A 41,599-nucleotide genomic window follows, 5' to 3' on the forward strand; every position below is an offset into this window, starting at 1 on the left:
ATTTTTACGCAAGCGCGAGACAAAGAAATAGCCGTCATCGGTCATCCGATCAAAACGCTCATAATCTAAGTAGCCTCGGTCGAATACGTACATGCATTCCTTATCGTCGACCAACACTTCAAGCTGCCCGCTATCATGTTCTATTGCATTCGTGAGCACCGCCTTGTCGGGATAAGAACAGTCTTTTTCCATGTAGACGAGGCGTAAATGCAGTTTGACACCCGATTTGGTTTTGCGAAACTTGGCCCACTTATGATTGTTCAAATTCAGAGGCAGCGTACTGGAATCAATGATCTTTAAGGGCGTCGATATTTTCCGGTGTTGCTTAAATTCAGTTTTCATATGAATTTGCGCCACCAAATCGAGAAAAATCTGTTGAAAGAATTCGGTTGGTACCTGATTCAATCGGCGTCCTAATTGCGAGTTGCTAATCGAATCTAAATTGGTGAGCTGCTGGAGTTCTTCTGAAAACATCGCGTCACGCACAGCGCGCATACTTTCGGTTTCGTTCAACTGTGCATACAAGAGTATTTTTAGAAAGGAAACCATGTATAGCTTCTTTGTATAGTAGTTTAATTGGTGGTTTTCCACGTATTCCTGCATTTTTTCTGTTGAAATCGGTGAAAACCATTGTTCAAATGATGTTTTTCGTGTAATCTTATCCATGAGATTGGTCCTTTTTATTGGATTTGGATAGGTTACTACCACCAAACCATTATAAAGGACTTTTTTGTGCTTACATGTAATTACAGAAAATTATGATTAATTTGAATGAGGCATTATTTTAATGCGATGCTAGTGATGATTTGATTAAATATGAAAGAAGCCACAATGATCTCAATTATAGAGATGGTTGTGGCTTCTTTATGTACCAAAAAATGTTATTGAATTTTTGTTAATACATCTTCATAAATTTCCTCTGAGGGTTTATTAAGGGCAATCGAAAATTCTGAGAAAATGGATTCCTGTAAGGTTAGAAGTAATTTTTCTTCTTGATTTGGGAATTTTTTTTCTTGTGCAAGAAATTCAAGCTTTTTTCTTAGTAAAGTATTTAAGAGACTTGCTTGCTTTTGTCGATCACCGGATTTAATAATTTCTATATGAGATCGCATACGATGTGTGTTTTGTTCTATCCATTCAACACCAGGAGAAGTAAACGAATGAAGAATTTTGAGGGCTTCATCTTTTTTTATGATGTCTCTAAGCTGTTTTTTTGCATTGTCAATAGGGGTGCGAATGGTTAATTTTGAATCATTTAATGGATGCAAAACGTAGTAAGTTTTTGTAATGTCGCTAAAAGTTTGTTCACAGATATCTTCAATTGAACAAAGTCCATGTGATGAATAAATGACTACATCGCCAACATTATACATGTATTTTCCCTCCAACAAAATAAATTGTCAACTTAGTTGACTAAATTAAGTATAATCAAATAAATATATTTTGTCAACTTAGTTGACGAGTGGTATTTTTTTTTGTATATTATTAACGAAAAATATGGAATGAAGGTGAATAAGTTGAAGGACGAATTGCAAAATCGGGATATCATTGATTTATTAAGCGAACGTCATGAAATACTTCGACGGCTTGCTGAAGAGAAGTGGAATAAACAAAATCATATTTATATTTCTAATTCTGAATGGAATATTTTGGGTAAAATATATAAAAAGCAATTAACGATTTCAGATGTGGCTAAGGATGTTGATTTTTCTAGACAGGCAACTCATAAATTCATAAAAAATTTGGAAGCCAAAGGACTAGTAACAGTTTGTAAAGTTGAGCATAGTAAGAAACATAAAGCTATTAGTATGACTAAATTTGGTGAAGAATGCTATGAAAAAAATGAACAATACAAAGCAGAAATTGAGCAGCAACTTATCGATACGATAGGGGAAGAGCATGTGACCAAATTAAAAAATATCTTGAGGCTTAATTGGCAATTGGAACATTTGAAAATGCAGGATTCAATCTAAGTTATGAAATAGGTTCAGGATGTAACGAATTCTTATATCTATAGTAGTAAAAATCAGCCTCTCTCGCCCTTCTTGCGAGGGGGTTTTTTTGTTGCATTTTTTAGCTAAACACTAAAAATTCAGAATTAATGCTTCTCCGTTTAGAAAATGAGCAGTTATAATATTGATATAAGAGGTGAATGAGATGAAGAAAGATAGAGGGAAAGTTTGGTTGGGGGTTGCTGGAGTTGCTGTCAATAAGTTCGGTCAATGGCTGGTTGTAAAAAAAGCATATAGTGGCTTAAAGGGAAGATGGTCATTGCCAGCTGGATTTGTCAATGCGGGTGAAACGGTAGATGAGGCTGTTGTCAGAGAATTAAAGGAAGAAACAGGAATTGATTGCTGCGTATCTGGCTTAATTGGTTTTCGTACGGGTGTTATTCGTGGTGAAGTTAGTGATAATATGGCAATTTTTTATTGTCGAATGATAGATGAGCAACAGCTGATTTGTATTCAAGAAAATGAATTGTTAGAGGCAAGATGGATGTACCCACAGGAGCTGGCACAAGATGAAATGACATCTGTTATGTTAAGAGAGATGGCCTCCAATCAATTTGAAAAACACCAGTTACAAGGGATTGAGGGCATTAATCCAGGCGAGGTGTTTGGCTACTCGTCTTATCGATTATTCTTTAAAAAATGATTGGAGCTACAGCGGTTTTTTATTAAATGTTGGCGTTTAGCAAAATCAAAATGATTTTCCTAAATATGACGAACAAGCGAAAACAAGGCTATGTTCATTGAAAGCGTTGTCGTAATCATGTAAACTAATGAGAGAAAAACGGAGGTTATACATACATGGATGGTCCAGTTTCATTAGTTCAGCTAATCATTTCAATTTTGTTATTTTTCGTCATGTTCTTTGGTATCGGATTTTTATTAAATATGCTTCTGCGAATGACATGGTTAATGGCAATTGTGTATCCAATTGTTGTGATTTTTATTGTCGATGATGTAAGCTTTTTAGATTATATTTTCAAGCCAGGCTCTGCGTTTCCAGCATTAATCGATAAATTACAAGCATTGCAATTTGTAGATATTGCTATACTATCTGGTGGCTTTGCAGGTTCTATAGTAGCCGGGATTGTCATGATTTATTTACGTAAAAGTGGATATCGAATGTTTTAACAAGTTTCAGTATTTATCTCCATGTATTGATGTAGAGATAAATACTGATTTTTATTTTCTAATCCAGCATGAGGAGGTGTCTTTTTTATAATAGTAACTGGTAGGTGATGATGGCGATAAAAATGCCTGTTAGTGCCCCGAAAAAAACTTCGCTTCGCTTATGACCTAGCAATGTTTTCAGCTCTTCCATTTTTTCTTGCCCATCCATTTGCGGCCATTTCTTTAAATCATGAAGCAAAGTTTGAAAGTCCTTCCGTAGCTGATTTAATATGGCTGCATGTTGACCTGCCTGATAGCGAACACCGCTTGCATCATACATAACGATAAATGAAAACATAGCGGCTACAGCAAAAATTGGAGAATCTAATCCAGTTTCATAGGCGATAGAGGTCGTAAGTCCTGTAACGGAAGCGGAATGTGAGCTGGGCATTCCTCCAGTAGAAGTAATCAGTCCCCATTTAATCTGTCTGGCCATTAAAAAATGAATAGGAATTTTGACAAATTGTGCAAAGAGAACTGCGAAGAGGGCAACGAGTAAAGGGGTATTTTGAAGTAAACTCATAATCATCACAACCTTCACTAATAATTGCTTTTATTATAACATTCATTATTTTCTAAAAGAAGCTATAGCCAAATATTACGTGTTTTCTGAAACTTAGGTATAATGGAGAATGAATGGAGGAATTAACATGCATATTGTAAAAGAAGCAAAATCATTTGAAACGATTTCTACTGAAGTATTAGTGGTAGGAGTCACAAAACATCGTGAACAAATGCAGGAATGGGATAGTTTTTCATCATTTTACGGGGAATCCATTAATGCGTGGCTTAGCGCAGGGGACGTATCGACAGAGCTAAAAAAAATAACAAAATTGCCATTTATGAAAGATCACGCTAATCTTAAACGTATTTTATTTGTGGGATTAGATGAACGTAAAAATCTAACAGAAGGCGTTATACGTGCAGCATTTGGTTTAGTAGGTAAGGAGCTAAGAGCCTTAAAGGTTAAGGAGTATTCAATTTGGCTTGAATCATTTACGACAGAAGATATTACTGTTGCAGATGTTGCATTTTTAGCTGGTGAGGGAACAGGTCTTGGTTATTACGCAATTCCTCATTATAAAACAACTTCAAATGAGGTCGATAAGCGCATTGAGGCTATCCATCTAGTAACTAAAGCTAATGATATTGATGAGGTAGTGGCAAGCTTTGGAGTAGGGATTATTTATGCAGATGCAGTGAACGAAGCACGAAGCCTAATTAATTTACCACCGAATCTTCTGACACCAACAGACATGGCTAATTATGCAGAGTCTCTTGCGACAGACTATGATTTTGAAGTTGAGATTTTAAATAAAGTACAATTAGAGGAGCTTGGTATGGGCGGTATTTTAAGTGTTAATCAGGGCTCCCATGAAGAACCTCGATTAATCACATTAAAATATAAGGCTACTGAAGACTTTGAAGAGCCAATTGGTCTTGTAGGTAAAGGCGTTACATACGATACAGGCGGCTACTCCTTAAAGCCAAAGGATTCAATGGTAGGCATGAAGGGCGATATGGGCGGTGCAGCAGCAGTGCTTGGCGCTATGAAAATCATTGGTGAATTACGTCCAAATAAAAATGTTGTAGCTGTTATTGGTTCCACTGATAATATGGTTTCGGATACAGCATTTAAACCTGATGATGTTATTACAACATATAGTGGTAAAACAGTTGAAATATTAAATACGGATGCTGAGGGACGCTTAGTATTAGCAGATGCTACTACCTATGCTAAACAGCAAGGGGCAACTTCGATAATTGACGTAGCAACATTAACAGGTGGGGTAATTACAGCACTTGGTATGGATAAAACTGGGGCATTATCGAATGATGATGATTTCTTTGCTGCATTCATGGAAGCTTCACAGGAAACAGATGAATTTGTATGGCGCATGCCGTTAACAGAAAGTGATAAAAAGCGAATTCGTAAATCAGATGTTGCTGATTTAAATAATTCTCCAGGCCGAGATGGACATATGATTTTTGGTGGAGGCTTTGTTGGTGAGTTTGTTGGCGATACACCATGGATTCATTTAGACATCGCGGGCACATCTGATGCAGTTGCTATACATGATCTAGGTCCAAAGGGTGGAACAGGTGTAATGGTAAGAACTATTGCAAACTTTGTGCAACGATTAGGAGAAGAAAATTAAAAACGTTATGGTGGGTGTCAACTTGTTCAGGTAGTGAAAATGATAGAAGATAAGTTATCCCTCTATAATGTCAATTAGCTTAGGCGATGTACATGTGATAGTTGTGCCCTCCCTACATAGGATAAAGTAAAAAGGGAGGTAGCTTATGCCATTTTTCGGAGGTTATCCAGGAGGAGGCTTTTGGTCATTCGGTGCACCGTTTTTTGGAGGTTTTTTAGGGAGTTTTCTTGGATCACAATTTGGTCCATTTCCACCGTTTTATCCAAACTATCGTCCATTTCCACCAGGTCCATATTTCCATCCAAGTCGACCATTTCCACCACGGTATCGTAGACCTTTTTAAGCTGAATAAGTGGTATATGTTAACCAGTTGTCGAAATTACATCGGCAGCTGGTTTTTTCTTAATTTGTAAATGTTTTCATGATTGTTAATTGGTATTGTTCTTGAAAAAATCATAAAATGGCATGAAATAAACTGTTGACAGAATATACTAAATTATTTATTATTCTTATTATATTACTAAGAATTGAAAACGTAGCTGACTAGCAAACTAGAGGCTCTTATTGTTCATAGGCATCGCTATGCCCATGGATAATATGAGTCTTTTTTCTATCTCTAACAAGAGACGAGAAGGAGTGAAAAGAAATGGGGAAAGTTTTTATAGTAGGTGCTGGTCCTGGAGATGTGGATTTGATCACTGTCAAAGGATTACGGTGTATCGAATGTGCTGATGTCATCTTATATGACAGACTCATTAATAAAGAGTTGCTGGCTTATGCTAAAAAGGAAGCTCAACTTATCTTTTGCGGTAAACTGCCTCAGCAGCATGCCATGATTCAGGAGCATATTAATCAATCAATTGTCAGCTATGCACAGCAGGGGAAAATTGTAACGAGATTAAAGGGAGGTGACCCATTCGTATTTGGCAGAGGTGCAGAAGAAGCAGAGGTGCTAGTACAGCATAATATTCCATTTGAAATTGTTCCTGGGATTTCTTCTGGGATAGCCGCACCAGCCTATGCGGGAATTCCAGTAACACATCGCGATTTAAGCTCAAGTTTTGCGATGGTTACAGGTCATATGAGAGAGGGCAAGGATGACGCCATACAGTGGGAAAGTCTTGCAAAAGGAATTGATACAATTGCGATTTATATGGGGGTTGGCAATCTTCCCTATATTCGTCAGCAGCTGCTTAAGTATGGTCGCGATGAAGAAACTCCTGTAGCGCTTATTCATTGGGGTACGCTTTCTCAGCAAAAAACAGTTACGGGTACTTTAGCGACTATAGAAAAGATTGTACAACGAGAAAATATCCAAAACCCAAGCATAATTGTAGTGGGAAAGGTTGTTACATTGAGGGAATCAATTCAATGGTTTGAGCAAAGCATTCCACAGCCGCAGTTAGTAAAAAATTCTGTGTAAGGATGTGGATTTATGCAAGCCATTTTATATATTGCTCATGGAAGCCGTGTAAAGGCAGGCGTGGAGCAAGCCATTGCCTTTCTAAAGGGCGTACAACTGGAGATTGATATTCCAATTCAAGAAATTTGTTTCTTAGAATTGGCAGTACCCACCATTGCTGAAGGGATCGATAGCTGTATTAAACGAGGGGCTACAGCTATCGCGATCATGCCTATTTTATTGCTAGCTGCTCAGCATGCAAAGCAGGATATTCCAAGCGAAATCGAAAGAGCGAAAAAACAGCATCCACATATAACCTTTACATATGGTGAACCACTTGGTATCCATGAATTATTAATTGACACACTACACACTAGGATTTTAGAAACAAAATTACCTACTAACAATGCAAGTGTTTTACTAATTGGTCGTGGGAGCAGTGATCCAGAAGTCAAGAGGGATTTAGCTAAAATTGCAGTAAGGCTACGTGATAAATATGCTTATATTGCCGTAGACACATGTTATTTGTATGGAATAGGTCCAACTTTTGAAGAGTGGCTACAGCAAAAGAAAAATAAGGCTGATCCAGTATTTATCGTGCCGTATTTATTGTTTACAGGAATTCTTCGACAAAGTATAACAAAGCGATTGCAAGAATATGAGAATCGTAACATCACATTATGTGAAAGTTTAGGCTACGACCATAATGTAAGGGAAGTTTTAGTGGAACGTATTGTCGAATTATTAGCATGTCATAAGGAAGGTGTTCTGTCATGGTAGATAAAAGGGCTGAAAATGTAAATCTAGCATTAGATAATGTCCGTCAAATTTTAAATACTGTGAGTCATGGATCAATTACTTTAATTATCCAAAATTCCTATGTGGTCCAAATTGAAAAAAAGGAAAAAATAAGACTTCGATAATTTAACTTCTTTCAGCAGAAGTCTTCCACCTCTATAGGTGGTGAGATGAATGCGGGTTTAGGTTGCTTTTCAGTGAATGTCCAAACACCTACTGAAAGAAGTTAAAGCCTCTGGCAGATGTCACTGAATCAGAAAGGTTTTCTTTGTGCAAGCACAAAGCCGATTCCGGACGCAATTATGCCGAGGCATAATTGATTTTTACAGAAAAAATAGCGCCAGCCAAAAAAGGTTTGGCGCCGACTCAATGAAGAAAAGAAATGATACTAATACGTGAGGTGGCAAGATTTGAAACTGCAAGTAATAAATAGTCCATTTAATGAGGAGCAGGTAAAGCTATTAAATGAGCTGCTCCCTAAACTAACTGGAGAGCAGAGAATTTGGCTAAACGGTTATTTAAGTGCACCGCTAGCAACAATCAATACTATACCTGAGGAAGTACCGCCAACGGTAACACCAAGCACTAAAACAGTGACGATTTTATATGGTTCACAAACAGGTAATAGCCAGGGTCTAGCTGAAAAATATGCGTCTGCATTGAAAAGCAATGATGTAGATGTGACAGTTTCATCATTAGCGAGATTTAAGCCTAATAATTTAAAAAAGCTTACAAACCTTTTACTCATTGTCAGTACACATGGTGAAGGGGACCCACCTGATCAAGCCATACAGTTTTATGAATTTTTGCATAGTAAGCGCGCTCCGAAACTAGAGAATTTACACTATTCGGTACTAGCCTTAGGGGATAGCTCCTATGAATTCTTCTGTAAAACAGGGAAAGATTTCGATGAGCAATTTGCCAAATTGGGGGCTACTCAGATTGTCCCTCGTACAGATTGTGATGTGGATTATGATGATGCTGCAGCACAATGGTTTGCAGCTGTTCAGAAGGAGCTCCTACAGCAGGCTGATGTAACTGCTACATTAGAGACAACAGATCAGACAGTACAGCGGGATTCTACATATTCTCGAAAAAATCCTTTTTATGCTGAAGTACTAGAAAGCATTAATTTAAATGGCAGGGGCTCCAACAAAGAGACGCGTCATGTTGAATTATCAATTGAGGGTACAAATTTCTATTTTGAGCCTGGAGATAGCATCGGTATTTTGCCAGAAAATGATGAAAAATTAGTCGATGCTTTATTAACAGCACTTCAGTTTGATCCTCTAACTGAGGTAAGTGTATTTGATGAAAAAGTATCGATAAGAGAAGCCTTGCAAAAGAAGCTAGAAATAACAGTGCTATCCAAGCCACTATTACAAAAGATTGGTGCCTATACAGTTCATAAGGAATATACAAAGATGGTAGAAGATGCTAACGCTTGGAAGGACTATGCAAAGGGAAGAGATTTGCTTGATGTCGCTGAAGATTTTGCACCATTTTCATGGAATGCACAGCAATTTGTAGAGCTGTTACGTAAAATTCCTGCACGACTTTATTCCATTGCTAGTAGTCAAAAGGCAAATAATGAAGAGGTGCACTTAACTATTGGGAAAGTAAGCTATGAGACAAATGGACGTCAACGTCTTGGCGTTTGCTCTGGCAGTGTTGCGGAGCGTATTCAAATTGGTGATACATTACCAATATATGTGCATAAAAATCCCAATTTTAGATTACCAGTGCAACAGGACACACCAATTATTATGATTGGTGCGGGTACAGGTGTGGCTCCATATCGTGCATTTCTAGAGGAGCGTGAGGAACTTGGGATTGAAGGAAAGGCATGGTTAATCTTTGGTGATCAGCATTTTGTGACAGATTTCCTTTATCAAACAGATTGGCAGCGTTGGCTTGCCTCTGGCACACTAACCCAAATGGATGTAGCCTTCTCACGAGATACTGATAAAAAAATCTATGTGCAACATAAAATTGAAGAAAATGCAGCAGCTTTTTATGAATGGTTGGAGCTAGGGGCTGTTATTTACGTATGTGGTGATGAAAAAGCGATGGCGGCAGATGTCGATGCCACAATACATCGTCTGATAGAGCAACAAGGACAAAAAACGCCAGAGGAAGCGAAAGCCTTTGTCAATGAACTAAAACAACAGAATCGCTATCAACGTGACGTTTATTAATAAAGGAGAGAAGAAACATGACAGGAAAAATTATTTTACCTCCACAACCAGGAAATCCTAGTGATGTAGAGCGTATAAAAAGTGAAAGTAATTATCTGCGTGGAACACTTGAACGTACGATGAATAATCCATTAAGTTCAGGAATTCCAGAGGATGATAATCGACTGATGAAATTTCATGGAAGTTATTTACAAGATGACCGTGATCTACGTAATGAACGGCAGCGTCAAAAGCTAGAGCCCGCTTATCAATTTATGGTGCGCGTACGTACACCAGGTGGAGCAGCTACACCAGCTCAGTGGTTAGTAATGGATGAAATGGCAAGAAAGTACGGCAATGGTTCCTTAAAATTAACAACTCGTCAGGCGTTCCAGGTACACGGTATTTTAAAATGGAATGTCAAAAAATATATGCAGGAAATTAACGATGTATTATTGGATTCTCTTGCTGCTTGTGGGGATGTAAACCGTAATGTTATGTGTAATGTCAATCCAAATCAATCAGCATTACATGAGGAAATTTACAATTGGTCCGCAAAGTTAAGCGAGCATTTACTTCCTAGAACACGAGCATATCATGAGCTATGGCTAGATGGTGAAAAGGTAGTAGACAGTCAAGAGGAAGAAATTGAACCAATTTATGGTTCATTGTATTTACCACGCAAATTTAAGATTGGTATAGCTGTTCCTCCAAGTAATGATGTAGATGTATTTTCACAAGATATCGGATTAATTGCGATAGTTGAGGAGAGTAAGTTAGTTGGCTTTAACGTTGCAGTAGGTGGTGGGATGGGCATGACGCATGGTGATCATGAAACATACCCACAGCTTGCTCGGGTTATTGGCTTTATCACACCTGATAAATTACTGGAAACAGCAGAAAAAATTATTACGATTCAACGCGATTATGGCAATCGTTCCGTACGTAAAAATGCTCGTTTTAAATATACAATTGATGCAAGAGGGCTTGAATGGTTTAATGAGGAGCTCACACGTCGTCTAGGCTGGAATATTCAAGAAACACGTCCATATACATTCGATCGTACAGGTGATGAGTTTGGCTGGATTAAAGGGGCAGAGGGGAAATGGCATTATACTCTATTTATTCAAAATGGTCGTATTAAGGATTTTGAAGACTATCAACTGCTAACAGGGCTACGCGAAATTGCGAAGGTACACACGGGTGATTTTCGCTTAACGCCAAACCAAAATTTAATGATTGGCAATGTTACTCCGCAAAAGAAGAAAAAGATTGCGGCTCTTATTGAAGAATACAAGCTAACAGATGGTGCGCACTATTCTGCTTTACGACGTAATTCTATTGCCTGTGTTTCGCTACCAACATGTGGGCTAGCGATGGCTGAAGCGGAGCGCTACTTACCTTCCCTGATTACAAAAATTGATACAATTATTGATGAGGCCGGCCTAAGCGAGACGGAAATCGTTATTCGGATGTCTGGCTGTCCTAATGGTTGTTCACGAGCTGCTATGGCTGAAATTGGCTTTATCGGTAAAGGGCCAGGAAAGTACAATATGTATCTAGGGGCAAGCTTTATAGGAAATCGTCTTAATAAAATATATCGTGAAAATATCGGTGAAGAGGAAATTTTAGCAGAGCTTCGTCCAATTCTTCTGCATTTTGCCAAGGATCGTTTAGAGGGAGAGCATTTTGGAGATTTTGTTATTCGGGCTGGCTATGTAACAGCAGTCTATGATGGAAGAGAGTTTCATCATCAATAGAGACAGGAGAAAGAATTAATATACGCTACAAAGTCTAGTCAAAGGCTTTGTAGCGTATTTCAAATTATAGGTTCAGTGCCCGATACATAAATGCCACGAATTGTGCTCGTGTCACTGGTTCATTAGGTTTGAAGTTACCATTATCGCCTAATGCTATACCAGAATCGGCGAGTGCGGATATATAGTTATAGCTCCAATGCGTGGCAGGAACATCGTGGAATGTACTTGTTCCTTCAGGTGTTAAACCAAATGCAAGTACGAGAATCTTTGCCATTTGACCACGTGTCATAGGTGCGTTTGGATTAAATGCACCGTTTGATCCATCTACGATACCAGCTTGTTGAAGTTTCGTTATAGAATCATAGTATGGATGGTTTTGGGGTACATCACTAAATGGCACAGCTTCACGTTTAGTTGTTAGCACAAATGCACGTGCCAACATGACCGCAATATGTTGTCGTTTTATTGGTTCGTTCGGTCGGAACGTGCCATCTGGATAACCAGTGATAATACCACGCTCCGAAATGTCCTCAATCATATCCCTTGCCCAATTGTTAGTAATATCAGTGAAGCGATAAGTTGGTGTCATTCCTTCAGGTTGCTCGGGTTCTTCAGGTGTTGGGACAGGTTGTTCCGATTTTGGTGTTTCAACTGGTATTGGACTTGGATTTGGCTCAGGATTAGGAATATAACCACCACCTGAAGTACTGTTCATAATCCATTTTGCGTACAAAATTATCCGTTCCGTTACAACGTCTTTTGTAAAATTCCATGCATTTGTAAAAGCTGCATCTTTGTACCATCCTCCGAATGTATAACCCTCTTTTGTAGTTAATGGCTCTTTTAAAGTTGTGTTATACAAAACGCTTTGATCGGTTACAATACTTCCGCCGTTTGACTCGAAGGATACCGTATAGCTATTAGCTGATGGGGGAGTTGATGTTGCTAACGATAGAGCTTTGACGTTTTGCATAAGATTACTCTTTTGATCTTCCGTTACTAAATAAATAGTGTATTTCGTTGATTTTTGCAGTCCTGATAGGCTAATTTTTTCTTCCTTATTTCCCACTATAGCAATACTTCCTTGCAGGTTGGCAGAGAGTAAATTTCCTAATGCATCTGTTCCCGCCTTAACCTGTGCAGCAGTTGGAGCTGTTCCGTTAGAGAGAACTGTGTAGTAGACATGACCTGGTTCATTTATTTTAAGTAGTAAATCAGCAGTAGTCTCTCCGATTATCTCTAACCTAGGATAATTTTGTATAAAGTAGGGTTCGGTTTGATCCACATCCACCTGAATACTTTGTGCCTGCTCCACGTTACCCGCATTGTCTTTGCTCCAAGCCTTTAATACAAACGTTCCATCTGTTTGAAAGTCGACAATATTCCCAGTCTCTACATTACCATTATCTATCTGGTAAAAAGTCTGCTTCACTCCAGAAAGGGTGTCAGTTGCAGTTAGTGTAAGTCTCGTAGTACCGTTTGACAAAAGGACAGGCGGTGCTAATGTCGTCACTGGTGCAGTGCGATCAATCTTAATCCCACTCACCGTTGCATTTGTACTGTTTCCAGCATTATCGCTCGCGTTTGTTGTCACAAATAAATTGTCACCTTCTCCTGTAATAACGTTGTTGCTTGGTGAAGTAGATGGATCAATTCCTGAAAGTGCATCAGAGACTGTCCAGCTTATAATTACATCCCCATTGTACCAACCAGCAGAGTTAGGGGGTATTGTTGCCTCTCCAATTATGGTTGGAGGTGTACGATCAATTTTAATTCTTACAGTTTCAGTCGCACTATTTCCAGCCTTGTCTTTCACAGTTCCCGTCACTTGCAGATTGTCACCTTCAGCGGTTAGAATTTGATCACTAGGTATCGTCATAGGATCAATTTCAGAAGCACTATCATTTACAGTCCAGCGTACAGTTACATCACTGTTGTTCCATCCTGCTGCGTTTGGTTGAGGTGTAATTGTGCCCGTAATTGTAGGTGCTATCGTATCCTTCACGACATTGACTGTATATGTTTTCTTTTCAGTACAATCTCCTTTTATAACAGTGAAATCAATCGTACTTATCCCCTCATTCACGGATATCGTATAAGGGGCTCCACTTATACCTGAACTGCCGTTAATCTCCAAATATGAATCCGCGGGGGTCTCTAAGGTTGGTGCCAGCGTAAAAGTAGATGCACTTGGAAGAGTGATGGCCAAGTATTTTAAGTTGACTGGATCACTTTCAAAACGGAGTACATTGTCCATCGGTGTTAAGCTGCTTAAATTGGTTGTAGCCCTGCTAGGATCTCCTTTACTCGTATACAGTCTTAATCTCATGTTTTCCTGATTGCTGATCTGGCGTACAGCATCCTTTTCTACATAAAAGATACCGTCCATATATTCTTTTGCTGATACAGACAGCATGGTTACGAGATTGTTTCCACTAACCTGATAGACTTTGACTGCGTATTTCTGTCCAGCGACAAGCGAAACAGATGTTGGAAAATTCATTGTTCTCCACCCAGTCCCTTGTATCATACTTTTTGACTGTGCGATTACCGTTCCAGGCGATAGATCACCTGCGGACAGAGATAATAAATCGACCCATACTTCACTTCCCGCAAGGTCATGCTGCAAATAAATATCCAGGGCGGTTAAATTAGTCGTATGTTTGGCTGTAAAGGTCTGAGTTAGGCTATCAAAATAACCCAGATTAAGGCTGCTATAATTTGAATTTGATTGATCACCAATGGTTACACATGGTTGCGTAGATGCAGATACATTTGTAATAGGTCCAGTTATTAGCATGAATAAAAGTACTATCGATGCTAATAAAGGTGCCATAATTTGATTGATTCGTTCCATTTTTTCCTCCTTCTTTTGTCAAGGTATTGTAAGTGATTGCCCACTCTATAAGATATTCTTCATTGTTTTAAATATTTGATATAGTGAGCCAAAAAGAGTGTTGTTAGTCTGGAGAAGGTTTCCCGGAACTAGTGATCATAATTTTTACAATTCAATAAAAAGGGAAAGTTTACGTTATTTAAATGACTGTTTGGTTATTTGCATTTGTTGTATACTTGCGAATTCATGAAAATAGATTGCTTTACTGGGAAGATTAATTCTTAACATTTTCATTTCCTGTTATTGAAGTTATAAAATCATTTGTCTACTACTATAGAAGAGAAAGGTTAAAATTAGGTTAAATAAATAGTAAATTAGGAAAATTGAGTAGAAAGGTACATATTAAAATTAATTCTCATAAAAAATAAGCCTACTCTTATAAAAAAGAGCGGCTTGAGAGTATGCTACATTAAAACTTTAGATGGAGAAATCTTCAGGGATAAAGACCTTTAGCTGCTTTGGTTTTACATATACTTGATCACCGATTTTAAGTTCTAGGGAAAGAAATTGCTCTTTTGACAATTCAGCTTCTAGAAATTCGCCGATATCCTCACGGTGTAACTCAATTTGTACGATTGGACCAAGTAAATGAATATGACTTATTTTGACAGGTACTGTACCTGTAACAGCGGTTTTTTCAATTTGAATATCATGTGGACGAACGTAGCCTATAGCATCATCCTGAGTGTGTGCATGTGAGTCAGGTACATCAATAGCAAATTCACCATGTGTTAATTTACCATTATGTAAGCGTCCTTTGAAAATATTTACATTTCCTAAAAAATCGTAAACAAATGGGCTTTTAGGGTTTGTATAAACCTCATCTGGACTACCAATTTGCTCGATTTGGCCATTGTTCATCACAACGATGCGATCCGCTACATCCAGTGCCTCCTCTTGATCATGTGTGACAAATATACTTGTAATGTGGAAATCATCATGAAGTTTTCGTAACCATCTGCGTAACTCTTTTCTTACCTTAGCATCAAGTGCACCAAAGGGTTCATCTAATAAAAGCACCTTCGGCTCCACGGCAAGTGCTCTAGCTAGTGCCACACGCTGACGTTGCCCACCTGAAAGCTGAGTTGGGAAACGTTCAGCGAAATTTTCCAGTTTAACAAGACGTAATAGCTCCATCACTTTGTCTTTAATTTCTGATTTTGAGGGTCTTGTTTTACGAGGACGTACTTTAAGACCATAGGCAACATTATCAAATACTGTCATATGTCGAAAAAGGGCATAATGCTGGAATACAAAGCCTACATTTCGTTCCTTTGGATGACGGTCTGTAATCAATTGGTCGTCAAATAAAATTTCACCAACATCAGAGGTTTCCAGACCAGCAATTACACGTAGTAAAGAGGTTTTCCCTGAACCAGATGGGCCAAGAAGGGCAACGAGTTCACCAGATTGGATATGGAGGGAAATATCCTGTAAAGCTTGAAAGGAACCGAACTTTTTTGATACGTTTTTTATTTGAATGCTCATAATGGCAATGTCTCCTTTAAACAGATTTTGATTTCCAGGCAATAATATCTTTCACAATAAGTGTAATGATGGCAATAACACTCATAAGCGAAGCAACGGCAAAGGCTGCTGCAAATTGGTACTCATTGTATAAAATTTCAATATGAAGGGGCATAGTATTTGTCATCCCTCGAATATGTCCCGATACAACAGAAACGGCACCAAATTCGCCAATCGCTCGAGCGTTACATAGAATAAGCCCGTATAATAAGCCCCATTTGATATTTGGTAATGTCACATGCCAAAATGTTTTAAAGCCGCCTGCACCTAGTGATATGGAAGCCTCCTCCTCAGAGGTTCCCTGTGTCTGCATAAGAGGAATGAGTTCCCTCGCAACAAAGGGCAACGTAACAAAAATAGTAGCAAGAACAATCCCTGGAAGCGCAAAAACAATCTTAATATCATTTTCAAAGAGCCAATCGCCAAATAGACCCTGTGCACCAAATAATAAGATAAATATTAATCCTGCGATAACAGGGGATACTGCGAAAGGAAGATCAACAATTGTTAGTAATAAATTTTTCCCTTTAAAATTAAATTTTGTTAATGCCCAGGCAGCCATAATACCAAAAATCGCGTTTAATGGGACGGCAATCACAACAACTGTTAAAGTTAGCTTGATAGCCGCTAAGGCATCTGGATGTGTAATGGCTGCCATATACACGTCTACGCCTTTTTGGAAGGCAGTGATGAAAATAGATACTAGTGGCAAAACAATAAAAAATCCTAAAAAAACTAACGCAATAAATGTCAAAGTATAACGAACGAAGCGAGGTTCTTGTAAGGCTGAAGACTTTGCTATGGCTTTATTTTTTTCAGGAGCAGCTTGCTGAATAACTGTAGATTGTTCCATATATACCTCCTACTGTACAAAGCGACGATTTGCCAGCCATTGTATGATATTTATGCTGAATAATAGTATGAACGATGTAATGAGCATGACTAATGCTATAGCTGTAGCACCAGCATAATCATATTGTTCTAGCTTCGTCATAATAATTAACGGTGTAATTTCGGTTTTCATCGGCATATTTCCAGCGATAAAAACTACGGAACCATACTCTCCTAGTGCACGTGCAAAAGCTAATGAAAAGCCTGTCAAAATGGCAGGAGCCAGCTCTGGTAAAATGACTTTTCCGAAGGTTTGTAAACGTGTTGCACCAAGACTTGCAGAGGCCTCCTCGACCTCTGCACTAATACTTTGTAAAACAGGTTGTACTGTACGAACGACAAATGGCAGCCCGATAAACGTTAGGGCGATGATAATACCAAGTGGTGTAAATGCAATTTTGAAGCTGAAAAATTGACCAATCCAGCCATTGGGTGCATAAAGTGATGTTAAGGCTATTCCTGCTACAGCAGTTGGTAAAGCGAACGGTAAATCAACAAGCCCATCAATAATGCGTTTAAAGGGAAATTGGTAACGCACAAGCACCCAAGCAATAATTGTGCCAAAAACAACATTCAGTAAACCAGCAGCGAGCGCTGTGCTGAAGCTTACTTTATAAGAAGCAACAGCCCTAGGAGCAGTCACAATATCAATAAACTCTGCCCAGCTTAAGGACAGTGTATGAATAAAAATCATAGAAAGTGGCAATAAAACTAGCAAGCTAACATAGAGCATGGTGTAACCAAGAGAAAGACGGAAGCCCGGAATGATGCGACGTTTTTTATTAATCGTTAAACTTGTCATAACAGGCCTCCTTATTGAGGTACATAAATTTCGTCAAATGTACCGTCATCTTTAAAATGTTTTGCTTGTGCTTCAGCCCAGCCTCCGAAATCATCGATGGAAACAAGCTCAAGTTGTGGGAATTGGTCTTGATATTTTGCTAGAATCTCTTCATTACGTGGTCGATAGTAGTTTTTTGCAGCAATTTCTTGCCCCGCATCACTATATAAATGCTTTAGATATGCTTCTGCTACTTCGCGTGTTCCTTTTTTATCAACTATCTTGTCAACAATTGCAACAGGGGGCTCTGCTAAAATACTTAAAGAAGGTGTGACAATTTCAAACTCATCATCTCCTAACTCATTAAGGGATAAATAGGCTTCATTCTCCCATGCAATTAGGACATCTCCAATTTCACGTTCAACAAAGGTTGTTGTAGCGCCACGAGCACCTGAATCTAACACCTCCACATTGCTGTATAAGGCATTCATAAATTCTTTTATTTTTGTTTCATCGTTGTTATATAATTTCCCTGCATAGGCCCAAGCAGCTAAATAATTCCAACGAGCACCACCAGATGTTTTGGGATTTGGTGTAATAACTGAAACATCTTTCTTAATTAAGTCATTCCAGTCCTTAATGCCTTTTGGATTGCCCTTGCGTACTAAAAAGACAATAGTGGATGTGTAAGGTGTGGAATTGTTTTCAAATTCCGTTTGCCAGTCTTTGTTTAATAAATCCCGAGCCTGTGCAATCTCATCAATATCGTAGGCTAAGGCTAAGGTAACAACATCAGCCTCTAGCCCATCAATAACAGCGCGCCCTTGCTTTCCAGAACCACCATGAGATTGCTTGATAGTCACCTCTTGACCTGTTTCATCCTTCCACTTCTTTATAAAATCTTTATTAAATTCATCGTATAGCTCACGTGTAGGGTCATAAGATACATTAAATAATTCCACTGATTTTTTTGTGTCTGAAGCACCAGTATCACTTTCAGATGATTTAGTTCCACAGCCTGTTAAGGTCAATGTCAGCATGGATATAAGTGCTAATGATTGGAAAAGATGTTTTCTTTTTTTCATTAAAATCGCTCCTTTTTGATTTAAAAAAACGCAAAAGACCATCTCTGAGAACGAGAATATTTCGTTCTAGATAGATGGCCTTCAGATCCTCTGATCAGCATTTTTATTGGTTTGGTTCAAATCTTAGTTATACATTAAACATATATTTCCTATTAGTCAACAAGGAATTAAAAAAATATTGCTAATTTTTGAAAAAATAGTGGCTCTTCATCAAGAGATGCAGTTCAATTTTACATAGAAAGAGAGAAAAAAATCATTAAAACAGATACATACACACCACATGTTGGATAAAAGTTTAGAAAAATAATTTAATTTTTTAAAAAGCCTAGTTGACTACTAGGTGTAATTTAGTATATATTTGGTAATAAGAAAAATGATTGTGAACAAGGTAGCAAATACTAGTAAACAATCATCATATAAGAGCTGGCTAGTCAAACTAGAGGCGTTTTAGCAATGAGACATGTTATAACTATGTCTTTTGTTAGAGCGTCTTTTTTCGTTATAAGGGGGATAACATGTTAACATTTGCAACTTGGCATGAGCCAACATTGGATTTTAAGATTGATGAAACCTTTAAGGCTGCGCTGGAGGTATTACAGTGGAGTTATGCAGAGTATGGAGAGGATATCGTTTATGCTTGTAGCTTTGGAATTGAGGGAATCGTCTTAATCGATTTAATTTCAAAGGTGAAGCCTGACGCTACCATTATTTTTTTAGATACAGATGTTCATTTTAAAGAAACCTATGAAACTATTGATCGAGTGAAAGAGAAATATCCGCAGCTAAACATTATTTTGCAAAAGCCTGGACTTACATTAGCCCAACAAGCGGAGCAATACGGTGATGAGTTATGGAAGTCTAATCCAAATAAGTGTTGTGAAATTCGAAAAATAACACCGTTACATCAATCATTAGCAGGGGCAAAAGCTTGGATTTCAGGTTTGCGTCGTGAACAATCGCCAACTCGTCAAAATACAAATTTTATCAATCTTGATGATAAATTTAAGTCAATTAAAATTTGTCCACTCATTCATTGGACATGGAAGGACGTTTGGCGATATGTCTCAAAGCATAATTTGCCTTACAATCCTTTGCACGACACAGGTTATCCAAGCATTGGCTGTGAACATTGCACAAAGCCAGCCTTTACGATGGATGATTTACGTTCAGGTAGATGGCAAGGATCTGGTAAAACTGAGTGTGGTTTACATGAATAAAGGAGTTTTGCCATGCTTGAATATGTTGCGATAGCGATTAGTCTATTTTTTGCATTAAATATAGGTGCTAGTGGAGCAGCGGCTTCTATGGGAGTCGCTTACGGTGCAGGAGCCATTCCAAAAGCCTGGCAAGCCTTGCTGATTTGTGCCATAGGTGTTTTTAGTGGAGCGGTTCTTGGCGGTGGAGAGGTAGTAAAAACAATTAGCTCTGGCATTATGCCACAAGAGTACATCACTGTAAAGGTTGTTATTATTATTTTAATTTCCGCGACAAGCTCACTCTTTCTGGCAAATCTTTTAGGAATCCCATTATCGACAAGTGAAGTAACGGTAGGAGCTGTTGTAGGTGTAGGGATAGCTTATAAGGTGCTTTATGTAAAATCATTGCTTGTCATCATGTCATTTTGGGTGATAATTCCAATTATTGCATTTGTCATTGCATTAGTCTTTGGGAAATGGCTGTATAAATTACGTGTCAAGGATTTGCTAAAGGATCGACCGATATTAACGATTCTCCTTGTACTAGCTGGATTTTTTGAAGCATTTTCAGCGGGGATGAATAATGTAGCGAATGCAGTTGGACCATTGGTAGGTGCAGGGATGATGAGTGTGACGAATGGAATTTGGCTTGGTGGGGCATTTGTAGCGCTTGGAGCCATACTACTTGGAAAACGAGTACTTGAAACAAATGGGAAGAAGATTGTTCGCTTCGAGAAGACAGAAGGTATTTTAATTTCCAGCACAGGTGCACTGCTTGTCGGTATTAGCTCTATTTTCGGGCTTCCAGTACCGTTAACACAAGTAACTTCATCCTCTATTATCGGCATGGGAATGGCGAAAAACGGAAAACAAATTCTGCATAAGCAAATTGTTAGAAAAATCATTCGAATTTGGATTGTATCTCCAATATTTTCTTTAGCCATTTCTTATTTTTTAGTGCAGCTATTCTTGGAGAAAGATCTCTACGCCATCATACTAATTGGAAGCATTATTGTTGGAACGCTAGGGGTCATTAGCTTAATGCGAACAATGCGAGAAGAAGAAAGTTCCATATATGACTCAGGCGAGGGTATCTAAATCAATGAGTGGTTAAAAGATGATGAAATTGGTTGGAATGGTGGGGAAGCTGATCAAAAAAGAGTGTGGTTTAACCATTAAAGAGGGGGACCCGATCAAATAATAGGGAGAGACCTGATCAAAAATACGGGAAGCCGATCAAAAAAGGGAGAGACCTGATCAAAAACCTGAGAAGCCGATCAAAAAAGGATGAGACCTGATCAAATAAAAGGGAAGCTGATCAATAAAGAGGGGTACCTGATCAACTATAATAAGAAGCCGATCAAAACAGCGTGGAAGCTGATCAACTATAACGAGAACCTGATCAAAAAGTTTAAAACCTAATTAAGAAAAACAAAAAAATTAATCAAATAGCTAAATCAATACCCAAACTAAACTATATAACGTAGTATTTTTATAAAATTAGGAGGAATTTTTTATGAGTTTACATTCACATGGCGGTCAATTAGTGCAAGCTTTTCATCCGGAGAAAGATGTGACGAATATAAATAAAGCAATAGAGCTTGATGTCATCTCTCTCAGTGATTTGGAGCTAATTGCAATAGGTGGTTACAGTCCGATTGAAGGATTTTTAACTAAGGAAGATTATGAATCTGTTGTGGAACATACACGTCTAGCATCTGGTGCGGTATGGAGTATTCCGATTACATTACCTGTAACAAAGGAAGTCGCAATAACTTTACAGCCTGGAGATGAGGCAAAGCTGGTTTATGCTAACGAAGTTTATGGTGTGATTGAGGTTGCTGATATTTATGAGCCAAATAAACGAAAAGAGGCGTTACTAGTATATGGCACAGAGGATTTGGAGCATCCAGGTGTTAAGAAACTGCATGAACGTCCAAGTATTTATGTGGGTGGTAAAATTACATTAACTAAACGTCTTGAACAAAAGTTTCCTGCGTATTCCTTTGATCCGATTGAGACGCGTCAGTTGTTTGCAGACAAAGGCTGGAAAACAATTGTTGGTTTCCAAACACGTAATCCTGTGCATCGAGCACATGAATATATTCAAAAGGCTGCGTTAGAAACGATAGATGGACTTTTTTTGAACCCGCTTGTTGGAGAAACAAAATCAGACGATGTATCAGCAGCAATTCGCATGGAAAGTTACGAAGTTTTACTACAAAATTATTATCCAAAAAATCGTGTGCAGTTAGGCGTGTTCCCTGCTGCCATGCGCTATGCAGGACCAAAAGAAGCCATCTTCCATGCACTTGTAAGGAAAAATTATGGCTGTACGCACTTTATCGTTGGGCGTGATCATGCAGGTGTTGGTGATTACTATGGCACATATGATGCACAAAAGATATTTGAGCAATTTACAGAAGATGAATTAGGAATTGTCCCGCTTAAGTTTGAGCATAGCTTCTATTGCAACAATTGTGAGGGGATGGCAACCACTAAAACTTGTCCGCATGATAGTACAGCACATGTGATTTTATCGGGTACAAAGGTTCGTGAAATGCTGCGTAATGGTGAAGTGCCACCAAATTCGTTTAGTCGCAAAGAGGTAGTGGATGTGTTGATTAAGGGAATGCGTAAGGAGGTTTTAAAATGAGTTCCAATATTGTTTGGCATGAGGCTTCCATTACGAAAGAGGAGCGTCGCACACAAAACAAGCATCAAAGCTTTATTTTATGGTTCACGGGCTTATCTGCCTCAGGAAAATCTTCTGTAGCAAATGCTTTCGCACGTCGACTTTTTGACCGTGGCAATCAAGCCTTTGTCCTAGATGGTGATAATGTTCGTCATGGCTTGAATAAGGATTTAGGATTTGATGAAGCAGGACGAAAGGAAAATATTCGACGCATTGGAGAAGTTTCAAAGCTCTTTGTGGAAAATGGTCAAATTGTTTTAACAGCCTTTATATCCCCATATCGAGAGGATCGTCAAGTTGTACGAGCGCTTGTAGAGGAGGGGGAATTTATAGAAGTCTATGTGAAATGCTCTGTAGAGACATGTGAACAGCGTGATCCAAAGGGACTTTATAAAAAGGCACGTAATGCTGAAATCCCAAACTTTACAGGGATTAGTGCACCCTATGAAGAGCCAGAAAATCCGGAAATTATTTTAGATACAGAACTTAACTCCATTGAAGTATGTGTAGACCAACTTACTGACATTTTAACATCAAGAGGATATATATAATTTTAAAGAATCTGCTTGCTTTTAAGAAGCAGATTTTTTTATTAGAGTAAAACTATATGTTGTGAGATGATAGATTTATCTTCATTCAGTAGAAGACTCCCACCTCTACAGGTGGTGAGATGAATGCAGTTTTGGTTCCTTTTCAGTGAGTGTCCAAACACCTACTGAAATAGAGGAACTCATGCTAAAATCTTCACATCCTGTGAAAACGCCTGAGTGACCAACATAGGTTGGCCTAAACCCTCCGGCGGATATCACGGATTTTAAAAGGAAGGAATAAAGGATGTTAACCTAAAACCTTCGCATCCTGCGAAAACGGCTAACTGACCTGCCTCGTGCAGGCCTGGGCACAATTCAAAATCCGGACGCAATTACGCCGAGGCGAAAATTGATCAAATAGTATAGGAGTTGTCTAAGATGAACATACATATTCAGTTACTAACAAAGGATAGTATGAATCAAAAAATAGTAAATGAAATATTGGGATTATGGAATGAAAATGCGAAAGAAACGGCAGATTGTGAATTAGAGAAAAGTGATAGAGAGGGTATTCAAAATCAACTAGAACAATATTTGCAATCACAATATGGGGCTATTTATATCGCAACTAATGAAAGCCATGAAATTATAGGCTTCGGGTTGGCTTCTATGAAAAAGGATTTATTGTATGATATGATCTATGGTCAAATCGATGAAATCTATGTTTTACCAGCCTATAGACGACAGAAGATTGCTAAACGTCTGGTAGAAGAGTTGGTAAATTGGTTTGATGAAAAGCACGATACTTATGTCATAAATGTTTATGTGGATTTAGAAAATGACTTAGCACTCGAATTTTGGGAAGGTATCGGTTTGGAGAGAGAGTTTTTTATGCTATCGAATAGTTAAAAATGGCCAATGAAGTCTAGATGATTTCATTGGCCATCCTTTTATCTTTATTTTATGCCTTGTTCCTTTTTCATGCGTTCAATTTCTGGTCCAAGCTCATCGCGGACAGTGCCTTTCCAGGGTTTTACACCAGCGATATACGAGGAGCGAGTCATAATATGACCTCCAACTGGTCCAGTGATAAATAAAAACAAAATACCTAGCAAAATACGGGGATTAAAGTGGTCCTCGATAAGCCAAAAGTGAAAGAATACGCCGATCAGTATACACATGACACCTAATGTTGCACTCTTTGAGGCAGCGTGAGCCCGAGTGTACAAATCAGGTAAGCGAATAAGACCAATGGCCGTTACAACAATAAACAGTACGCCGACAGAAATAAAAAAGATAACTAAACTATTAGCGAGAATTGTCACGTTTAATGATATCTCCTTTCTCTATAAATTTAGAGAAAGCTACTGTACCGATAAATGATAAAATCGCTAACAATAATATAATCTCAAGGAAGAAGCTTGTCTCTACTAATATGGAGAATAGTCCAATTAACGAAATGAGTGACACACCTAATGAATCCAAAGCGACAACGCGATCGGATGCAGAAGGTCCTTTAACCATTCGATAAATAACGGCTATCATTGATAAGCAAATCACTACAATCGCAGCCATAATAAACGTTGTCATGATTTACTCACCTCCAAAATCGCTTTCTCAAAGGAATCTCGAATTGCTGCAATTGCTTCATCGACATCACTAATATCGATTGCATGTACATATAACGTTTTCGCATCGTCAGATACATGAACAACTACTGTGCCTGGTGTTAAGGTAATAAGACTTGATAATAGGGTAATTTCCCATTCTTGTTTTAGAACAGTAGGATAAGCAAAGAATGCTGGCTGCATATCCAATTTAGGCTTTAAGACCACTTGAAGAACTTGTATATTTGCTAATACTAATTCCTTTAAAAACAGTAAAGTTAGTTTAATAATTGCCCAAATACGGTAGACATAGAGACGTGCTGCAAAAAATCTCCGCATCATAATAAGCAATAGAATACCGAGAAGGAATCCTACAATAAAGCCCGCTACTGTGTAATTAGAAGAAAGGAACATCCAGACGAAGGCAAGTACAAAATTTAAAATAATTTGAAATGCCATAGCTTCAATCCCCCTTCATAACAGCATCTATATAAATAGATGGATCATGTAATAGTTTTGCCGCATCATCCATAAATGGTGTAATCCACTCAGATCCCACACCATAGGCTACAGTAATAAGCACTAAAAGAACAGTAGGCACAAATAGTGTTTGGTAGACTTTTTTATTGACCGTACCTGTTGTTGCTTTTTCTTCACCCCAGAAAGCGTAAAGGAAAATACGAATCACAGACAATAATACGAGAAGTGATGAAGCTAAAATAAAAATACTACTCCACATACTGCCCGCCTCAAAGCCTCCTTGTGCAATAAGAAGCTTTCCGACAAATCCACTAAGTGGCGGAATTCCTGCTAAGCCAAACGCAGCAATTAAATAAAACCAGCCAAGAGCAGGATATTTTTTCATAAGGCCACCCATTTTTCGTAAATCGGATGTACCTGTAATATAGATCACAATACCGATTAGCATAAATAGAGCTGCCTTAATCAACATATCATGCACTAAATAAAACATGGCCCCTTTTAAGGAAGCTTCGTTCATTTGAGAGACACCGAATAAAATAACGCCTACTGCAATAACAATGTTGTAAATGATAATAAGTTTAACATCAAAGTATGCAAGTGCTCCAATACAGCCAGCTGCTATGGTTGCAATAGCTAGAGCCATTAGTAAATCATGTGTATAGGATAAATCATGCACAAAGAACAGCGTATATGTGCGTGTAATGGCATAAATACCGACCTTTGTTAATAATGCACCAAATAGTGTTAGCACTGGTATTGGCGCTGCCGCATAAGAGGTTGGAAGCCAGAAATAGAGCGGGAAAATTGCCGCTTTTAAACCAAATACCATTAAAAACAGTACAGCTATAACAGTAACAATACCAGGCTGATTGATTTCAGCTATTTTTACAGCGATATCTGCCATATTTAAGGTTCCAACTACAGAGTATAGGAAGGCCACTGTTATAACGAATAATGCTGAAGAAATCACATTGATTAATATATATTTAATTGAGCCTTTAAGCTGTCCTTTTTCTCCTCCTAAAACAATTAGCAGGTACGAAGCCATTAACAATACCTCGAAGAATACGAAAAGGTTGAAAATATCACCTGTAGTAAATGCTCCGTTTACCCCAGTTAAAATAAACATAATCCCAGGATAGTAGAAGAAGCGCTCTCGTTCCTTTGTGATGGAACCAAAGCCATACCAAACTACAAAAAATGCAATCAGCAGTGTTGTTGTGACAAGTAATACAGATACCATATCAGACACCATCGTAATACCGAATGGCACAGGCCAGTCGCCAAATGTTACCTTTTGTATACCATCATTTTTAACCTTCATAAGAAGTGAAATGGCCGATATAAGTGCAATGCCTATACCAAGTAGTGAAAATGTTCGCTGATATTTTAGGTTTTTTTGCCCAAACATTAAAATCATGCCGAAGAAGAAAGGAATGATAATGGGCAGTAGAAGGAAGTTATTCATCCTCATCACTTCCTTTCATTAAGCTAATATCATCTGTTTCTAGCTCCTGATAGGAACGATAGGCAAGTACAAGGAAGAATGCTGTTACCCCAAAGCTAATAACAATGGCTGTTAAAATGAGAGCCTGAGGTAATGGGTCTGCAAATGTTTTCGCACCTTCATTTAAAACAGGTGGTGCTTCTCCTCCAAGTCCGCCCATTGTTAAAATAAGCAGATGCGCACCATGGCTTAAAAGACCAGTTCCTATGATGATACGTAATAAGCTTTTGGATAAGATTAAATAAGTCGCTGCCATAAACAGAAAGCCTATGACAAAGGCCATAATTATTTCCATTATTCATCCTCCCCAATCGTTTGAATAATGGTCATCGTAACGCCGACAACAACCAAATAGACACCACTATCAAAAAGCATAGCCGTGTGAAGTGACTGTTTGCCAAGAAGCGGTAAATTGAAATAATCAAAAAAATGTGTGAAAAATGGCTTGCCAACAAACATTGGGAAAGCAGCAGTTGCAAGGGCTAATAACAAGCCAATTGCTGTTAAATACGTATAATTAATAGGTAAAACATGGCGGACTGTCTTTAAATCAAAGGCAAGTACTAGGAGCACGATGGCACTAGATGTTAGAAGTCCACCGACGAAACCTCCTCCTGGTGTATAATGACCAGCCAGAAAAATATGAATGGAAAAGAAGAAAATAATGAAGAATACAATTTTTGCTGTAAATTGTATAATGACATCATTTGTTTTCATGCGGTTTCTCCTTTCTATTCATACGTAACTTAATCATTGCTAAAATGGCCATGCCAGCAATACCTAGTACAGTAATTTCAAATAATGTATCGAAGCCACGATAGTCTACTAAAATCACATTAACAATGTTACCACCGCCAGCTTTTGAATAAACTGTTTCCTCATAATACTTCGAAATCGTTGGAATCAATTTTTGTGAATGTGCGGACAGTGCTACAAGTGTAACCATAACACCAACAGCAATTGAAATAATCGCACGATTTAATTGGAATCTCATGCGTTCCTCGCGTTTCCCAAGCTTAGGGAGATGGTAAAATGCTAATAAAAATAATGCAACAGAGATTGTTTCAATAACTAGCTGTGTTAATGCTAAATCAGGAGCATTAAAAATAACAAAGAATAATGCCACTGTATAACCAACAGATCCGAGCCCTATAATGGCTGTTAGACGTGATTTTGCTAAAATTGTAATGGTTGTGCCAATGACTAAAACCACCACTAAAATAATCTCATACAAGCGAATAGGTGCCGTATCTTGGAAAGAGAATGTAAAGGCATTCTTTACAAATAAAGAGCCTATGACAATCGCTGCAATGCTGCTAAACATATAAAGTAAATAGTGGCGCATAGAGCCTGTCATATAAATTCGTGATACGCGATTTAAGCCCGCATCAAGACCAAGCATCATTTTATCGTAGGCATTGTTTAACGTAAATGCCTGTGGGAATCGTGTGTACATACCTTGCCATTTCGGTAATGCTACAAACAATAAAACACCAACAATGACAATACCAATTGTCATAAGTAATTCGGGTGTTATACGACCATGCCAAGCAGCTACATGAATGTCAATGTCCTGTGGTGAGTCATAGAGGAATGGCTGAATAGCTTGGACAGCCGGCTTGACAAAAGTATCACCGACAAAATTCGGAATAAAGAATATTGCTATGACTAATGCTGCTAAAATCATTGGCGAAATTAACATACCGATAGGAGCCTCATGTGGTTTCTGAGGTAATTTTTCTGGTGTATATTTGCCAGTAAATGTTCGAAAGACAAAATAAAAGCTATAAATAAATGTAAAAATACTAGCAATCCAAGCAATAATAGGGAAAAGTACCCCCCATGTATCAAAGCCGAAAAATTCGAAATTTTGAAGTGCCAGCATAGCAGTTAAAAACATTTCCTTACTTAAGAAACCATTAAATGGAGGTAGACCTGCCATTGATAAACTACCAATTGCCGCGACTGTAAAGCTAATTGGCATAATACTCATTAAGCCACCTAGTTTACGAATATCACGTGTACCTGTTTCATGATCAATAATACCTGCTATCATGAATAAGCTACCTTTAAAGGTTGCATGGTTTATGAGATGGAAGATGGCTGCAAAGGCTGCATACTTGATGCTATCTATTGCTCCACTAGTATGATAAGCTACCGCACTTGCACCGAGCAATGACATAATAAGTCCAAGCTGACTCACTGTTGAGAAAGCAAGAATTCCTTTTAAATCGGTTTGCTTGACTGCAAAGAAAGAACCCCAGAATAAGGTTAAGATACCTATGCTTGTAACAAGCCACACCCAAAGCTCAGAAACAGCAAAAATCGGTGTAAAGCGTGCAACTAAATAAATACCTGCTTTTACCATTGTAGCGGAGTGGAGGTAGGCACTAACCGGTGTTGGCGCTTCCATTGCATCTGGCAGCCAAATGTAGAATGGGAATTGTGCGGATTTCGTAAATGCTCCTAAAAGTAATAAAATGAGTGACCAAGTGAACAATGGGTGGTGCACTAAATCTGGTGCAAGGACAATCAGTTGACGAATTGAATATGTTCCGCCCATTAGGTAAAGAAGAATGAATCCTCCCAGCATCATTAAGCCGCCACCGACTGTAATCATCATTGATTTAAGCGCACCAAGCCGAGATGCATCACGAGTATACCAGTAGCCAATCAATAAAAATGATGAAATAGACGTTAATTCCCAGAAAAAGTACAAAGTAATTAAATGATCAGATTGTACTACACCTAGCATAGCGGTCATAAATAATAATAAGTAAACATAAAAATTATGTAATTTTTCTTTATGTTTATCTAAGTAAAAAATGGAGTAAAGCACGACCAGTGAGCCGATTCCAGTAATTAGTAATGAAAATAGCAAGCTAAGTCCATCTAAATAAGAAACGACGGAAATATCAAGTGATGGAATCCAAGGAAGCTCTGCATGAAATACTTCACCGTCTGCCACTTTTGCGATATAAGAAGTGTATATAATCGCGAGTGTAGCAGGAACTGCAAGAACAAACCAGCCTGTGTGAATATTTTTAATGCTTTTATATAAAAAGGGCACTAATATCGCAGCAAGCATTGGTATGAAAATATAAAGTACTTGTAACAAAAAAATCCTCCTTTATGTAGGTAAGTGTGTCCATTATAGCGCACTTTTTGTAGGAATGCATATGTACGTATAGGTTTTAGCTTGCGATAACGGAAGAATTTTGGCTATATTATAAATAGGAAGTTATCAATAAAAATAGAGGAAAAAAATTTTTTATGAGGAACCCTTATATTTATGGTTATCTGCCATTAATTACAATTTTATTGTTTAGTTTAACATTTGGAATGTATGCCGTTGGAGAATCTTTGCAAATTTTCCGATCCATTGGCGTGTATTCAGGTATGCGGGAATTTTTATCAGATTTTGAGCTCCGTGTGTTTTTACTAATTGTCTTTGCCATGATTTTCTTTATGGTTTTCTCAGCATTAAAATTAGTGGGAGAAACTATTCATGAGTTAGGAATGTTATTTTTTTCTAAAGATCAGGATGGTGCGACAGTTAGTCAGGCTCGGGGCGGCTTTATTATTTTATTTGTCGGAGCAATTTGTTCAGCCTTTGCCATTCAGTTCATTTATGTGTTGGTGGGTATTTTTGTGCTAACTATTTTTATCTATTTTATCTACCTTATTTATAAGATGAGCCATTTTATGTCAATGGGTGGAACAATTGGTTTACTAGTTTTTGAGCTTTTTATGTGGACCATACTATTATCGCTTTTAGTTTATGTGGTTTTAAAATTATATAATGGTATTTTGGCGAGCTTACCATTTGCTAGTTAAGCATTATATAATGATAAAGAGCAGTCCAAATAGTGAGACTTCACTATGGACTGCTCTTTTTCTTTAATTATTTCAGCAATACATTAAAAAGCTGATGGTGAATTTTATAGGCCTCTAAATTTTCCATAGATTGTGGCTTATCGAAGCCAAGCCACACAGCTGCTGTATGCTCTTCTGTTAAGCCAGCAAGCCAGTAGTCACGATAGTCATTTGTTGTACCAGTTTTTGCACCGATATAGTTACTTGTACTATAAACACCCTGTCCTGTACCGTTCGCAACAACATCTGCCAGCAGCGCACGCATATACTTTACTGTTTTTGGAGTCCAAATTTGATCGCGCTCCGTATTCCAACTATAGAGCTCAGTTCCATCAGCTGCTATCACTTTACGTATACTGTGGGTCAGTACATAGGAACCGTCTATAAAGCTAGTATAGGCATCTGCCAGCTCAAGTGCTGTTACGCCATATGTTAATCCCCCTAATGCTGCAGCATAGTCATGATCCTTTGCAACGATAGAACGAAAATGAAAACGATCTAGATAATTGAATGCTGTTTCAATGCCAACCGTCTTAAAGAGTCGCAGGGCAGATGTATTATAACTATGACGAAATGCTACCCGAATTGGCACATCTCCATAGGTATAGCCCCCATAGTTTTGAGGACAAAATGATCCGACACAGTAGCTCCCACCATTAACGATAGTATCAGGTGTATGTGCGGTTGTTTCAAAGAACGGCGCATAGACAGCTAGTGGTTTAAAGGCTGAGCCTGGCTGCCGTGTACCTTGAAAGGCACGATGATAATCAAATTTCTCGTAATTTTTTCCTGCATAAAGGCTAATAATTTCGCGTGTACTATTATCTATGACTGCTCCTGCTGCCTGTAATTTGCCAGCGCCTAAAATGGCTGTCATTTTTTCTTCATCATGTGATTGCTTGCTTGGATTAAGGGCTGTATAGATTGTTAGTCCATTTTGAAATAATGTATTGAGTCGATTGTCTAGCTGTGCTTTGATATTTTTCTTTTCTTCCTCATTCGGTGCATTGGCAAGTCGATCTGTAAAACCTTCTTTTTCTGCCACTAACCATCTAAGTTCTTGTAGGACATATGTGCTGTATGTAGGATACTGTTGAACTTTACTTTTTACATTCAATGTAATGGGTTCAGCCTTATAGTTAGCGGCATCTTCTAGCGTTATGGCACCGCTCGCTGCAAGTGTGTCTAATAGTCGCTCCTGCCTGGCTTTGGTGTTATCGAAATTCTTTAAAGGGTTGTACAGTGACGGGTTATTTGGAATAGCTGCAATAAAAGTCATCTCAGCAATAGAAAGTTCCTTGAGTGGTTTTTGAAAATAATAGGTAGCTGCACCGCCAATTCCATAAACCTGATTACTAAAATAGGATTCATTTAAATACATGGTTAAAATCGTATCTTTATCGAATTCTTTCTCAAGCTCATGCGCATAAAAAAGCTCTGTTAATTTTCGTTCATAAGTTTTTTCATCCGATAAATAGCGCATTCGAACAAGTTGTTGTGTAATAGTACTCCCACCTTGTGAAGCTGAGTTGGTATTTGAATTCGCTACAACTGCCCGAATGATTGCACTGAAGTCAAAGCCAATATGATCATAAAAATGAGCATCCTCACTTGCTATAAAAATTTCCTGGGCAATTTGTGGAATTTCTTGTAAGGTAAGTGGCTGCCGCCATTCGACATACTCCTCACTAAAAATTTCTCCGTTTTGATCGATAAGTGTTACGGGAAGCTGTGCCTGTACTTCCGGTAAATGAATAGCGCTAGCAATTTGTTCTTCGTGTGCTTTTGCCGTATTAATTTCTGTTCTAATATTAGTGCTAACCCACCAAAGGACAGGTAAGGATAGAAGTATGATAAAAAAACCAAAAGCCTTGTTCATGTGTGCCTCCACTCTATATTATGAGTCCCTCAACAGAATAACATAATTTGGATGGTTTCCAAATACGCGTTCGGACCTATTTGTACTTTCTTGAAATTTGATGGCTGTATTGATTTCTCTTACTATATTTAGATAATAAATGATTGTAAAAGTGCAAAAATCGTCAATACTTTGGTGAAGAAAACCTGTAGGAAGTATGTTAGACTAAAATGAGGTCAGAAATGATAAGCTATTATCATTTTCAGCGAAACTGAAATTACATTTAAAGGAGAGACTCCAATGTTTCCACAATTAACATCAGAAGTACAAGCAGGCGAAGTACTTGTAGAAATGAAAACAACGTTAGGTGCAGTTAAAATTAAGTTATTCCCAGAACATGCACCAAAAACAGTTGAAAACTTCTTAGGTCATGCAAAATCAGGTTACTATAACGGTATTATTTTCCACCGTGTTATTCAAGATTTTATGATTCAAGGTGGTGACCCAACAGGTACAGGTATGGGTGGCGAATCTATTTGGGGTAACTCTTTCGAAGATGAGTTCTCAGATCAAGTATTTAACCTTCGTGGTGCCCTTTCTATGGCAAATGCAGGTCCAAACACTAATGGTTCACAATTCTTTATCGTTCAAATGAAGCACCTTCCAAGTGATATGCTTCGCCAATTACAAGGTGCAGGCTTCCCAGAGGAAATCATTGAAGCTTACGCAAAAAATGGTGGTACACCTTGGTTAGATCATAAGCATACAGTATTTGGTCATGTGGTTGAGGGAATGGATATTATTGACAAATTAGCGGAGGTTGAAAAAGATTTCCGTGACAAACCTCTAGAAGATGTGAAAATTGAGTCAATTACAGTTTTTGAATAATAATTGTAAGGACGTGTAAAGATGAAACCCTTAATGTATCAATTTTTATATTTCCCTGAAGATAAATCAGGCTATATTCCTGCTGCTTTTGAATTTTTAGTAATGCTTATCTTATGTATTGCTGTATTTACGATTTTCCGTAAAATTTCAAAAAAGCAAGAAATAAAATCTAAGGAAATTGAAGCACGTATTCTTGCTGAGAAGAGCAAAACAAACAATCAGCAAAATATTTAAGGTAAGAATGCTAGTTGCCTCGTAGCCACTTTAGGACTACGAGGCAATTTTTTATTTTCTTTTATAGCGTCGCATTTGATTTCTAATGGACTTTTGTTTAGTGTAAAAAAGGAATACCCCTCATTTTTAAGGACATTGCTAAGCTGAGAACGATATTTCATTTGATAAGCAAATGGAAATAAAAAGGTCATGTATGCTCGTTCTATTGCTAATGGCACTAACTCCATGTAAATCACCTCAAGCAAATTTAATAACATTCCTGTGAAAAAGATAGAAGGAACTAACAAACCTTTCCACCAATTTGAAATTCTAAAACATAAAAAGGATATCTCAAATAGGAGATACCCTTCACTACTAGCTCATTATGGTTGTAGAGCTTTTTTAAAGCGCTGAACACCATCTTTGACTGTATCAAAGGAGCAAGCTACATTCATACGCAGGAAGCCTCGTCCTTCTTCACCATATTTAGTTCCTGGCTCTAATGCCAGCTTACCATTTTCAAATAGGCGTTTCATCATTTCTTTTTCATCTAGTGCTAGCTCTCGATAATCTATCCAAAGCAAATAGGTGCTCTGTGGTTTTGTGATGCGAATGCCTGGCAGTTGTTCTAATTCTTGGATGACATAGTCCATATTTTTGGAGATGTAAGTAAGTAACTCATCTAACCATGAAGAGCCTTCTGTGTAAGCTGCTTGCAGTGCAACAGGAGCAAAGGTATTTAATGAGCCTTGACCGCTTGCCATATTTATGGCTTCTAATTTTAAACGTTTTCGCTTATCCGTCACAATCATATAGGCTACTTGTATACCAGCTAAATTAAATGTCTTTGTTGGAGCCATACAAGTAATGATACGATCAATTTCAGCACCAGCAATTTTTGCAAGTGGTGTATGGGTTGCACCATCAATCATTAAATCAGAGTGAATTTCATCTGAAATAATCAAAACATCGTATTTTGCACAAAGGCGCACGATTTCTTTTAGCGTTGCTTCATCCCATACGTAGCCACCTGGATTATGTGGATTGCACAATATGTAAGCTTTGATGTTTTGAGATAATGCCTGTTCAAAGGCTACGAGGTCAAAAACAAATGTACCGTCTTGCTCAACCAAAGGACAGCTAATGATCTCTCGAGCATTGCTTTTAGGAATATTAAAAAATGGCGGATAAACTGGTGAGGAAATAAGTACTTTATCTTCAGGATTTGTCAACCCTGTAATGCAATTCGCTAAAGCAGCAACTACACCATTACAAAATAGAATCGAATCTTTTTCAATATGCCAATCATGACGAGTATTTTGCCAGTCTATAATCGACTGCACTGCTTCCTCGCCAACAAAACTATAGCCGAAAACCGTTTTTTCAGTATGCTCTTGCAGTGCTTTTGTTACAGCTGTTGGTGCGGTAAAGTCCATGTCGGCTACCCACATTGGCAGAATGTCCGAAGCATCTTTTAGTCCATATACTTTTTCCATTGCATCCCATTTTACAGAGTTTGTACAACGACGTTTATTAGTTTGATCGAAAATAGACAAGCAAATCACTCTTTTCTTTTTTATTTACTATGGTATCATACGAGTATGATAAAAGGATAATAGGTGAGTATTTTGGAAAATATTAAAATGAATCAAGCAGCTGTACATCTGCTAGAGAAGTGGGATCCATTCCACTTAGGTTCAGACCATTATGATACTGAAACAGCAGATGTTGTAGCAGCTTTGCAAGGTATTGATGATCCATCTATTCTTGCAAAGGTTATACAAGAAACTTATGAGCATTCGTTTGAAGAATGGATTCCATTTGAGGATTGTGTAGACATATCATACAAACTAATTGCCATTAAATTCGAAGCAAAGTGTATTATTTAACAAAGGCTTTGCTTTATGATAGAAAACTATGATAGAAAACGAGGTTGTCCATCAAGTTGTGACGACCTCGTTTTTTTTTGATGAAATTCATTTAAACAGCGGTAAAATTCCTTGAATAAAAATAATAAAAATGGCTAATGGCGAAACATAACGAATTAAAATATACCAAATCATAAACATTAGATTAGATGAAGCAAGCTCTTTTCGTGAAATGTCCTTTGTATAGTAATAGCCAGCAAAAATGGAAATTAGTAAGGCTCCAATCGGCATCCCAATACTATTCGTCAAAAAGTCAACAAAGTCAAAAATAGAGCGATCTAAAACTTTTATATCTGATAGGATACCAAATGACAGTGCGCTTGGTATACCAAAAATGAAAATAATGATGCCACCAATCCAAGCAATTTTTTTACGCTTTTCAGGCTTATCACCAATAGCAATAGCAACGACAATTTCTAACATAGAAATCGAAGATGTTACCGTTGCAAAAAGTAAAAGAATAAAGAAAATTGTTAGAAATAATCCACCAAGTGGTAACTGCTCAAAAACAGCAGGTAAAATAATAAATACGAGACCAGGACCCTGATCGGGCGTATACCCTAGCGCAAACACTGCTGGGAATATAACCAAACCCGCAAGTAAGGAAATGATGATATTCATTGATGCAACATTAATCGCAGAGTTCCCTATTTTTTCGGTTTTGGATAGGTAGGAAGCATACGTAATCATTACCGCAATACCAACACTTAATGAAAAGAATGCTTGTCCAAGCGCCATTAAAAATGTTTCCGCATTGAAGTATGACCAGTCAGGCACAAACATAAACTTAACACCTTCCATTGCACCGTCCAATGTTAAGGAGCGAATCACTAATACAATGAAAAAGATGAATAGTAGTGGCATCATCCAAGTGCTCGCTTTTTCAATACCACCTTTGATACCGGCTGATACAATGACTACCGTTAATAGCATGAATAGTCCTTGGACAAGAACTGCTTCAAATGGGCTGGATATAATGTTTCCAAATAAATCTGCATAATTTATATTGGTACTAGAGCTAGTTAACCGTAATGTAAATGCACGAGCTAAATAGCTTAAAATCCAACCACCAACAACACTGTAGAATGACAGGATAAGTCCAGCAATAATCATGCCTCCCCAGCCAATTAAATACCACGGTTTTCCAGGTGCTTGTTCCTTAAACGATGTTACAGCATCTTTTTGTCCACGACGGCCAATCATAAATTCAGCAATTAGCACTGGAAGGCCGATAAAGAATGTACATAAGATGAATAATAAAATAAAAACACTGCCACCATTTGTGCCCGCCATATAAGGAAACTTCCAGATAGCTCCTAATCCTATAGCACTTCCAGCAGCAGCTAAAATAAATCCAATTTTAGTTGTAAATTGATCTCTCGATGACACGAAAATAAATCCTCCTTATACTAAAGTTTTATTTTACCGTAATATTTTCATAACACAAGCAAATATCAGAAAATTGATAATAGATTTCTGCATGCGATTCAGTTAAATTGTTGAATGATGACAAATATGGTTTTGTTATCTTGATTCAGTAGATCTTTACTGTACGAAAACGTAGCGGCAGCAACAAAATTACTGTGCGAAAGTGCAACGACAGCAACAAAAATACTGTTCGAAAGTGCAACGACAGCAACAAAATTACTGTGCGAAAGCGTAGCGACAGCAACAAATGTTTTTGCACTGAAAGCGAAGCGTCAGGAGAATACTTTTTCCCTATAGGTAGTCCGATGAATCAAGATGAAGTCCTCAGAGGATGTCACGGATTTTAAAGAGAGCTTTTCGAGCAAGTTTGAAAAACCAGACGCTATATCCTAGGTGTATATTGATAAAAGTGCTTTTTTTGAAGTAAGCACAACTAAATTTTGTAACAATTAGAAGTATTTATTCGTTCCATAAACAAAGGAGGGGTCAATTTGACGGAAGCTGAATTAATAGCGAAGGCACAGCAAGGGGATAAAGAAGCCTATATAGAGCTTATTCAAATACATCAACAAACAGTTGAAAAATTTGCCTATCAATGTGGCGTACATAGTAATGATTTAGCAGATGTTTCACAGGAAGTATTTGTGAAGCTATATCGTTTTTTACATCAATTTAAACAGGATCGTTTTACGACTTGGCTTTATAAAATTACACTGAATGCCACGCGTGACTATTATCGTAAGGAGCAGCGAGAACAAGCAAAGGAAGAAAGATTAAGTGTGCAGCGGCAGCTCCCATCCTCTTCGGCAGAAATGCATGTGCTAAATTTTGAGGAGGATAGAGTATTACATAATGCCATTAAAGCACTCAATGAAAAATATCGTTATCCACTTATATTATTTTATTTTCATGAACTCAAGTATGAAGAAATAGCAGAGATTCTTAATATCTCGTTATCGACAGTCAAAATTCGACTATTACGTGCAAAGGAAAAAATTAAAGTCGTGCTATTGCAAGAGGGGAGTGTTGAAAATGGATGATAGACAGTTTGAGCAACGTATGGAGCTTCTAAAAAAATCCTATAATCGTTTGGAACCGCAATTAGATCCAGAAGCAGTTTTCGCACAAATTGAGATAGAGCGCGAAGTACAGCAAGAGCAGGAAAATCTTTCAGAACAAAAACCTCCCTCAAAATGGCAGAAGCCGGCAGTTTGGTTTGTTAGCATTGCAAGTGTGCTTTTAGTTAGTGTTATTGTTTCGTCCTATGCTATTCAACAACCAGAAAGCTTGCGCAGTGAAGAAAAGGCTTTAAAGGAAGATGAAAAAAAGACAGAAGAGAAGGGTTGGGCTGAGCGACTCACTAAAAAATACAATAGTAAAAAAGAGCAAATACGAAAAGAGCTGTACGTTTCAATTGATGAACTGAATGCATTCCAATTTATTAAAACTGCAGATAGTTTGTTAGAGTTTTACACCAAAAACAATTTACGATTACAGGAAAGTGACGAGCAGTATTTAAAGTATGCCGAGGAAACTGTTCTTAATAGATTAATGACACCAAGAAGAACGCTAGAAACTATAGAAGATAGGAATGATTTAACCTATGATGAATCATTAAATGTATATCTAACATATGAAGATAGTGTCATTGAACTTGAGGAGTTTTATAGTGGTCTGCTAGAATCATATGAACCCCTCTTAAGGAAGTCAGCTGATATTAATTTTAATAAATACCCTGATTTAAAGGTGATAATTGATGCAGCAAACGCTCAATTTATGGAATTGAGAAAGGATGAGAATGGTTCATTCTATTTTAAAGCCGATCCAATTAATGGTGAATTTCGGTCAGCTAATATAAATAATCTGCATCCCGATATCTTTGGCTATTTTGAGTATTTAGAAAAGGGATATTTATTATTAGCAGATGATTTAAGGTATACACGAGAAGAAACAGCTAGTTCCTTAAAAATAATAGAACGTTCCTTATTAGCAGATAACAATCCTGATTCAACTGCTTATAAGGTGTTAAGAGAAACTTTTGAAAATACATGGTTGGTATTATTAAAAGGAAGCCCCAAATATCCTGCTTACAACGGGAAGCTTCATGTGGATCATTTGAATTTTTTACGAGATGTAGCAGATGGTAAGTATGGAGAGCTTATTAAAAATACTGCTGTGACAATTTTAAAAGAGCTAGAGAAAAGCAATATTTCCACAACATTAACGAAGTTATCTTCTTACGATATTTGGATAATCATTTTGCAAACAAGAGAAGAAACTACAGGATTAATTAATGATAATGATTTTATTATTGTGGATATTAATGAGCAAGAAATGATGCAGATAGAGGCAGTGTATGAGCAATATAAGAAAAGTGATTCTGAAACGTTTATTAATGAACTACGACCCTTAAATATAGTGTCTCTCTATTTGTATGCAAAAACAATTGACGATAAGTCTTTAGAAAAGGCTTTAGCCCTCCCTGAGACAAAGCTTGATACCAGCTTGTTAGGCAAGGTAAAAAGTTTTGATGTTGTCAGTCAGTTAGGTGAGTATGATGGGAGTTATCCAATGGTAGCTATTCGAATTGAAAGCGAGCAGCAGAATATATATGGTAGGCAGTTTCTTGTTAAGTTTTCAAAAAATAAGGAAGGCTATTATCGTATATCTGGAATCATTGATTGAGGAGATGATTTTTTGCCCCGCTTTTGCACGTATGTTATAATTTAAGGTGATATATACGTAGCAAACAAAAAGAAAGTGGGCAAAAGGTTATGGTAAAAAAATATGAATTAGGAGACGTGTTGACCGGAAAAGTTACAGGTATACAGCCGTACGGTGCATTTGTTGCGCTTGATGAAGATACACAGGGTCTTGTGCATATTTCCGAAATTACGTACGGCTTTGTTAAGGACGTTAGTGAGTTTTTAACCGTTGGGCAAGAGGTGGAAGTGAAAATACTTGAAATCGATGAAGAGGCCGAAAAAATTAGTTTATCGATTCGAGCTTTACAAGAACGCCCAGCGACTTTACGTAAAAAAGATGCACCACCACGTAAATCATTGCAGGATCGTGTAGATGAGTCAGATGCAAATGGTTTTAATTCCCTAAAAGATAAATTACAGGACTGGATCGAACAGTCAGGACAATAAGAAAACGAGGATGCCTTTAGTGGGAGGTATCCTCGTTTTTTTTATTCATTAGTCTATTGTTTTTTTATTTTGCGGATTCTATATTGCAGGTTTTGACGGCTCATACCTAATGCATTTGCAGCTTTTGTGATATTGCCTTCATATAAATTCAAGACATTTTGCACATAATATGATTCGGCTTCGCGTAAATAACCATCGAGAGGCATGACGTCATTTTGCTGATGAAACATAAAGAACTCTGGTTCACGATTGGAGGCATCTTGCTGCTGTACTTTAAAGCGAAAATGTAATGGCAGGAAATCCGAAGTAACTGTAGATTCAGTTGTCATAAAGGACACAATTTCATCTAACAATAGTTCGAGTTCTTTTAAGTTACCTGGCCAATCATATTGCAAGAATAATTCCTGTACATCAAGTGCAAGGTCCGTCACGTTGGATGCAAACCGTTCTCGATGACGGCTAAAGTAATCATTTACAAATGGCACAATATCTTCTTTTCGATCTGTTAGGTTTGGAATAGTAATCGCCATTGTTGCAAAGAAATAATATAGTGATTTAGACAGCTTACCCTCTGCGATTAATGCAATTGGATCACTCCCCACACTTCCAATTAGCATGTATTTGGATTGAGGAAGGGATTGCAGTACTGCTAATAATTGTTCCTGGATGTCTAGATTTAAGAAATCGATGCGTTCAAAGAAAAATGTATATGCCTTAACATCTTGTAAGAGTTCCTGCAATTTATCTAAAACAGATTGCGCAGATCGACGACTTACTAGTGTAACAAATGCTTCAGGATCAGTCGAAGCTGCATGGTGAATACCTTCTGCCACTAAATCTTTTCCTGTACCAGACTCACCGATTAGTAAAACAGGTAATTTCACAGCTGCTGCTTTTTTTGCATTTGCGATCACCTGTTGCATTGATTCAGAATCAGATGTAATCATATCAAATGTCAAAGGTTCACCATATCGTCGAAGGGGCTGATAAACAAGCTTTTCAAGTGATGTAATATCACGAGCAAATTCTATTGCTCCAATTAGTTTATTTCTGACATAAAGAGGAAAAGTATCATTAATAGTTGTTATTTCATGACCATTTTTATTCCAATAGGTTTGTTTTACATTAATTTCCTTCTTGCCTGTTTGCAATACACGCATTAAAGTACTTTCATGCTGGCGAAAGGAAAACATTTCAATAATAGAACGATCTGCTAATTCATCAAAATGAAATCCTTCAATTTCTTTCATTTTTGTATTATAAATAATGGTTTTTCCAGATAGGTCAACAGCATGAATACCAACAGATACATTTGTTGCAATAAACTCATAAAAAGGTAATAAGGGTTCAGAATTTTTCATAAAATATGCACCTCAAAAAATTTTTTACTTGAAATATGCAACGAAATTTTGCATTATAATAAGTGTAAGAATATTTTATACGCAAAAATATTTTGCGTCAATGTTTTTTGCACACCAATATACATCTCATGAGGGAGGATAAAGTATGATTCCATACAAACACGAACCGTTCACAGATTTTTCACAAGAGGCAAACTACAACGCTTACGTAGAGGCTTTAAA

Annotated in this window: 42 protein-coding genes; 22 read left to right on the forward strand and 20 right to left on the reverse strand. The window is 37.7% G+C overall.

What is annotated here, in order from left to right; all coding sequences use genetic code 11:
- Both AC3WOM_RS18175 and AC3WOM_RS18180 read right to left on the reverse strand, forming a co-directional pair.
- On the reverse strand, positions 1-666 hold a 666-nt coding region (locus AC3WOM_RS18175), incomplete at its 3' end, for an IS4 family transposase (protein WP_492447866.1).
- Positions 667-881: 215 nt separating this feature from the next.
- Positions 882-1,373, reverse strand: coding sequence for a CarD family transcriptional regulator (locus AC3WOM_RS18180; protein WP_492447867.1), 492 nt, complete (start codon positions 1,371-1,373; stop codon positions 882-884).
- A 135-nt stretch (positions 1,374-1,508) separates the two neighbouring features.
- Between AC3WOM_RS18180 and AC3WOM_RS18185 the strand changes: the two genes are divergently transcribed.
- The 3 genes from AC3WOM_RS18185 (at position 1,509) to AC3WOM_RS18195 (ending at position 3,140) form a co-directional block, all read left to right on the forward strand.
- Positions 1,509-1,973 carry a MarR family winged helix-turn-helix transcriptional regulator gene (locus tag AC3WOM_RS18185; RefSeq protein WP_492447890.1) on the forward strand — a complete coding sequence of 155 codons (465 nt, stop codon included), beginning with the start codon at positions 1,509-1,511 and terminating at the stop codon, positions 1,971-1,973.
- Positions 1,974-2,157: 184 nt separating this feature from the next.
- Positions 2,158-2,655, forward strand: coding sequence for an NUDIX hydrolase (locus AC3WOM_RS18190; protein ID WP_427544834.1), 498 nt, complete (start codon positions 2,158-2,160; stop codon positions 2,653-2,655).
- 155 nt (positions 2,656-2,810) lie between these two features.
- Positions 2,811-3,140, forward strand: a complete 330-nt coding sequence (locus AC3WOM_RS18195) for a YuiB family protein (protein ID WP_283869341.1) — start codon at positions 2,811-2,813, stop codon at positions 3,138-3,140.
- Between the two features lie 85 nt (positions 3,141-3,225).
- Here AC3WOM_RS18195 and AC3WOM_RS18200 read toward each other — a convergent pair whose 3' ends face one another.
- Complete coding sequence (locus AC3WOM_RS18200; RefSeq protein WP_492447868.1) at positions 3,226-3,708, reverse strand: divergent PAP2 family protein; 483 nt, start codon at positions 3,706-3,708, stop codon at positions 3,226-3,228.
- 121 nt (positions 3,709-3,829) lie between these two features.
- On the opposite strand from AC3WOM_RS18200, the gene AC3WOM_RS18205 reads away from it, so the two are divergent.
- The 7 genes from AC3WOM_RS18205 to cysI all read left to right on the forward strand — a co-directional run bounded on the left by AC3WOM_RS18205 (position 3,830) and on the right by cysI (position 11,475).
- Positions 3,830-5,338, forward strand: a complete 1,509-nt coding sequence (locus tag AC3WOM_RS18205; RefSeq protein ID WP_492447869.1) for a leucyl aminopeptidase — start codon at positions 3,830-3,832, stop codon at positions 5,336-5,338.
- Between the two features lie 145 nt (positions 5,339-5,483).
- Entirely contained in the window at positions 5,484-5,681 is a 198-nt protein-coding gene (locus tag AC3WOM_RS18210) for a uroporphyrin-III methyltransferase (protein ID WP_492447870.1), read from the forward strand.
- 303 nt (positions 5,682-5,984) lie between these two features.
- Positions 5,985-6,761: a uroporphyrinogen-III C-methyltransferase gene (cobA, locus tag AC3WOM_RS18215; protein ID WP_492447871.1), complete on the forward strand. Its 777-nt coding sequence runs from the start codon at positions 5,985-5,987 to the stop codon at positions 6,759-6,761.
- 12 nt (positions 6,762-6,773) lie between these two features.
- Positions 6,774-7,520 (forward strand): sirohydrochlorin chelatase, encoded by a 747-nt coding sequence (locus tag AC3WOM_RS18220; RefSeq protein WP_492447872.1) that lies wholly within the window; start codon positions 6,774-6,776, stop codon positions 7,518-7,520.
- Positions 7,514-7,663 carry a DUF2292 domain-containing protein gene (locus AC3WOM_RS18225; RefSeq protein ID WP_427544821.1) on the forward strand — a complete coding sequence of 50 codons (150 nt, stop codon included), beginning with the start codon at positions 7,514-7,516 and terminating at the stop codon, positions 7,661-7,663. Before AC3WOM_RS18220 ends, AC3WOM_RS18225 begins: the two co-directional genes overlap by 7 nt.
- Positions 7,664-7,948: 285 nt before the next feature.
- Positions 7,949-9,736, forward strand: coding sequence for an assimilatory sulfite reductase (NADPH) flavoprotein subunit (locus AC3WOM_RS18230; RefSeq protein WP_492447873.1), 1,788 nt, complete (start codon positions 7,949-7,951; stop codon positions 9,734-9,736).
- A gap of 17 nt (positions 9,737-9,753) precedes the next feature.
- Positions 9,754-11,475 (forward strand): assimilatory sulfite reductase (NADPH) hemoprotein subunit, encoded by a 1,722-nt coding sequence (cysI, locus tag AC3WOM_RS18235; RefSeq protein ID WP_492447874.1) that lies wholly within the window; start codon positions 9,754-9,756, stop codon positions 11,473-11,475.
- Positions 11,476-11,539: 64 nt separating this feature from the next.
- Here the strand turns inward: cysI and AC3WOM_RS18240 are convergent, their stop codons facing one another.
- The 5 genes from AC3WOM_RS18240 to AC3WOM_RS18260 all read right to left on the reverse strand — a co-directional run bounded on the left by AC3WOM_RS18240 (position 11,540) and on the right by AC3WOM_RS18260 (position 18,655).
- On the reverse strand, positions 11,540-14,332 hold the full coding sequence (locus AC3WOM_RS18240; RefSeq protein ID WP_492447875.1) for an S-layer homology domain-containing protein: 2,793 nt from the start codon (positions 14,330-14,332) through the stop codon (positions 11,540-11,542).
- Between the two features lie 456 nt (positions 14,333-14,788).
- Positions 14,789-15,859 (reverse strand): sulfate/molybdate ABC transporter ATP-binding protein, encoded by a 1,071-nt coding sequence (locus tag AC3WOM_RS18245; RefSeq protein ID WP_492447876.1) that lies wholly within the window; start codon positions 15,857-15,859, stop codon positions 14,789-14,791.
- A 16-nt stretch (positions 15,860-15,875) separates the two neighbouring features.
- A complete protein-coding gene (cysW, locus tag AC3WOM_RS18250) occupies positions 15,876-16,751 on the reverse strand; it encodes a sulfate ABC transporter permease subunit CysW (protein ID WP_427544812.1) in 876 nt (291 codons plus the stop codon).
- Positions 16,752-16,760: 9 nt separating this feature from the next.
- A complete protein-coding gene (gene cysT / locus AC3WOM_RS18255; protein ID WP_492447877.1) occupies positions 16,761-17,591 on the reverse strand; it encodes a sulfate ABC transporter permease subunit CysT in 831 nt (276 codons plus the stop codon).
- A gap of 11 nt (positions 17,592-17,602) precedes the next feature.
- Complete coding sequence (locus tag AC3WOM_RS18260; RefSeq protein WP_492447878.1) at positions 17,603-18,655, reverse strand: sulfate ABC transporter substrate-binding protein; 1,053 nt, start codon at positions 18,653-18,655, stop codon at positions 17,603-17,605.
- 515 nt (positions 18,656-19,170) lie between these two features.
- On the opposite strand from AC3WOM_RS18260, the gene AC3WOM_RS18265 reads away from it, so the two are divergent.
- The 5 genes from AC3WOM_RS18265 to AC3WOM_RS18285 all read left to right on the forward strand — a co-directional run bounded on the left by AC3WOM_RS18265 (position 19,171) and on the right by AC3WOM_RS18285 (position 23,985).
- Positions 19,171-19,872 carry a phosphoadenylyl-sulfate reductase gene (locus AC3WOM_RS18265; RefSeq protein WP_492447879.1) on the forward strand — a complete coding sequence of 234 codons (702 nt, stop codon included), beginning with the start codon at positions 19,171-19,173 and terminating at the stop codon, positions 19,870-19,872.
- 12 nt (positions 19,873-19,884) lie between these two features.
- A complete protein-coding gene (cysP, locus tag AC3WOM_RS18270; RefSeq protein WP_492447880.1) occupies positions 19,885-20,949 on the forward strand; it encodes a sulfate permease in 1,065 nt (354 codons plus the stop codon).
- Between the two features lie 418 nt (positions 20,950-21,367).
- Positions 21,368-22,507 (forward strand): sulfate adenylyltransferase, encoded by a 1,140-nt coding sequence (sat, locus tag AC3WOM_RS18275; RefSeq protein ID WP_492447881.1) that lies wholly within the window; start codon positions 21,368-21,370, stop codon positions 22,505-22,507.
- Positions 22,504-23,097 (forward strand): adenylyl-sulfate kinase, encoded by a 594-nt coding sequence (cysC, locus tag AC3WOM_RS18280; protein WP_427544800.1) that lies wholly within the window; start codon positions 22,504-22,506, stop codon positions 23,095-23,097. Before sat ends, cysC begins: the two co-directional genes overlap by 4 nt.
- Positions 23,098-23,514: 417 nt before the next feature.
- Positions 23,515-23,985: a GNAT family N-acetyltransferase gene (locus AC3WOM_RS18285; RefSeq protein ID WP_492447882.1), complete on the forward strand. Its 471-nt coding sequence runs from the start codon at positions 23,515-23,517 to the stop codon at positions 23,983-23,985.
- 47 nt (positions 23,986-24,032) lie between these two features.
- Here AC3WOM_RS18285 and mnhG read toward each other — a convergent pair whose 3' ends face one another.
- From mnhG to AC3WOM_RS18320, 7 genes are read right to left on the reverse strand one after another with little or no spacing between them, the layout of a single operon-like run.
- Positions 24,033-24,401 carry a monovalent cation/H(+) antiporter subunit G gene (mnhG, locus tag AC3WOM_RS18290; RefSeq protein ID WP_286924689.1) on the reverse strand — a complete coding sequence of 123 codons (369 nt, stop codon included), beginning with the start codon at positions 24,399-24,401 and terminating at the stop codon, positions 24,033-24,035.
- On the reverse strand, positions 24,385-24,666 hold the full coding sequence (locus tag AC3WOM_RS18295) for a Na(+)/H(+) antiporter subunit F1 (RefSeq protein ID WP_427544796.1): 282 nt from the start codon (positions 24,664-24,666) through the stop codon (positions 24,385-24,387). Before AC3WOM_RS18295 ends, mnhG begins: the two co-directional genes overlap by 17 nt.
- Positions 24,663-25,142 (reverse strand): Na+/H+ antiporter subunit E, encoded by a 480-nt coding sequence (locus tag AC3WOM_RS18300; protein ID WP_427544794.1) that lies wholly within the window; start codon positions 25,140-25,142, stop codon positions 24,663-24,665. Before AC3WOM_RS18300 ends, AC3WOM_RS18295 begins: the two co-directional genes overlap by 4 nt.
- A gap of 4 nt (positions 25,143-25,146) precedes the next feature.
- Positions 25,147-26,634: a Na+/H+ antiporter subunit D gene (locus tag AC3WOM_RS18305; RefSeq protein WP_492447883.1), complete on the reverse strand. Its 1,488-nt coding sequence runs from the start codon at positions 26,632-26,634 to the stop codon at positions 25,147-25,149.
- Complete coding sequence (locus AC3WOM_RS18310) at positions 26,627-26,968, reverse strand: Na(+)/H(+) antiporter subunit C (protein WP_492447884.1); 342 nt, start codon at positions 26,966-26,968, stop codon at positions 26,627-26,629. The genes AC3WOM_RS18305 and AC3WOM_RS18310 overlap by 8 nt, the downstream gene beginning before the upstream one ends.
- Positions 26,968-27,390 (reverse strand): Na(+)/H(+) antiporter subunit B, encoded by a 423-nt coding sequence (locus AC3WOM_RS18315; RefSeq protein ID WP_427544788.1) that lies wholly within the window; start codon positions 27,388-27,390, stop codon positions 26,968-26,970. The genes AC3WOM_RS18310 and AC3WOM_RS18315 overlap by 1 nt, the downstream gene beginning before the upstream one ends.
- Positions 27,377-29,791 carry a Na+/H+ antiporter subunit A gene (locus AC3WOM_RS18320; protein ID WP_492447885.1) on the reverse strand — a complete coding sequence of 805 codons (2,415 nt, stop codon included), beginning with the start codon at positions 29,789-29,791 and terminating at the stop codon, positions 27,377-27,379. Before AC3WOM_RS18320 ends, AC3WOM_RS18315 begins: the two co-directional genes overlap by 14 nt.
- Before the next feature lie 155 nt (positions 29,792-29,946).
- Between AC3WOM_RS18320 and AC3WOM_RS18325 the strand changes: the two genes are divergently transcribed.
- Positions 29,947-30,510 carry a DUF5366 family protein gene (locus tag AC3WOM_RS18325; RefSeq protein WP_427544784.1) on the forward strand — a complete coding sequence of 188 codons (564 nt, stop codon included), beginning with the start codon at positions 29,947-29,949 and terminating at the stop codon, positions 30,508-30,510.
- Positions 30,511-30,577: 67 nt separating this feature from the next.
- On the opposite strand, the gene AC3WOM_RS18330 is transcribed toward AC3WOM_RS18325, so the two are convergent.
- Positions 30,578-32,428 (reverse strand): transglycosylase domain-containing protein, encoded by a 1,851-nt coding sequence (locus AC3WOM_RS18330; RefSeq protein ID WP_427544782.1) that lies wholly within the window; start codon positions 32,426-32,428, stop codon positions 30,578-30,580.
- A 279-nt stretch (positions 32,429-32,707) separates the two neighbouring features.
- Here AC3WOM_RS18330 and AC3WOM_RS18335 point away from each other — a divergent pair, with 279 nt between their 5' ends.
- Positions 32,708-33,295, forward strand: a complete 588-nt coding sequence (locus AC3WOM_RS18335) for a peptidylprolyl isomerase (RefSeq protein ID WP_427544780.1) — start codon at positions 32,708-32,710, stop codon at positions 33,293-33,295.
- Between the two features lie 21 nt (positions 33,296-33,316).
- Positions 33,317-33,529: a hypothetical protein gene (locus AC3WOM_RS18340; RefSeq protein ID WP_427544778.1), complete on the forward strand. Its 213-nt coding sequence runs from the start codon at positions 33,317-33,319 to the stop codon at positions 33,527-33,529.
- Here the strand turns inward: AC3WOM_RS18340 and AC3WOM_RS18345 are convergent.
- Both AC3WOM_RS18345 and AC3WOM_RS18350 read right to left on the reverse strand, forming a co-directional pair.
- Entirely contained in the window at positions 33,526-33,756 is a 231-nt protein-coding gene (locus tag AC3WOM_RS18345) for a hypothetical protein (protein ID WP_492447886.1), read from the reverse strand. The genes AC3WOM_RS18340 and AC3WOM_RS18345 overlap by 4 nt on opposite strands.
- A 135-nt stretch (positions 33,757-33,891) precedes the next feature.
- A complete protein-coding gene (locus AC3WOM_RS18350) occupies positions 33,892-35,064 on the reverse strand; it encodes a MalY/PatB family protein (RefSeq protein WP_492447887.1) in 1,173 nt (390 codons plus the stop codon).
- 72 nt (positions 35,065-35,136) lie between these two features.
- On the opposite strand from AC3WOM_RS18350, the gene AC3WOM_RS18355 reads away from it, so the two are divergent.
- Positions 35,137-35,397, forward strand: a complete 261-nt coding sequence (locus AC3WOM_RS18355) for a DUF1871 family protein (protein ID WP_427544775.1) — start codon at positions 35,137-35,139, stop codon at positions 35,395-35,397.
- A gap of 87 nt (positions 35,398-35,484) precedes the next feature.
- Here the strand turns inward: AC3WOM_RS18355 and AC3WOM_RS18360 are convergent, their stop codons facing one another.
- Positions 35,485-36,825: a sodium-dependent transporter gene (locus tag AC3WOM_RS18360; RefSeq protein ID WP_427544773.1), complete on the reverse strand. Its 1,341-nt coding sequence runs from the start codon at positions 36,823-36,825 to the stop codon at positions 35,485-35,487.
- 530 nt (positions 36,826-37,355) lie between these two features.
- On the opposite strand from AC3WOM_RS18360, the gene AC3WOM_RS18365 reads away from it, so the two are divergent.
- From AC3WOM_RS18365 to yugI, 3 genes are all read left to right on the forward strand, one after another.
- On the forward strand, positions 37,356-37,904 hold the full coding sequence (locus AC3WOM_RS18365; RefSeq protein WP_427544771.1) for an RNA polymerase sigma factor: 549 nt from the start codon (positions 37,356-37,358) through the stop codon (positions 37,902-37,904).
- Positions 37,897-39,549 (forward strand): hypothetical protein, encoded by a 1,653-nt coding sequence (locus AC3WOM_RS18370; RefSeq protein WP_492447888.1) that lies wholly within the window; start codon positions 37,897-37,899, stop codon positions 39,547-39,549. Before AC3WOM_RS18365 ends, AC3WOM_RS18370 begins: the two co-directional genes overlap by 8 nt.
- Positions 39,550-39,638: 89 nt before the next feature.
- Positions 39,639-40,016 carry a S1 domain-containing post-transcriptional regulator GSP13 gene (gene yugI, locus AC3WOM_RS18375; RefSeq protein WP_427544767.1) on the forward strand — a complete coding sequence of 126 codons (378 nt, stop codon included), beginning with the start codon at positions 39,639-39,641 and terminating at the stop codon, positions 40,014-40,016.
- Positions 40,017-40,069: 53 nt separating this feature from the next.
- Here yugI and AC3WOM_RS18380 read toward each other — a convergent pair whose 3' ends face one another.
- Complete coding sequence (locus AC3WOM_RS18380) at positions 40,070-41,377, reverse strand: sigma 54-interacting transcriptional regulator (protein WP_492447889.1); 1,308 nt, start codon at positions 41,375-41,377, stop codon at positions 40,070-40,072.
- Positions 41,378-41,599: the final 222 nt, after the last annotated feature.

It is taken from the genome of Lysinibacillus sp. FW301-JW8 (assembly GCF_058788755.1).

Bases quoted from the DNA above. Each gene is read 5' to 3' on its own strand.
- AC3WOM_RS18180 (WP_492447867.1), bottom strand. From the start codon at position 1,373: ATGTATAATGTTGGCGATGTAGTCATTTATTCATCACATGGACTTTGT.
- AC3WOM_RS18190 (WP_427544834.1), top strand. From the start codon at position 2,158: ATGAAGAAAGATAGAGGGAAAGTTTGGTTGGGGGTTGCTGGAGTTGCT.
- AC3WOM_RS18195 (WP_283869341.1), top strand. From the start codon at position 2,811: ATGGATGGTCCAGTTTCATTAGTTCAGCTAATCATTTCAATTTTGTTA.
- AC3WOM_RS18200 (WP_492447868.1), bottom strand. From the start codon at position 3,708: ATGATTATGAGTTTACTTCAAAATACCCCTTTACTCGTTGCCCTCTTC.
- AC3WOM_RS18205 (WP_492447869.1), top strand. From the start codon at position 3,830: ATGCATATTGTAAAAGAAGCAAAATCATTTGAAACGATTTCTACTGAA.
- AC3WOM_RS18210 (WP_492447870.1), top strand. From the start codon at position 5,484: ATGCCATTTTTCGGAGGTTATCCAGGAGGAGGCTTTTGGTCATTCGGT.
- cobA (WP_492447871.1), top strand. From the start codon at position 5,985: ATGGGGAAAGTTTTTATAGTAGGTGCTGGTCCTGGAGATGTGGATTTG.
- AC3WOM_RS18220 (WP_492447872.1), top strand. From the start codon at position 6,774: ATGCAAGCCATTTTATATATTGCTCATGGAAGCCGTGTAAAGGCAGGC.
- AC3WOM_RS18225 (WP_427544821.1), top strand. From the start codon at position 7,514: ATGGTAGATAAAAGGGCTGAAAATGTAAATCTAGCATTAGATAATGTC.
- cysI (WP_492447874.1), top strand. From the start codon at position 9,754: ATGACAGGAAAAATTATTTTACCTCCACAACCAGGAAATCCTAGTGAT.
- AC3WOM_RS18240 (WP_492447875.1), bottom strand. From the start codon at position 14,332: ATGGAACGAATCAATCAAATTATGGCACCTTTATTAGCATCGATAGTA.
- AC3WOM_RS18245 (WP_492447876.1), bottom strand. From the start codon at position 15,859: ATGAGCATTCAAATAAAAAACGTATCAAAAAAGTTCGGTTCCTTTCAA.
- cysW (WP_427544812.1), bottom strand. From the start codon at position 16,751: ATGGAACAATCTACAGTTATTCAGCAAGCTGCTCCTGAAAAAAATAAA.
- cysT (WP_492447877.1), bottom strand. From the start codon at position 17,591: ATGACAAGTTTAACGATTAATAAAAAACGTCGCATCATTCCGGGCTTC.
- AC3WOM_RS18260 (WP_492447878.1), bottom strand. From the start codon at position 18,655: ATGAAAAAAAGAAAACATCTTTTCCAATCATTAGCACTTATATCCATG.
- AC3WOM_RS18265 (WP_492447879.1), top strand. From the start codon at position 19,171: ATGTTAACATTTGCAACTTGGCATGAGCCAACATTGGATTTTAAGATT.
- cysP (WP_492447880.1), top strand. From the start codon at position 19,885: ATGCTTGAATATGTTGCGATAGCGATTAGTCTATTTTTTGCATTAAAT.
- sat (WP_492447881.1), top strand. From the start codon at position 21,368: ATGAGTTTACATTCACATGGCGGTCAATTAGTGCAAGCTTTTCATCCG.
- cysC (WP_427544800.1), top strand. From the start codon at position 22,504: ATGAGTTCCAATATTGTTTGGCATGAGGCTTCCATTACGAAAGAGGAG.
- AC3WOM_RS18285 (WP_492447882.1), top strand. From the start codon at position 23,515: ATGAACATACATATTCAGTTACTAACAAAGGATAGTATGAATCAAAAA.
- AC3WOM_RS18295 (WP_427544796.1), bottom strand. From the start codon at position 24,666: ATGACAACGTTTATTATGGCTGCGATTGTAGTGATTTGCTTATCAATG.
- AC3WOM_RS18300 (WP_427544794.1), bottom strand. From the start codon at position 25,142: ATGGCATTTCAAATTATTTTAAATTTTGTACTTGCCTTCGTCTGGATG.
- AC3WOM_RS18305 (WP_492447883.1), bottom strand. From the start codon at position 26,634: ATGAATAACTTCCTTCTACTGCCCATTATCATTCCTTTCTTCTTCGGC.
- AC3WOM_RS18310 (WP_492447884.1), bottom strand. From the start codon at position 26,968: ATGGAAATAATTATGGCCTTTGTCATAGGCTTTCTGTTTATGGCAGCG.
- AC3WOM_RS18315 (WP_427544788.1), bottom strand. From the start codon at position 27,390: ATGAAAACAAATGATGTCATTATACAATTTACAGCAAAAATTGTATTC.
- AC3WOM_RS18325 (WP_427544784.1), top strand. From the start codon at position 29,947: ATGAGGAACCCTTATATTTATGGTTATCTGCCATTAATTACAATTTTA.
- AC3WOM_RS18330 (WP_427544782.1), bottom strand. From the start codon at position 32,428: ATGAACAAGGCTTTTGGTTTTTTTATCATACTTCTATCCTTACCTGTC.
- AC3WOM_RS18335 (WP_427544780.1), top strand. From the start codon at position 32,708: ATGTTTCCACAATTAACATCAGAAGTACAAGCAGGCGAAGTACTTGTA.
- AC3WOM_RS18340 (WP_427544778.1), top strand. From the start codon at position 33,317: ATGAAACCCTTAATGTATCAATTTTTATATTTCCCTGAAGATAAATCA.
- AC3WOM_RS18345 (WP_492447886.1), bottom strand. From the start codon at position 33,756: ATGGAGTTAGTGCCATTAGCAATAGAACGAGCATACATGACCTTTTTA.
- AC3WOM_RS18370 (WP_492447888.1), top strand. From the start codon at position 37,897: ATGGATGATAGACAGTTTGAGCAACGTATGGAGCTTCTAAAAAAATCC.
- yugI (WP_427544767.1), top strand. From the start codon at position 39,639: ATGGTAAAAAAATATGAATTAGGAGACGTGTTGACCGGAAAAGTTACA.
- AC3WOM_RS18380 (WP_492447889.1), bottom strand. From the start codon at position 41,377: ATGAAAAATTCTGAACCCTTATTACCTTTTTATGAGTTTATTGCAACA.